Annotated in this window: 45 protein-coding genes and 1 tRNA gene (2 of these 46 running past the window's edge); 19 read left to right on the forward strand and 27 right to left on the reverse strand. The window is 35.7% G+C overall.

Annotated features, from left to right (window positions below; translation table 11 throughout):
- The 3 genes from AC27H3_RS05000 to arsH form a co-directional block, all read right to left on the reverse strand.
- Positions 1–802, reverse strand: partial view of a B12-binding domain-containing radical SAM protein gene (locus AC27H3_RS05000; protein WP_487104237.1) — the 5' end (the start) only. 806 nt of this gene lie to the left of the window's left edge; only the first 802 of its 1,608 coding nucleotides appear in the window; the start codon lies at positions 800–802; the stop codon falls past the left edge of the window.
- Positions 803–1,057: 255 nt separating this feature from the next.
- Positions 1,058–2,206: an L-threonine dehydrogenase gene (yiaY, locus tag AC27H3_RS05005; protein ID WP_487104239.1), complete on the reverse strand. Its 1,149-nt coding sequence runs from the start codon at positions 2,204–2,206 to the stop codon at positions 1,058–1,060.
- 587 nt (positions 2,207–2,793) lie between these two features.
- Positions 2,794–3,468: an arsenical resistance protein ArsH gene (arsH, locus tag AC27H3_RS05010; RefSeq protein ID WP_487104241.1), complete on the reverse strand. Its 675-nt coding sequence runs from the start codon at positions 3,466–3,468 to the stop codon at positions 2,794–2,796.
- 221 nt (positions 3,469–3,689) lie between these two features.
- On the opposite strand from arsH, the gene sigZ reads away from it, so the two are divergent.
- The gene (gene sigZ / locus AC27H3_RS05015) at positions 3,690–4,247 is read left to right on the forward strand and encodes an RNA polymerase sigma factor SigZ (RefSeq protein ID WP_487104243.1); all 558 of its coding nucleotides are present in this window, start codon (positions 3,690–3,692) and stop codon (positions 4,245–4,247) included.
- Positions 4,248–4,566: 319 nt separating this feature from the next.
- On the forward strand, positions 4,567–4,809 hold the full coding sequence (locus AC27H3_RS05020) for a DUF6868 family protein (RefSeq protein ID WP_487104245.1): 243 nt from the start codon (positions 4,567–4,569) through the stop codon (positions 4,807–4,809).
- A 103-nt stretch (positions 4,810–4,912) separates the two neighbouring features.
- On the opposite strand, the gene AC27H3_RS05025 is transcribed toward AC27H3_RS05020, so the two are convergent.
- From AC27H3_RS05025 to AC27H3_RS05040, 4 genes are all read right to left on the reverse strand, one after another.
- A complete protein-coding gene (locus AC27H3_RS05025; protein WP_487104247.1) occupies positions 4,913–5,425 on the reverse strand; it encodes a DTW domain-containing protein in 513 nt (170 codons plus the stop codon).
- 477 nt (positions 5,426–5,902) lie between these two features.
- Positions 5,903–6,394 (reverse strand): DUF2569 domain-containing protein, encoded by a 492-nt coding sequence (locus AC27H3_RS05030; protein ID WP_487104248.1) that lies wholly within the window; start codon positions 6,392–6,394, stop codon positions 5,903–5,905.
- Between the two features lie 441 nt (positions 6,395–6,835).
- Complete coding sequence (locus AC27H3_RS05035; RefSeq protein ID WP_487104250.1) at positions 6,836–7,171, reverse strand: zinc ribbon domain-containing protein YjdM; 336 nt, start codon at positions 7,169–7,171, stop codon at positions 6,836–6,838.
- A 155-nt stretch (positions 7,172–7,326) separates the two neighbouring features.
- The gene (locus AC27H3_RS05040) at positions 7,327–8,295 is read right to left on the reverse strand and encodes a DUF1186 domain-containing protein (RefSeq protein WP_487104251.1); all 969 of its coding nucleotides are present in this window, start codon (positions 8,293–8,295) and stop codon (positions 7,327–7,329) included.
- 353 nt (positions 8,296–8,648) lie between these two features.
- Here AC27H3_RS05040 and AC27H3_RS05045 point away from each other — a divergent pair, with 353 nt between their 5' ends.
- Together AC27H3_RS05045 and AC27H3_RS05050 are read left to right on the forward strand one after the other, a co-directional pair.
- A complete protein-coding gene (locus AC27H3_RS05045) occupies positions 8,649–9,113 on the forward strand; it encodes a hypothetical protein (protein ID WP_085303492.1) in 465 nt (154 codons plus the stop codon).
- A gap of 43 nt (positions 9,114–9,156) precedes the next feature.
- Positions 9,157–10,221 (forward strand): PQQ-dependent sugar dehydrogenase, encoded by a 1,065-nt coding sequence (locus AC27H3_RS05050; RefSeq protein ID WP_487104253.1) that lies wholly within the window; start codon positions 9,157–9,159, stop codon positions 10,219–10,221.
- 105 nt (positions 10,222–10,326) lie between these two features.
- On the opposite strand, the gene AC27H3_RS05055 is transcribed toward AC27H3_RS05050, so the two are convergent.
- Positions 10,327–12,522, reverse strand: coding sequence for a cytochrome c3 family protein (locus AC27H3_RS05055; protein WP_487104255.1), 2,196 nt, complete (start codon positions 12,520–12,522; stop codon positions 10,327–10,329).
- 578 nt (positions 12,523–13,100) lie between these two features.
- Here AC27H3_RS05055 and AC27H3_RS05060 point away from each other — a divergent pair.
- Entirely contained in the window at positions 13,101–15,053 is a 1,953-nt protein-coding gene (locus AC27H3_RS05060) for a DEAD/DEAH box helicase (RefSeq protein ID WP_487104257.1), read from the forward strand.
- 198 nt (positions 15,054–15,251) lie between these two features.
- Here AC27H3_RS05060 and AC27H3_RS05065 read toward each other — a convergent pair whose 3' ends face one another.
- A complete protein-coding gene (locus tag AC27H3_RS05065; protein WP_487104258.1) occupies positions 15,252–17,117 on the reverse strand; it encodes a choice-of-anchor I family protein in 1,866 nt (621 codons plus the stop codon).
- A gap of 990 nt (positions 17,118–18,107) precedes the next feature.
- Here AC27H3_RS05065 and AC27H3_RS05070 point away from each other — a divergent pair.
- The gene (locus AC27H3_RS05070) at positions 18,108–19,091 is read left to right on the forward strand and encodes a hypothetical protein (protein ID WP_487104259.1); all 984 of its coding nucleotides are present in this window, start codon (positions 18,108–18,110) and stop codon (positions 19,089–19,091) included.
- 848 nt (positions 19,092–19,939) lie between these two features.
- On the opposite strand, the gene AC27H3_RS05075 is transcribed toward AC27H3_RS05070, so the two are convergent.
- From AC27H3_RS05075 to AC27H3_RS05105, 7 genes are all read right to left on the reverse strand, one after another.
- Positions 19,940–20,569: a hypothetical protein gene (locus tag AC27H3_RS05075; RefSeq protein ID WP_487104261.1), complete on the reverse strand. Its 630-nt coding sequence runs from the start codon at positions 20,567–20,569 to the stop codon at positions 19,940–19,942.
- A gap of 56 nt (positions 20,570–20,625) precedes the next feature.
- Positions 20,626–24,351 carry a hypothetical protein gene (locus AC27H3_RS05080; RefSeq protein ID WP_487104263.1) on the reverse strand — a complete coding sequence of 1,242 codons (3,726 nt, stop codon included), beginning with the start codon at positions 24,349–24,351 and terminating at the stop codon, positions 20,626–20,628.
- A gap of 222 nt (positions 24,352–24,573) precedes the next feature.
- The gene (locus tag AC27H3_RS05085) at positions 24,574–25,746 is read right to left on the reverse strand and encodes a hypothetical protein (protein ID WP_487104264.1); all 1,173 of its coding nucleotides are present in this window, start codon (positions 25,744–25,746) and stop codon (positions 24,574–24,576) included.
- A gap of 73 nt (positions 25,747–25,819) precedes the next feature.
- A complete protein-coding gene (locus tag AC27H3_RS05090) occupies positions 25,820–27,574 on the reverse strand; it encodes a UvrD-helicase domain-containing protein (protein ID WP_487104266.1) in 1,755 nt (584 codons plus the stop codon).
- Positions 27,561–29,606, reverse strand: a complete 2,046-nt coding sequence (locus AC27H3_RS05095) for an AAA family ATPase (RefSeq protein ID WP_487104268.1) — start codon at positions 29,604–29,606, stop codon at positions 27,561–27,563. Before AC27H3_RS05095 ends, AC27H3_RS05090 begins: the two co-directional genes overlap by 14 nt.
- Positions 29,607–29,639: 33 nt before the next feature.
- Entirely contained in the window at positions 29,640–30,425 is a 786-nt protein-coding gene (locus AC27H3_RS05100; protein WP_487104270.1) for an NERD domain-containing protein, read from the reverse strand.
- Between the two features lie 20 nt (positions 30,426–30,445).
- Entirely contained in the window at positions 30,446–31,912 is a 1,467-nt protein-coding gene (locus tag AC27H3_RS05105; protein WP_487104272.1) for a hypothetical protein, read from the reverse strand.
- A gap of 392 nt (positions 31,913–32,304) precedes the next feature.
- Between AC27H3_RS05105 and AC27H3_RS05110 the strand changes: the two genes are divergently transcribed.
- The 5 genes from AC27H3_RS05110 (at position 32,305) to AC27H3_RS05130 (ending at position 35,970) form a co-directional block, all read left to right on the forward strand.
- Complete coding sequence (locus AC27H3_RS05110; protein ID WP_487104274.1) at positions 32,305–32,649, forward strand: hypothetical protein; 345 nt, start codon at positions 32,305–32,307, stop codon at positions 32,647–32,649.
- A gap of 69 nt (positions 32,650–32,718) precedes the next feature.
- Entirely contained in the window at positions 32,719–33,048 is a 330-nt protein-coding gene (locus AC27H3_RS05115) for a low molecular weight phosphatase family protein (RefSeq protein WP_487104276.1), read from the forward strand.
- 494 nt (positions 33,049–33,542) lie between these two features.
- Positions 33,543–34,148 carry a recombinase family protein gene (locus AC27H3_RS05120; RefSeq protein ID WP_487104278.1) on the forward strand — a complete coding sequence of 202 codons (606 nt, stop codon included), beginning with the start codon at positions 33,543–33,545 and terminating at the stop codon, positions 34,146–34,148.
- A gap of 32 nt (positions 34,149–34,180) precedes the next feature.
- Entirely contained in the window at positions 34,181–34,387 is a 207-nt protein-coding gene (locus tag AC27H3_RS05125) for a hypothetical protein (protein ID WP_487104280.1), read from the forward strand.
- Positions 34,369–35,970, forward strand: a complete 1,602-nt coding sequence (locus tag AC27H3_RS05130) for a recombinase family protein (RefSeq protein ID WP_487104282.1) — start codon at positions 34,369–34,371, stop codon at positions 35,968–35,970. Before AC27H3_RS05125 ends, AC27H3_RS05130 begins: the two co-directional genes overlap by 19 nt.
- On the opposite strand, the gene AC27H3_RS05135 is transcribed toward AC27H3_RS05130, so the two are convergent.
- Positions 35,962–36,052: transfer RNA gene (locus tag AC27H3_RS05135), tRNA-Ser, on the reverse strand. The two genes, AC27H3_RS05130 and AC27H3_RS05135, sit on opposite strands and share 9 nt — an antisense overlap.
- A 286-nt stretch (positions 36,053–36,338) precedes the next feature.
- On the opposite strand from AC27H3_RS05135, the gene AC27H3_RS05140 reads away from it, so the two are divergent.
- Positions 36,339–37,802, forward strand: coding sequence for an MATE family efflux transporter (locus tag AC27H3_RS05140; protein ID WP_487104284.1), 1,464 nt, complete (start codon positions 36,339–36,341; stop codon positions 37,800–37,802).
- Between the two features lie 146 nt (positions 37,803–37,948).
- Here the strand turns inward: AC27H3_RS05140 and AC27H3_RS05145 are convergent, their stop codons facing one another.
- The 3 genes from AC27H3_RS05145 to AC27H3_RS05155 form a co-directional block, all read right to left on the reverse strand.
- Positions 37,949–39,661, reverse strand: a complete 1,713-nt coding sequence (locus AC27H3_RS05145) for a SulP family inorganic anion transporter (protein WP_273312413.1) — start codon at positions 39,659–39,661, stop codon at positions 37,949–37,951.
- A gap of 217 nt (positions 39,662–39,878) precedes the next feature.
- A complete protein-coding gene (locus AC27H3_RS05150; protein WP_273312415.1) occupies positions 39,879–40,418 on the reverse strand; it encodes a hypothetical protein in 540 nt (179 codons plus the stop codon).
- Positions 40,419–40,494: 76 nt separating this feature from the next.
- Positions 40,495–41,190, reverse strand: coding sequence for a HupE/UreJ family protein (locus AC27H3_RS05155; protein ID WP_273312417.1), 696 nt, complete (start codon positions 41,188–41,190; stop codon positions 40,495–40,497).
- Between the two features lie 118 nt (positions 41,191–41,308).
- Here AC27H3_RS05155 and AC27H3_RS05160 point away from each other — a divergent pair, with 118 nt between their 5' ends.
- The 3 genes from AC27H3_RS05160 (at position 41,309) to AC27H3_RS05170 (ending at position 43,216) form a co-directional block, all read left to right on the forward strand.
- Positions 41,309–42,052 (forward strand): ABC transporter permease, encoded by a 744-nt coding sequence (locus AC27H3_RS05160; RefSeq protein ID WP_273312419.1) that lies wholly within the window; start codon positions 41,309–41,311, stop codon positions 42,050–42,052.
- 83 nt (positions 42,053–42,135) lie between these two features.
- Positions 42,136–42,531 (forward strand): antitoxin Xre-like helix-turn-helix domain-containing protein, encoded by a 396-nt coding sequence (locus AC27H3_RS05165; protein WP_085303479.1) that lies wholly within the window; start codon positions 42,136–42,138, stop codon positions 42,529–42,531.
- A gap of 1 nt (position 42,532) precedes the next feature.
- Entirely contained in the window at positions 42,533–43,216 is a 684-nt protein-coding gene (locus tag AC27H3_RS05170) for an RES family NAD+ phosphorylase (RefSeq protein ID WP_273312421.1), read from the forward strand.
- A gap of 250 nt (positions 43,217–43,466) precedes the next feature.
- On the opposite strand, the gene AC27H3_RS05175 is transcribed toward AC27H3_RS05170, so the two are convergent.
- A complete protein-coding gene (locus tag AC27H3_RS05175) occupies positions 43,467–45,263 on the reverse strand; it encodes an acyl-CoA dehydrogenase C-terminal domain-containing protein (protein ID WP_487104288.1) in 1,797 nt (598 codons plus the stop codon).
- Positions 45,264–45,678: 415 nt separating this feature from the next.
- On the opposite strand from AC27H3_RS05175, the gene AC27H3_RS05180 reads away from it, so the two are divergent.
- The 3 genes from AC27H3_RS05180 to AC27H3_RS05190 all read left to right on the forward strand — a co-directional run bounded on the left by AC27H3_RS05180 (position 45,679) and on the right by AC27H3_RS05190 (position 48,509).
- Positions 45,679–46,341, forward strand: coding sequence for a nitroreductase family protein (locus AC27H3_RS05180; RefSeq protein ID WP_273312425.1), 663 nt, complete (start codon positions 45,679–45,681; stop codon positions 46,339–46,341).
- 14 nt (positions 46,342–46,355) lie between these two features.
- Positions 46,356–47,291, forward strand: coding sequence for an alpha/beta fold hydrolase (locus AC27H3_RS05185; protein WP_487104291.1), 936 nt, complete (start codon positions 46,356–46,358; stop codon positions 47,289–47,291).
- Positions 47,292–47,603: 312 nt separating this feature from the next.
- Positions 47,604–48,509: a bile acid:sodium symporter family protein gene (locus AC27H3_RS05190; RefSeq protein ID WP_487104293.1), complete on the forward strand. Its 906-nt coding sequence runs from the start codon at positions 47,604–47,606 to the stop codon at positions 48,507–48,509.
- A 262-nt stretch (positions 48,510–48,771) separates the two neighbouring features.
- On the opposite strand, the gene AC27H3_RS05195 is transcribed toward AC27H3_RS05190, so the two are convergent.
- Positions 48,772–50,361 (reverse strand): hemerythrin domain-containing protein, encoded by a 1,590-nt coding sequence (locus tag AC27H3_RS05195; RefSeq protein ID WP_487104295.1) that lies wholly within the window; start codon positions 50,359–50,361, stop codon positions 48,772–48,774.
- Positions 50,362–50,912: 551 nt separating this feature from the next.
- On the opposite strand from AC27H3_RS05195, the gene AC27H3_RS05200 reads away from it, so the two are divergent.
- On the forward strand, positions 50,913–51,605 hold the full coding sequence (locus tag AC27H3_RS05200; protein ID WP_273312434.1) for a crotonase/enoyl-CoA hydratase family protein: 693 nt from the start codon (positions 50,913–50,915) through the stop codon (positions 51,603–51,605).
- 100 nt (positions 51,606–51,705) lie between these two features.
- Here the strand turns inward: AC27H3_RS05200 and AC27H3_RS05205 are convergent, their stop codons facing one another.
- The 5 genes from AC27H3_RS05205 to AC27H3_RS05225 form a co-directional block, all read right to left on the reverse strand.
- The gene (locus tag AC27H3_RS05205) at positions 51,706–52,617 is read right to left on the reverse strand and encodes a haloalkane dehalogenase (RefSeq protein ID WP_273312458.1); all 912 of its coding nucleotides are present in this window, start codon (positions 52,615–52,617) and stop codon (positions 51,706–51,708) included.
- A 70-nt stretch (positions 52,618–52,687) separates the two neighbouring features.
- Entirely contained in the window at positions 52,688–53,860 is a 1,173-nt protein-coding gene (locus AC27H3_RS05210; protein ID WP_487104298.1) for a vWA domain-containing protein, read from the reverse strand.
- A gap of 5 nt (positions 53,861–53,865) precedes the next feature.
- A complete protein-coding gene (locus tag AC27H3_RS05215; protein ID WP_487104300.1) occupies positions 53,866–54,699 on the reverse strand; it encodes an AAA family ATPase in 834 nt (277 codons plus the stop codon).
- Positions 54,700–54,760: 61 nt separating this feature from the next.
- Positions 54,761–55,675 carry a DUF1295 domain-containing protein gene (locus AC27H3_RS05220; protein WP_487104302.1) on the reverse strand — a complete coding sequence of 305 codons (915 nt, stop codon included), beginning with the start codon at positions 55,673–55,675 and terminating at the stop codon, positions 54,761–54,763.
- Between the two features lie 35 nt (positions 55,676–55,710).
- Positions 55,711–57,671, reverse strand: the 3' portion of a protein-coding gene (locus AC27H3_RS05225) for a molybdopterin-dependent oxidoreductase (RefSeq protein ID WP_487104304.1). 166 nt of this gene lie beyond the right edge of the window; the window shows 1,961 of its 2,127 coding nt (coding positions 167–2,127); its start codon lies beyond the right edge, outside the window; the stop codon is at positions 55,711–55,713.

Below are 57,671 nucleotides of genomic sequence, written 5' to 3' on the forward strand. Positions count from 1 at the left end.
TTCGGTCTAAGAAAAACTGCATTATTTGCATGGTGGTATTAATGTTTAAGTTAAAGGTTCTATCGATAAACTTGAAGTTACGCGCACCACGGTTATATAAAACCTCCATTTGCTCAAGAAACAGTACAATTTCAAAAGGCACCGAGTTTTTATCTAAAGACGATAAACAAAATTCACATTTGAACGGACAACCTCGAGATGCTTCCACATAAAGTAACCGGTGCGTTAAATCTTCATCGGTATAATATTGATAAGGCGATGCTAATTCTTTTAATTCAACAGGTTTCGAGTTAAGGATTTTTCTATCCAATGGCGCATCATTGATAATGTCTTTACATAATTGATAAAAACTTAAATCAGCTGGCCCAGTTAAAACATAATCGGCACTAGCAACAATAGTTTGTTGTTCTGTCTCATAACTGACTTCAGGCCCACCCAAAACAATTTTAACTTCGGGTGCAATGACTTTGAGTAAGCTAACCACATCGGTAGTTTCAACGATGTTCCAAATATAAACCCCAAAACCAACAATATCAGGCTTAGTCGCAAGTATTTGTTCAACAATATCAATAGCTCGCGTTTGAATTATAAACTCTTTTATTTCACAAAACTGTTGTAGCTCTTGCATGTTAGCGTACAAATACCGTAATCCAAAACTGGTGTGAAAATAACGGGCATTAAGGGTGGCAAGAATAATTTTAGGAGCAGATTTATCTATTTCATGAGCGGTATTGTGAATATTATCGTCAGTCAGTGAAATGTGTTTTATGGGTAATTCAGAGTGATGCTTTTGCGCTGCCATGTGTGGGTCTTAAATGCCATTGATAATATATTGGCAATTATACGGTGATTACAAAACTAATACAGCAACCTTATTTTCTAACCTGTTAATTGTTTACGTTAATCTTTGTCATTAAGGCACTGGCATGCTTTCGATCTTACACATTTTGCTGGTACTAGGTAATACAATTGTATTACCTAGTACCTTACTTAGTTAGTTAGTTACTACGTTTAATAATTAGCATGAACTTTGCTACTGCGGCAGTTTAGAAAATAACTAAAGTGCAGCTTTAAAAATTGCGCAAATTTCTGCATGGCTGGCTTGTTTAGGATTTGTTAAACCACATACATCTTTTAGCGCGTTTTCTGCGAGTAATGGAATATCACTTACTTTAACGTCTAGCATTTCAAGTCCTTCAGGAATACCCACTTTTCTTGCAAGTGTTTCTATTGCTTGAATAGCAGCTTCGGCGCCCTGCTGATCTGACATTTCAGAAGTATCTACTCCCATACTAGTAGCCACATCTTTTAAGCGCTTAGCGCTAACTTGTGCGTTATAACGCTGAACGTGAGGTAAAAGCACCGCATTACAAACACCATGAGGCAAATCGTAAAACCCTCCAAGTTGATGTGCCATCGCATGTACATAACCTAAAGATGCATTGTTAAATGCCATTCCTGCCATAAACTGGGCATAGGCCATTTGCTCTCTAGCAAACATATTTTCTGGCTCTGTTACCGCGGTAGGTAAATTGTCATTAATAAGTTCAATAGCTTTTAATGCAACAGCATCGGTAATAGGCGTTGCTGCTGTTGAAACATAAGCTTCAATGGCATGGGTAAGAGCGTCCATACCCGTTGCAGCAGTTAACGATGCAGGCATACTTAGCATTAAGCTAGGATCGTTAATTGATAACACCGGCGTAGTATGCTTATCAACAATAGCCATTTTTACATGACGTTTTTCGTCAGTGATAATGGCAAAACGTGTCATTTCGCTTGCAGTACCAGCAGTAGTATTAATAGCAATTAACGGTAATTGGGGAAGTTTAGATTGATCAACTCCTTCATAATCAGCAATTTCACCACCATTACTGGCGACTAAGGCAATACCTTTTGCACAGTCATGAGGTGAACCTCCACCTAAAGATACAACAAAATCACAATGACACTGTTTAAGTGTATTAAGCCCTTCATTAACATTTGTTATCGTTGGGTTTGCTTTTACACGGTCGAAGACAACACTTTCAATACCTTGCTCGGTAAGTAAATGAGTAAAAAGTTCAACAACACCTTTTTTATTCAATACATTATCAGTAACAATTAATGCTTTTTTAAATTTTTGCTCAGTAATGTAAGTAACGGCATTTGCTAAGCCGCCCTCACCTATAACATTTAATGCAGGCATATAAAAAGTTGAGATCATAATATTCCCCGTAAATATAGTGACAGAGTTTAATCATTAAACTAAGTAACTATATTTATCATATGAACAAATTAGCATCTTTGATCTAGAACAAAATTTCGATAACTTTTTGTATTATCAGTGTTGGTAATACTGAGGCTGAGGAGTGAATAAAGCTTGAATTAAAAATACAGTTCCTTAGGGTAAGCTGAGTAGTTTTCCGGAACAAAATATTTTGTTAACACTTGCTCAAGAGCATAGGCGCCGAGTAAATAAGAATGCAAGGTAGCTTCTAATTCTCATTTAATCGCTCTTGTTAATTAACGATAATTTTATTATGTCGTTTTCCCAACTTAAGTCAGTAATGGCTGAGGTTTTTAGTACTAAGCGTAATGCGAGTAAAGCTTAGTCTGGCGCATGTTTAAATTATGTTTTTCCTTAGCGTTAAAGTGTATCTGCATTGTCACTGACTAATGTTTTATCAGTTGTTAAAGGGTATTTTACGAGTTTAACAAGTAAGCAACACACGTTTTATGATGTATTTAAACTTATTAATTTAAATTGTTTGTTATTAAACGTGTGAATACCCTTTAAGCGATTTTACGTTCTTACATGGCAATTTTTTTAGCTTCACCAGCAAGGCGTTCGCTATATCTATCGGTTAAAAAACCACAATTATCACGTGTTAAAAAAGTAAAGCGCATCAATTCTTCCATAACATCTACAATGCGTTCTCTGTAGGGTGAGTCTTTCATTTGGCCATCTTCAGTAAATTCATTATAAGCTTTGGCCACAGATGACTGGTTAGGAATTGTTAGCATACGCATCCATCGGCCTAAAATTCTCATGTTGTTAACAGCATTAAAGCTTTGCGAGCCACCTGAAACTTGCATAACCGCTAATGTTTTACCTTGGGTTGGTCTAACCGCACCAAGTGTTAATGGGATCCAGTCGATTTGAGTTTTCATTACACCCGAAAGGTTGCCGTGAATTTCGGGTGAAGACCATACTTGTGCTTCAGACCAAGTTACAAGCGTTCTAAGCTCTTCAACTTTTGGGTGATTAACAGAGTCGTTGTTATCAAATAAGGGTAAACCTTTAGGATTAAAAAACTTAACTTCTGCCCCCATTTTTGTCAGTATTCGCCCCGCTTCTTCGGCACTTAAACGGCTAAACGATGTTTCACGTAATGATCCGTATAAAATCAATACTCGGGGTTTATGCGTACTGTTTTTGTTAAAAGTCGGGTTTAGGTTAAATACTTGGTTGTCTAAATAGTTCATTATGGTATCCAAAGGATTAATTTACCCATAAGACGAACAAACATTTAAAAAGACGATAAATAAAGAATATAATTAAATAGAAAAATAAAAAACTAGCCCTAAAATACTACTAACGAGATACTTCAATTCGGTTTTAAAATTTTAGCTAGCATGTAGACAATATCAGAGTAAATAAAGCTTGTGTGTCTAATAAGAAATATAAGCTGGAGAATATCTGCTTAATGAAAATAGAAGAGATTTGGCTAGCTTATCGAGCAGCACTAAAACGTTTTATACATGCTAAGGTTTCGAATGAAGCTGATGTAGAAGACTTACTACAAGAAATATTGATAAAAACTCACAACAATATTCATACGTTAAAAGAGCAAAAAAGTGTGAAAGCTTGGCTATTTCAAATCGCAAACCGTAGCATTATTGATTATTACCGCAAGCAAGATAAAAGCACGGAATATCAAGAGGTTAAACTAAACCCTCATGATGATAGTGAATCAAGTAATAGAGATTTAACTCACTGTATTATACCTTTTATCAATGCTCTACCCACTGAAAATGCACGCTTGTTAACAGCGATTGACATTAATAATCAATCACAAAAACAATATGCAGAGCAATTAGGTATTAGTTACTCAACATTAAAGTCACGTGTGCAAAAAAGTAGAATATTATTAAGAGAAATATTTGACGGCTGTTGCCATTTTAAACTCGATAAAAATGGCAAGGTTTATGACTATGATGTAAAAACTAGCAACGACATAAAGCCCAATGATCATCGTTACTAGTAATAATTCTTAAAAAAATATAAAGATAATAATGAATTTAAATCAACTTGATCTCAATCTACTGATAATTTTAAAGCAGCTATTAGCCGAAAAACACATTAGCAATACCGCATTAACCTTAGGTATGAGCCAATCTTAAATTTTACGAGCAAGCGGATGAACTTTTGTACCTAATAGCCCAGATTATTTACCATTTCAAACTATATGATATATTTAGTTGAGTTAACTTAACGTACTATCAAATGGCTTTTATTGGCTCAGCCTAAGAAAGCCCTATTATATAGTAAATTTTTCAATGTTTACGGAGGTTTTAGCAATAATGAATATCAATGAGCTTACAACTTTTTTGGGTTGGTGTTCGGTCATTAATTTGGCTGTATACCTGTTTTCAGCACTAGCGATTATCGTGTTCAAACGTTTTACCGCTAACTTGCACAGCAACATTATGGGAATCGATACCAAAGCGTTACCTTCGTTGTATTTTAACTATTTGGGTAACTATAAGTTAGGTATTTTAATATTTAACCTTACGCCTTATTTTGCTTTGAAAATGATGGTTTAGTGATCTTAACATCATATTTATCATGACAAACCACCCTCAATAGCAATACCGTTAATTAGAACAATTAAACTCGTTCGAAGGTATAAATGTAATACATTAAAGTTTAGCCATTAAATTGGTCAAACTTTTCTATTAACTCGGCTGCTATTTTATTTTGCCCTTTAAGTTTTAAAACTTCGATAATACATTCAATAGTGCATAACCCCCCTTCTAGTTGATTGGCTCTAAGTTTGTATAAAGAGTTTGCTGCTGTTTTCAAAGTAAAATGTGGAGAAGCTTTTAAATAAGGACTTTGATTAAATATTTTCTTTGCTTCTTGCCATGTTCCATCAATGATAATGATATTCTCATACGCTTCAATATTAAGTGGTGATAACACAGGTTTTTCAAGCTTTACTTCTGATGAGATAGTCAATGTTACATCTGTTGCAGGAGTAGCTTTGGAATATAACAGCGCTGTCTCATTATTTTCTATTAGCTGAGTGATAACTTTACTCGGATTTACTCTCTCCCATACGATACGCTCAACGATATTATTCGTATTCTCTATCGCAAGGTTGCCAGTGTTGGTTGCTCTATGCAATTCACGTTCATGTGTTAGTAAAATAATTTTCATTGTTCTGCTTTAAATATTTTGAGGTCAGTACGCTTGAATCTATATTGCACATAACTAACCTGAACTCTGAGTAATGAGTGCTTGATACTCAAGTGAATCAAAAACTTAGGTTAATAAGGTGAACATCACGAATAAACAGCATCAATGCTTCATTTTATACCATTTACAATGGCAAAACCTTTATGAATAGCGCGCTATTTATCCACCTTTTAATACAGATAATGGATTAAAAGGGAGTATTGAGCAAGTGCTGCTTATCCTGAGTTCAGGTTAACTATTATTAATTCTTCAACCATGCTGATTGTGCGGCTTAAATTGCTAGATATGAAAAGATTTATCCATAAAGCGGCAATGCGCATTGAAATATCGATACTTTAATCGGATTATTTGTCTTGGTGTTTTCTTAGTTTAGTCAAGTGCTTATGATTTGAATTTAGGATGGGTGTCCTGTTAATTTAACCCTTATTTGTTATGTATTTAATTGATAAAGGTATCTCTAGATCTTTGAGAATATATTAGATAGGGTGACCAAATTATTAAAGCTGCAAAACTACGAGCTATTTCTTTAAGAGTTTCTGCATCAAAAGCTTCAACTCCTGATACTAATAAAGATACAACATAAGCATCAAGAACTATAAATAAAGTAGAAAAAAGAGCTAATCCAAAATACCACTTAGGTAAATTAGATTTTTTATTAAAGAAAAGGTAAATAAGGTACATACCACCTATTATCATCGCGAAATTTAGTAATATTTCACTAATGAAAAACACACCGAAATAAGGTATGTAAGACTCACTACTAGGCAATGTTAACGCCTCCCAACTACCGTCTGTAAAAAAAGTTGGATAAGTTGTACCAAGGAAGTACAGTTGTCGAATGGGCGATAGTACAACGCCTAAAGCAACTAAAATTAACCAACCACCAATATCAATTGGTTCTTTCTTATCGATGACTTCCAATGTTTCCAATTCATACTCCTAAGTACATAACAGCTTATTATGAGGAAAAATTCCTTGTTTAAACAAGGAAAAAATCCTTCTTTCATATTTTACAATAATCAAAACATACCTGATTTATTTAATATCTACAATAAGTTACTCATAAAACATTTCGTTATGTTAAAGACATAAACGAGAATATTTCCTTTTTATTGGATGAAAGCAGGAAATCGCACTAAGCTGTACGAAAACACAGTATTACTTATGACGTAACAAAAAACTATTTTATGACAATCATCTAAAGTTTGCGTAGGGTTCAATAATTTCAATTTGGAACGAGAATCTTGGTAATTTTGTTAACTTGCTGCAGTTCTAACATAAACTAAATTACGAACAGGAAGATGCAGTCTCAATGTCAGTTTTAGGCTCACAAATGTTATAAAGTAAATACATGATGATAGATATTTTCAGTTAGGCTTTTTTTACAAATTTAGCTGTTACCATCATCTCGCCAACACCAGCAACCTTACAGTCAAGCTCATGATCTTTTTTATTAAGCACTCGCCTAATTTGAGCCTTAGTGCCAATTTTAATAACTTGAGAGCTACCTTTAATTTTTAAGTCTTTAACCACTGTTACCTTGTCACCATCAGCAAGTAATGCACCATTAGCATCTTTCACTTTGACTACAGCATCTTGCTCAACTTCTTGGGGGTTCCACTCGAAGTCGCATTCTGGACATATGAATAACTGTTGATCTTGGTATACGTATTTAGACTGGCAATTTGGGCATGCAGGGTATGACATTATTTATTACTTTTAATTTAGTTATGTTAGTTATGGTTGGTGGTGTTAATCGAGTTAACCAAGTTGAAAGTCTTTAGTGACAAACCCTTAGGCTTTTTCCCTAAAGACTTTCATGGTAAAACGATATTATAGTATTGGCAATGCAGCTAATGTGTTTACTGTAAACAACACTTTTTATATTTTTTACCACTGCCACACGGACAAGGTTCATTGCGACCAACGGTAGGCAATGAGCTAACCGGTACACTATTGTCGAGAATCGTTTGTTCGTCGTATAAAATATCAGACAATAAACCACCGTCTCCCATTAGAGCATCAAAAGCGCCAGTGTCGTCAGGTAGTAAACCTTCTAATGAGTTATCTTCAAGGCTCGAAATTTCATCTTCAGCCCACTCACTTAATGTTTCAATAGCATCAAAGTTAGGTTGAATAATGTCAGACGCGATCACTTTACGTGCAAAACGGTTATTCCATTCAACGACTTCTTCTTGACTAAATCTGTCGTCGTCAAATAGATTTTTGTCAGCTAAGCCAACAAATTTGTCTTTAAAGTTATCAAGTTGATAATCAATACAGTAATTTGCTAAAGCACTAAGCAAAAAACTATTGATAGTACTTGGCATAGCTAAAAATGTTGTTAGCCAATGTGTTACATGTTCGGTTAGTTCGTTTAAATCTATTGTACCTACTTCATATTGCGCAAACACCGCTTCCATTGCTGATGCTTTGCAATACATAGCTTGATGGCCAGCAACAATATAATCAGATAAGGCCTGAGTGTTCCCGTTAGCAACATTATAAAATATTGTTGGCGTTAACTCAGTAAGCGCATCACCGAATACTTTTTCAAGAGGCGTTAAAAACGAATCGCTATGTGAAAATAACGTTAAACACTTTGTTAAAGCTTGAGTATATTTAAATTCGGCAATAAATAAGGTGCCAAAAAATAGCAACGCATTTTGCTCATCAGTTAACGATGTCTCGTCAGTAATAAATTGATCAATTAATTTTTCTAACTGTGGGTAAAATTCTCTCCAGTGTTTTTTAACTGTTTCGAGCGCTGCAACAGGTAAATCGTTACCATGTGCATTACCTATTGCCAGCAAAGCTTGTTCTAAATTCATGTAAATTCCGGTTAAATCAATATTAATTTGTCGCTATAACTATATGGTAAACACTTACGCTGCTCGTTTCCATTTTTAACCGCTGTTTTAATGTTGTTAGTTATTAAACTCATAACAATATCGCAGAATAAATAGCATCTTTGATTTTACCCCTTCAAGTCGACATTAAGTAAAGTTGCTGCTTTTGGCTATTATAACGCGATTATAATCGAAGCTTTATTATAGGATGATTTTGACCATGATAATTATCATCAGCAGTTTACTAGCGTCGTACGGTTTATTATAAAGCAGTGTAAAGTAATAACTTATTTCTATAGACTAGCTAGATTGTCTCGACTTAAATAAGGTTCTATATGCTCAAAACCATTGTAGTGTTTATTTTCACCACACTTATTGCCACACTACTTGTGTGTATTGTGTCTACTCAAATTGTATTAGCAGACGTGCAGTCATTTGGCCTTAACGTTACGAATGATGTACGTTTAAATGCAACGCTAGATGATTTAATTGGTTTAGGACCTGTATTATATATATTGATTTCGGTAGGTTTTTTAATCGGTTTTATTGTTGCTAAATACGCACATAAATATATCGGTGGTAATAGAACGCTTTGGTATGTTGCCTCTGGTTGCACGACCTTTCCAATAACAACGTATATCATTCAATATAGTATGGGCTTAACTATAATAGCTTCAGTGCGAACGCCAATAGGCCTTTTACTCGCAACACTCTGTTGTATATTTTCAGCGTGGCTTTTTGCTTTGCTAACCACGAAGACGCTAACAAATAATAAATCAGGTATTCAAAATGAAAAGTAGTTACCCGTTTTTTAGAAAAGTTCGATCCAGTTTGTTTTTAATAATGACTAACAGCTTGATACTTATCAACGCAAACGCACAAGATTATAAAGTATCAACTGTTGTTGAAAACTTAAATTTTCCTTGGTCAATCGCCTTTTTACCTAACAATGATTTGTTGATAACCGAACGTAGCGGTAATTTAAGGTTAGTTAGCGATGGTAAGTTACTTGAAGAAAAAGTTACAGGACTGCCAGATATTTATGTATCGGGCCCAGCGGGCTTATTTGATGTGGTGCTAGACCCAAACTTCGTTAAAAATAAAAAACTGTATATATCATATAGTGCTGGCACGCCGAGTAACAATTATGTTGAAGTGATCAGCGCTACCCTGCAAGGTATGTCGCTGCAGCAAACGCAAGTTATATTTCAAGGCTCAAGCAGAAATACGCCGCATCATCATGGCGCAAGGATGACATTTCTGCCCGATAACACCCTGTTAATAACAGCTGGCGATGGTTTTAATTTTCGCGACCAAGCACAATCGCTTGAGAGTTTATTAGGGAAAGTTCTGCGTATTAACACTGATGGCAGTATTCCAAAAGATAACCCATTTATTGGCCAAGCTAACGCTAGAGCAGAAATATACACTTATGGACACCGTAACCCACAAGCAATTTTAGTCAGTAAAGCTAAACAGGTTTGGCTACATGAGCATGGTCCAAACGGTGGCGATGAATTAAATTTAATTAAACCTGGGCTAAATTATGGCTGGCCTGCCATTACCTATGGCGAAGATTATTCAGGCGCTATTATTTCACCATTTAAAGAAGCACAAGGTATGGAACAGCCCGTAACCTATTGGGTGCCGTCAATCGCTCCTGCAGGGATGACAGAATATCAAGGGACTATTTTTCCGCAATGGCAAGGTAACTTATTCGTGGCAGCGCTTGCAGGTAAAAGTGTTAGACGTTTAAGCTTAGAAAACAATAACGTAGTCGAACAAGAAACTATGCTTGGCGATCGTGACCAACGAATAAGAGATATTCGAACCGGCCCAGACGGTTATATTTATGTGTTAACGGATAGCATAGAAGGCGAATTATTGAAGATATCACCAATGCAATAAAATCGTGTGTATGTTTAATTTGGTCCAGATAAAATAAAGCCAGTTAATTTTATGATTAACTGGCTTTATTTATGGAACTGTTCGTAATTCGAGTGCTGAAATTTTTTAAATAGACATATACCAATCAAAGTCAGCTTTATTCGCTAATTTTTGAGACAAATACAAACCTAACTCCTTCAATTGCGCCTTATTTTGATAACTAACGATTAACGTTTTTAATTTAGTTAAGGCTGCTTCACTCTGCCCTGCACCATCTAACGCTAAAATATAAGTATAAGCATATTGCGCATTATCAGGCATTAAGGTCATGGCTTTGTCAAAATGTTCGATCCCTTTAGCTAATTGTTTCTGGCGTACAAAGTGCAATCCGTAAGAGTAATGTAAATCGGCTGATTTAGGATTGTTTTTGAGCCCCTTTGACAGCACTAAAGCTACTTGAAATGGCTTTTGTTGAGCACGGTAAATATCGGCCAAATTAATGTAGCCGGTTAAAAAGTAAGGATCTACTTTAATTGCCTTTATAAATGATTTCTCTGCATCACTTAACTTATTTAATTCAATCGCAATAACACCTTGGTTAGCAAGGCCTTCACCGCGCCAACTGCTAATTTCATTTGAATGAGTTAATGCTTTGAACGCTTTATCGAACAGCGGCTGATCTACAGCTGATATTTTACTGGTAATTAAACCTCGTGCCGCAGCAATTCTTACTGATTTGTATTGATCTTGTAACAATAGCGAAAGGTATTTCACCTTATCGTTAGGAGGTAATAATGTAGCGATATTCGCAGCACTTAGCCTGATCAACCCTTCAGAATGGCTGAGATAAGGCGCTAAAATTTCGGCAGTTATTGTTTGCGTAGTGTAACTCAGTAATTGTATCGCTGTGGCTCTACTGATGATATCGAGTTGAACATCAGAAATTATCGCTAAATGCTGCTCAATATCGATGGCTTGACCTGAATTTAATGCCAGTAAATATTTTTTGCTCGTCAGTAAGGGCTCTGGTTTACCATGCCATTTTACTAAATTCTCACTTGCCCATTGATTCGATTTATCTTCATGACACTTTTTACAGGCATTAGGTGTGTTATACGCTTGAGAGATATCAGGGCGAGGAATTTTAAAACTATGATCACGCCTATTATCAACACCCATATAGGTGTTTTGCGGCATATGGCAATTAACACACTGTGCGCCACTCGTATTATCCTCATGTTGATGATGTGCTTTTACATTATAAACCTCGCTGCCATGACACTGCAGGCATAAACCGTTACCTTCTACTTTTAATTTCATGGTGTGTTTGTCATGACAATCGACGCAATTAACCCCTGCGGCGAACATTTTACTCTGTAAAAATGAGCCATAAACATACACTTCTTCTTTGATCTGGCCATCGGCATAGTAATTGGGCGATGCTAATAGTTGTGGGGTAAATTGATCTAAAAACGGCGTGTTAGGTTTAATACCATCGTTTAATGGTGCACGTAATGAATGACAAGCAAAACAACCATCCATAAACTCATTATCACGTTTTTCACCTTGCCAATGTGCAGTTTTGTCGCCAAGACTTCTTAGCCATTGCCCAGTGCGGTGATTAGACGCTGTAAAATTAGTACCCGTCTTTGGTTTTATCGCTTTTTTTGCATGAGTAGACATATCATCATGACAAGATAAGCAACCAACGTTGATATTATCGAACTGTGTGTCAAAGCTGTTGTCTTTTGTTTCATAGTTCCTGACCAAACCATCAGAATGACAATCGGCACACATGCCATTCCAATTTTGTAATGGTTGACGCCAATGTAACCTATCTTCAGGTCGTATTTCTTCATGGCTATAGTTGTGATACCACCGCTGCCCGCCGTCAGATTTTTCTCTTGCGTCCCAAGCAAAGGGTAACACCTGTAATTTTCCTGGCTCAGTTTCAACTAAATATTGCTGAAGCGGAAAATGACCAAAGGTGTATTTTATTGGATAAATATCTGTTTTATCATCATAGGAAATAGTGACTTGGTAACGATTATCTTTAATAAAAAAATTAGCTTTTTGTCCATAATGCTCAACCTGTTTATTATTAAAATCAGCTAAAACTGTCGTTTCATCGGCAAGCGCCATGGCTTTACTGTGATCAGATTGTTGCCAATCATGTTGTGATTGCTCATGGCATGAAATGCACTGCTGATTTGATATAGCGTTAGCCTTTTGAAAACTGTGCTGTTCGATCTCAAAAGCTTGTACATTAACTACTGAGAATAAGCCGATTAAAGCCAAATAAAAAAAATGATAAAACTTCAAAACGTTACTTACCTTTAAACAACTTCACAAAATAATTAACTTCGTAATTATGCATAACTATATGATTTCATCTCAGGAAAAATATGCTTACTTACCCATGCTTACTTACCTTTGCATACAAGTCCTAATGTATTATTGATAATACAATATTATTACAATCGAACTTACTTTAATTCGATTGTAATAACAAAGTTTGTTGGTTATTTGTTGCAGGTAAACGGCTTGGTCTTAAACCCTATAGTTATTGATAATAATTTTTTAATATGGCCTAAAACATTAACTTTAAAACTGTAGATTCGTCAATTTACAACAAAATTTACAACAAAACTTACAATTCAGCGTCTAAAATAGGTAAAGCATTCAATTTTCCTATCCACCTGTATTAAAAGAAAATATTTACAAAGTACCGGTAACGCGATACCATTTATTAACATTTAAATTTAGAAATAGTCGCTATCAGTCGCTATTGGCTAAATGTTAGATATAAAAGGTTAAATACTAAAATGTAAAGTTTAAGACTTAGCCATTATTTTGCTATTATGGCTACTTTAATTTTTCCGATAAGGTAGCAGTACTGCGTGGCAGTTTTTCAACTTAGAGATTATCAACAAGACGCTGTTTCTTCAGTGCTAAAACACTTTCGAAAAACCAACGAATCTGCGGTGATTGTGTTACCAACTGGCTCAGGTAAAAGTTTGGTCATTGCTGAACTTGCACGTTTAGCCAAACGTAAAATACTCGTGCTAACCCATGTAAAAGAATTAGTTGAGCAAAACCATCAAAAATTTGAAAGCTACGGTGTTGCCGCTGGTATTTATTCTGCGGGTTTAAAACTTAAAGAAACTCAACACCAAGTCACATTCGCTAGCATACAATCAGCAGCGCGTAACCTTGACGATTTTAATGAGCCCTACTCTTTAATTATTATTGACGAATGTCATCGAGTTAATGTGCCTAGCCCTGACTTGTCTGGTGAACAATCGAATGCTTTGTTGGATGCAAAACCGAATAAACCACTCCAAGATAAAACACAGCACGAAGAAAAATCACCAGAAACAAAAAACAAGCAGACTAATAGTAATCAATATCAACAAATTATTGAAAAGTTGATGCAAGTTAATCCCGATGTAAAGCTATTAGGGTTAACCGCTACACCTTATCGCTTAGGCATGGGCTGGATTTATAAAAAGCATTACCGTGGTTTTATGCGCAGCGAAGAAAAGCGACCTTTTGAGCACTGCATTTATGAACTCCCCATTCGTTACTTAATTAAACGCGAGTATTTAACCGAGCCTAAACTCGTTGATGCTACCATAGAGCATTACGATTTTAGTAGCTTACGTGCAAACGCCTCTGGCGATTATAGTCCTGCGGATATGAATCATCTGTTGAACAAAAACCCTCGAGTGACGCAAAGTATTATTGAGCAGGTTGTTGAGTTAAGTGAACAACGTCAAGGTGTTATGATATTTGCCGCCACCGTTGAACATGCAAAAGAAGTTTTTAGTTATTTACCTTCGCAGTTAAGTGCATTAATCACCGGCGCTACCGACAACGCCGAACGCGATCAGTTAATTAAAGCATTCAAGCATAAAGAGATTAAATACCTAGTGAATGTTTCGGTATTAACCACCGGCTTTGACGTTCCCCATGTTGATATGATCGCCATATTACGCCCAACACAATCGGTTAGTCTTTATCAACAAATCATCGGTCGCGGTTTGCGTTTAAGTGAGAACAAAAAAGATTGTTTGGTGATTGATTATACTGGAAATGACTTTGATCTTTATCACCCCGAAGTAGGCGAGAAAAAACCCAGTAGTAAAAGCCAACCTGTGCAAGTTGTTTGCCCTAGCTGTGAATTTCCAAATGTGTTTTGGGGCATTTGTGATGATGACGGTTATTTAGTTGAGCACTACGGTCGACGATGCAAAGGTCTTGTTGATGATCCCACTGACGAGCAATCATATCTAGTAGAAAGCCAGCGCCAATGCGACTATCGCTTTGTATTCAAAGAGTGTCCGCATTGCGGTGGTGAAAATGACATAGCAGCTCGTAACTGTTTACAGTGCCTTGAGGTCTTGGTTGATCCTGATGATATGTTAAAAAAAGCACTAAAACTTAAAGATTCAAAAGTTATACGTTGTGCAGGCCTTAATTTAAGCAGAAATAATGGCAGAGGTAATGGCAGAAATAATGGCAAAGCTAGTGATAAGGGATCTGATAAGTTAAAAATCACTTACCATGATGAGGAAGGTACTGAGCTTACTGAATCGTTTGATTTTACTCAGTTGAATCAAGTAAAAGCCTTCAATGATATTTTTTCTAAACGCCTTAGCGCTAAAATAAGTCTACAACTAGGCGCTACTGAATCGTATGAAGTCACTACCCTTGAACAAGCATTAAAGCTAGCTAACATACTGCCGTGCCCTGACTTTGTTATTGCCAGAAAACAAAAATATTACTGGCGAATTAAAGACCGAATTTTTGACTATCAAGGTAAGTATCGAAAAGCTAACGAGCTTAAATAGCGTTCTAAGAAAGCTCAAAGTTAAGTTCATAGTTAAGCTAATCGATTTACGTTAAACCTTGAGTAAAAATACCGGCTATTTGGTATTTAAAATATAGAGTAGCTATCTTTTCATAACACTTAACATTGCACTTAACATTATGTTTATATCGCATAACGGGGTCACAATAAAATGTGTCCCCGTTAGCAATTTTCTTTATTATTGCTCAGTAACTTGGTAAACCGTAACGGTTCCAGATACTTCATTACCAATCACTAATAATGGCGTATTTGTTGGGCTGTCTGCTGCTGATATAAACTTAATACTTTCAGGACCTAGATCACCTGCCATATTCACTTGTGTGCAATCCATGCCTTCATTGCTATCACAAGGGTTAGCTAAATCATCATCCATTTCGTAATCAACGCTAAAGTCACGGTTATTGTAATGGGTAACAAAAGCAGTATTAAAAGGGTTTGTAATGTCGTAGACAAATAAATCCCCTGCTCGTTCTTGAGAAATAAAAGCGTAAGTTCTTCCTGCTATTTCTCCAACATCAATCGCTTCAGGCTCGCCACCCTTATCATCAGAGCGGTTATCGCCTTTATTTTCAGTATGTGCAGCATTAAAATTGTTGCCAAGAATAGCTGACGAAATTTTGCCGAAATCATCGCCTGAATCAAAAACTAAATTGACGTTTTGATCCCAAATAGAGAATGATCGCGCGCCATAAGCAAATAACTCTTCATACTCACCATCTTGGTCTTTATCACCTAAAGCTGTGGTAACTTTTAAACGTCCTAAATAGTCACTACCGCCCGTTTCGTCATACTGACTTTGTAACGTGGTTGACAGTGTTTGATTGAGCTCATCGGGATCAATAATATCTTTAACGCGTACCTCTTCAGAATATCCGTCGTAATCTCTGGCGTCACCTTCATTGGCAGAAACAATAAATGTCGAACCATTCCACGAATATGAAGCAATAGTATCGGGTTGATACATGCCATATAACCCTTGAATGCTTTTAAACTGAGGAACTTCGTCTTTATTAGTAAAGTCTAATTGATATTTACCCCAATCTTTATAACCCAGCGCTTTCACTTCAATGGTTAAATCTTTAAGATTTATTATGCCGATAGCATTATTTTCTTGCAGAGACACATACGCTATTTCGCTGTTACTGGCAGTGGTAATATATTCAGGTTCTAAATCTTTCGCGACTGTATTACCTATTGGTCCAGCAAACTTAACCCCTGCTTTTGTTAAAATAGCGAGACGTTTTTCATCGGTATCATAATCTTCAGGAGATAAATTATCATCACTAAAGACAATGTCTGAGCTTAAATTAATTGTAACTGCAACATCAGCTGGCATCATTTCAGCAACATCAATAACTGATATTGAGCCCTCAGGATCATTTGAGTAATCAGCATTGGGTTCACCTTCATTGGCAACTAATACCTTATTACCATCGGGCGTAAAAGTAACCATATCTGGCAAAGCTCCCGCTTCCACTGCTTTAATAAACGTACCTTCGCCAAGCGCATTTAAGCTATAAAACAAAATAGCGCCGGATGCTTGTTTAACTTCACCTTCAACAGCAATGGCTAACAAGTCATCTTTAATGGCAATTGAATTAACCGCACCTAACACAATGGTATTTTCAACGCCAGAGCTGTTCTTTACTGAAACGCTTAAGGGAAAAGTAAAAGCATTTGAGCTTAAGCTTTCATCTGCGACAGGGTTACCTACTTCTGTTGTTGAAAGATCAGTTAAGTTAATAACCTCAATTTGATTAGCAGCGCCATTAATAGCAAAAGCAGAGTTTGAATTTTTATGAAATTGAACAATTTCTGCCGCGCTTTTGCCATATATACCGGTAGCAAAACGGCCAACTACTTCAACATTTAATTCACGAGGTAAACTTTTACCGTCGCTGCCGTCAGTTCCAACAACACCTGGAATGCCCTGTGCGCCATCAATGCCTTGCTCGCCATTATCGCCGTCTAGGTTACATCCGCTTAACGCCATCGATAATGCAACAGTAAGTAACCCTGCTTTATACTTATTAATTTTTAACATCTTTTATTCTCGTTATTTAAAAATGAAATAAGACTAGGGAGTTTATGTGGCAAAAAAATGACTTTAAGGTGACAGAAAAATTACAAAAATAATAATTTACATTGAATGTGCCTTTAGCTTTTTAACTTACCTAAGATGAAGCAGTTGGGATATTTTAATTTAGAGTAGCGTTTAGAAATTTCAATTTAAGATCAGCGTTCTTTTAATTCTACCGTTCTACCATTCTACCTAAGTTTGATAGTGAGAAGTGGTGATTATTGAGCTATTAAAAGAAATTATAAAATTACATTTTAAGACCATATTCAATTGTTAGTTGGATTTATTTTTAAGGTTAATCATCAAATTCGTCCGAATTATTTCAAGCGTAAATGACATAACTATCACTAAAATTGAATGGATTATATAGCCTAAGCCGACTAATGGATCTGATGAGCAACTAGACTTAAGGATTTCACAATAGAAAAAGGCGACAAAGAACGTAGATGAAATAGCTAAACAAATTAATAGTACAAATCGAAATAACGACCTCCATCTCAGTAAATGTATAATTAAAACGATTACAATTGATGGTACTACAACGTTTAATATTCCTTCCATGGTATACCTTAAATGCTTATATAAAATTTCATCATGACACTCTATTTAAATACAATCAATTTAAATACAACCAAACTAAATACAATCAGATACATAGCATCAAAATTTTAACAGTGTACAGTTGTTGCCATTAACAAATTACGCGATTGATTATTAGCATTGGAAGATTACTAGTAGTATCTCAATTCACACCAAATACTATTTCCCGATAAGTATACTTCTTAATTTAGGTTGAGTGTTATGCTAATTCTATATCTTTAAATAACAGGCTATTGTATGCGGATACCATTTAATTTAACCTGCTTCATCGAAAATAATTAAGAATCTGTTAAGAAGCCAATTAGAAAAATATATACCTAACACTCGATATTGATGTAAGGACACAATAAACTCATGTTTCAACGTAGAAAAAATTTCTCGACGTCAGTCTTACTATTAATATTGTTGAATATTGGCTTAGCCTTATTTATCTTCAATTTTATCGATGATACGGAAATGAAAAGCGTAACTACGAGCGTATTTAACACCGACAATAACCAAGTTATTGACACTCAGGGTACAAATACCAAGTCCACAAAACCTATAGCCGATGTAAAAAGTATTAACGCTCATCACTCATTACATACTACAAGTAGAAAAAGTGCTGAAATGGTCGTTATGAAGAGGCCTGAATGGAAATTTTCCAACAATTTATTGAGTAAGCTTGAAGAACTTACAAGCGCCGCCGAAAGCGGAGATAATGAAGCAAGGTATATTCTTGCGAGGAACCTTAACTATTGTTTTAACAGTCCCATAGATAAAACCGCACTTGATATAAAACTAACGCAAGCCCTCGATTATAGCGATAGCGCACTTACAATAAGTAGAATATCAGAGAAATATAAGTATTGTATTGGCATTGAACAAAAACAGCGTAAAGAGTTTTACAATTACTCGAAAGTCGCTGCAAACAATGGATATGTAGCCGCACAAGAATATATTGGCACTATTACACCAGAGTTTTTTATGACGTCTCAGGGCTATCAAAGCCTTGAACGAGAAGACTTTATAACAACGCGCGATAATTTTCTTGCACAACAAATAAAATTTTTACAACAAGCTGCACAAAATGGCAGCATCAAAGCATTAACGAGGTTGTCTCATATTGGTAATGCACAGAAATTTAGCAAAAATAATAATGTTAAATCTGCAGCATTTAATCAATTAATTCTAGAACTGACTCCAAATAACGAAATACATAACCGTTATGCATGGCTTCAAGAAAAACTTTATCTACAACTAACACCAGAAGAAATTGATCATGCATTCGTAATGTCTGAAGCGTGGTTAGTAGTGATTAAAGCAAACGGGACTTTGTACTTAGAAGATGATGAGTAAAAGGGATAGGCACCGTTTTATTAATTCGACTAAGCTTATTCAACTTCGAGTGAGTGTTCTTGTTAATTATAACTATTGACTATAAGCAACGGAAGAAAGCAAAAAGCCCGCTAACCTTTCGATTAACGGGCTCTTCTTAATATGTCGGTGAGAAAGAGATTTGAACTCTACTTGAAGGATTAGCGCTACAAACCCTTTTTATTAATTCCTGAAAAGCAAAAAAACCGCTAATCTTTCGATTAACGGGCTCTTCTTAATATGGCGGTGAGATAGAGATTTGAACTCTACTCGAAGGATTAGCGCTACAAACCCTTTTTATTAATTCCTGAAATGCAAAAAGCCCGTTAATCTTTCAATTAACGGGCTTTTTTATAATATGGCGGTGAGATAGAGATTTGGACTCTACTTGAAGGATTAGCGCTACAAACCCTTTTTATTAATTCCTGAAATGCAAAAAGCCCGTCAATCTTTCAATTAACGGGCTCTTCTTAATATGGCGGTGAGAAAGAGATTTGAACTCTACTTGAAGGATTAGCGCTACAAACCCTTTTTATTAATTCCTGAAAAGCAAAAAACCCGCTAATCTTTCGATTAACGGGCTCTTCTTAATGTGGCGGTGAGAAAGAGATTTGAACTCTACTTGAAGGATTAGCGCTACAAACCCTTTTTATTAATTCCTGAAAAGCAAAAAACCCGCTAATCTTTCGATTAACGGGCTCTTCTTAATATGGCGGGAGGAATGGGACGAGTATGGGCACTGGTTTTATTCAATAAAATTGCCGCTTGAGTAATTATTTTATAAAATTGAAGTGCTCATTTCTCATAGTAAGGATATTATAAAATCCTTACTATGAGTGTTTATTTACCTTTCCAAGTTTACTTACGTCCACAACCACTTCAAATTCAACAGACTGATCCGAAAACAAAATATTATCTCTAGAGTAAATTGTTTCTAAGACTACTCTACTTTCAGTGTCAAACCATTCTTGCCCTTGGTAATGTGTATAAGCAAAGTCTTTTGCTACTTGTAGGGACGTTGTCCAAGCTTGACCATATCTCCCTCTTTTGTGTTCAACAATATCACAGCCTCTATATAATTTAACATCTTGGTCCAGTGAAGAAATGTCATTTGGAGTTAAAACTTCGGTAAGTATTATTTTAGGACCCCAACATTGATTTTCCTGACGTGTGTATAGCTGGTGGAGCCCATTAAATGCATAACCTACAAATGCATACCGTAAAGCATCTAAAACTTGCAGAGCTTCATCATTTTGAATCTTTTCAGATAACATACTTGAATGCGAGTTAATAAACTTCTCTGCAACATTATCTTCAAAAGTAAACGTATCTTCCTTTAACGCCTCAAAGCTTTGAATTGTGCCAATAAAACTTTCTACAGCATTGATAATAATTTGTAAAAATTCAGAAATTGAAGAGTCATTCAATTTATTTTCAATAGAGGTGATATCAATTTTCATGTTAGTTTCCATGAAATATTTATCAGAAATTTTGAACACTAGTTGACTCCATATGATTACTTAAGTTCTAATTCGCTTTGTAGTAACGCCAATCCGTAGACTCCTTGTAACTGTACTTCTTCGGTAACTTGACCCTCTAAGTAGCTTTTTGCTCCAAGATACACAGGTTTATTTATTTCTTCACCTTTAGAAAAAGCCTCGCTTTGTTCAACCATTTCGTTCCAACGTTCATGGATAAAATCTGAAATTTCTGCTAAATCTTCTAGATCATTTTCTTCAATAAATTTTTCTATTAACTCTAAATTATACTTAAAGGTGTGCTTCAATTTGTCAATCGTTTCACCTTCATCTTCAGTTAAAGCAGACAGATCTCTCACGGCAACGATCAATGATAACGATTGGATACTCGAAAGACATAATTGAAAACAGCTTTGATAAACGGACTCAAAAAAAGTGTATTTACTGTCATTTTTCCAATCATTAGAAAAATCTAAATTAGGATACGGTAGAGGCATATTAAATGCTGGTTTAATAGACATACTAGGAACAATAGCCCCCTTAACTAAAGGAGTTAAAGAGTAAACCCAATCCTGTCCTAAAATATTCTTCGCACTATCTATAACTATATCTATATAACTAGCCTGCTCTAAAATGTTATCCATTTTTATCAAAATTGATATTTCTACAGGAGGCCAATATATAGTGTCTTTTGCTTCGATTTCCCTTATTTCAAATTCAATATAATGTTCTTTCAATGCAAGTTCATTTTTGAGTGAGGCAAGTAACTTTCTTAATTTTCTATCAGCACTATCTTTACAGAACCTTGCAGCCGCTGGTATTCCCCCACCTAACGGCCCTTTTTTTGCTGTTTTGACAATATTCGCTATCTTATTTGGTGACGGATCTTGATCCATTTCATGTAAGATAAAAGATACATCCTCTATTCGCTTTGCTAGCTTATTTATTTCTTCAATAGGCGGTGAAGAAATAAAAGACCAAATTCTGAGTGTTCTTTGTGCTAAAAAATCTTGTGCTAAATCACCTGCATATACGGCTTCTGATTTACATCTGGCTCCGGGAGTAACCTTACCCATTCGATTAGAAAGGTTGCTTAATAGACCGGAGATTGCGCCTGTAAGCCTATCAACTTCTGTAGCTTGGTTTTGACTGTTGAATTGTTGATGATTTTCGACTTCTTCTGAATAATTTAACTCATTTACCTTAGTTATTATTTCATTGAATTGATCTGCAAACTGATTCTTTCGATTAATCGATTTCCCTTTAATCCATTGCTCAGAAAAAGACCTAAATAGTTTTTCACTTTTATTGAGGCAATCTTGAATTGCAATCGCATAATCAGTACTTCTCTCCAAAGAAGCTTTACTATTCATTATTTTTTGAAACGCTACATTCCATGCTACCTTGTCTTTAGCATGGATGTTTTCTCTAGGCATATTCTTATCATGATAACTATGCTCACCAACTTTAACAGACTCTCCATTAGGCCAAACTACTCTGCATTCAGCAGCATCAGCTTGTGGGCTTAATGCTATTAGTACTTCACAATTTTCCACCGCTAATGTATTGAAGTCGCTTTGAACATCGTCATCACCAATGAAGTGAATATTAGAACCTACTGTTACACCATGCTTGCCGTTGTCAATTAACTTAGGTTTACTTAACCAAGAAGATTGTGACTGATATAGATTTAGAAGCACATCATTTCCCCCTAGCTTTTCAACAATAGATTGAGAAAAACTAGGACTTATCTGATATGCAACCAACAAAAAATTTGCCAAATCACTAACTTTGTTACCATCTGAATCTGACGTTTTAACTACATCTATATCAAAATTAGTAGGAAATAATGAATCCTTATAGAAAGGGATAAAACACGAGAGAAGTTCTGAAGAGTCTTCCAAACTAGTCAATTTAGGATACTTAGTATTTTTATCAAGAAATTCTAGGCAAATTAATCTGTAATCTTTGTGTGACTCATTTTTATAATCAGCTAAACAATCAATGACTGACTGCCAATGTCGATTATCGTCTAGTTTAGGCGGTTCAATATTTGCGTTCGCAAACATAGATACAGTGTTCCAAATTGAACGACGCACTTGATATTTTTCGAGTTTACTAATTAGTAAATTTACACTTTGTTCTAAAGTTACAAGTCCTAAGCCTTTTAGAATTCCTACCCAAAAAGATGACTCATTATTAACGGATAATAGTTTAGCTAACTCATTGACTAGCGGCTCTCTCTCATTATATTCGATACCTTTAAACACTGAATAAACTATAAAAGGAAGCGTTTCATTAGTTGCACACATTATCCCTGTCATTAAGGAATCGTGCTTATGAAAAATAATACCATCATGACACGCTTCTGATAATGCATTTGAGCGGATATCATGGAGGCCGCCTAGCACTCCTTTACGGTTCTCATGGACTAAGTGTTCATCTAACAATCTTTTTAGAGCTAAGCTAGTTTCTTGAGGAGATATGCTTAGGGTTTCTTGAAGTTTAGCTGCATCAATCTCCCCTCCGTAAGATGATATTTCAGAACTAACCCTTACAATAGCTAACTCGTGGTTTCTTTCTTGAGTTTCTCGTGCTTTTATTTGATCTGATATTAAATCACTAAGTCTGTTCCCTTGCGTTAGAATATGGATATATTCAAGCATAAGTTCTTTTGAATTATTGAATGGTTCTTGCCAATGTTGCCAATCAGTACTCTTTGATTTTAATAAATTTCGCCAAATGAACTCAGCAGTTTCTTTATCTAACGATAATTCATGTATATAAATGTCACCCAAATTGTTTATTAAATATCTATCTTCCGCACGTATTGACCCTACGATATATAAATCATCAATATCCATAAAATGCTGTAAACATAAGTTCCATACTTCATAGTTTTGGGTATTAATCTCATCAAATGCTATGGCTATAGGATATTTTCGTGAAGGGGATCTTGATGAAATAAATTCAAAAATAGAATTTAAATCTTGGACGGTAGTTGTAGAACAAAGCTCAAACCATCTGTATGTATCAAAAGATTGAAAGACTGTACTCCAGAGTAATGCTGACTTTCCGGCACCAGATGGCCCACAAATCAGGCACTTTTTTTTACTGGCTAGATTTGAGGTTAATTCTTTTATTTTCGAATTTTGGAATAGAGCTAAACCAGACGATATATGTCTTGGCCTTGCCTTTACACCTTTGTAAAAATTAACATTAGGATCTGAAGTATCGAATCTAATTAACTTAATTACCCTATTAAGAATAGCTTTATCAATTAAACTGAAATCACTATATGACAGTACAGTGTTAATGATGCCTTCAACAGAATTTGAAGATATTTTTTGCCTATTGGCATAATTTAATTTTGCATTCTTTTGTGAGCAATCGGCAACCAGCATATATAAATCGGAAACGATTCCATTTGCAATTATTTTTGCAACGTCCAACTGCTCAACCAATAACTTAACAGATTCATTTTCTGGTGCTTTTGATACAAATATACAATGTTCAGAATCGAAAATGTCATCCGTAAACTTTTCCTCTAAATTTGAGCAAGGTTGCTCAAGTATTAACAACTCCTTTATTGGCTTTGAATTTTTTAAAGTGGAGTTAGATTTTTCTTTGACGATTTGTAAGTATTTATCCGCTTGATTTTGAGAGAACAGGCCATCTCTTTTTGATTTTATTTGAACCCATAACTCTAATTCATCTGATTCTAATGTGAAGTCTTCTAGTCCTTCGGGAACTATTGAACCCATGCTAATTTTTTTAGCCCACTGAAGCAGAAGAACATGAACCACTACTAAATGCTGATAATGAAAGCCTCTACTAGCCCTAGCTCCTGCTCTAGAGGTATCCCAAACATCTTCAAACGTATTTAGATTTTTAATATTATCATCCTTGTGTAACGACCTTAATTAAACCAGAAATACCTTACTAATGTCTGATCTATAGATGGCGTGGTTGCAGAACCTCATTTTTTAATTGACTCCACTTGCTAATAATTCACTTGTAGTCTCAACATCTTCCAATACATAAGCAAACTCGCCATCTTCATCGTGTGGAATACCAATATGTAAAAGTGAGTCAAATGATTCACATATCGATGATTTGTTAGAGAATTTATATACATAGTCAATGATGCAAACTCTGTGTCTTATTAAGTTCCCAAGATCTGTGAATTTAACAGGTAGACTAAACTCTTTTGTATGTTCACCTTCAGGTAAGATTAAAGTTGTGAACTGGTAATCATCAAATGGACTTATTAGAAATTTTTTCTCTATCCAATCTGTAATATTGATTAAAGCTGTAATATCCGATTGTTCTACATTTTTGGGATTTTTGAATATTTTATTTGCTAAGTCACTCAACGATTCTGACTGTTCTTTAAGCTGCGCAATAGTTTCCTTCGATATTTCATAATGAAATTGAGTGAAAGTACCGTATAAAACGCCATGCAGTGCTCTAGAATCACTTACCTGACCAAACATTGTCGATTGGTTACCCATATACTTTACGAACTCTTCAAGATGTTTAAAATAATTTGTGAAAGTATTTTGATTTTGTGCTTCTTTATATTGCTCGTTGGCAATCACTATTTGTTTAGATGTTAACTCCGATCTATTTATCAGTGCAATAAAAGTCATAAAAACACCTATTCCACCTAATATGGATACCAGAGGCTGGTATATTTCAATGAATAATTTTAATCCTTCTATTGAAATCTGAAAATTATAGGATTGTGAAACTACATAAACGAAGTAGATTGTAATGTTATAGGCGAGAATAAACGGATAGGTAAAAAGCGGTTCATGAAGTAATGAATACTCATTAGCTTCATCGTATATTCTTAGAACAAAATAAAGGGATAGCCTGTATAAAGTAATACATATAATGAGGGTTAGAGTCATAAACAGTAATATGCTAACTATTAAAGCGGTGTTAGAACCCTCCATGATTAAATTGCTATCAAGAAATTTTTTAACTTCAACCAGAACTATATATATAGCTGTAATTTGTCCACACAAAGCGACTATCAATTGGTTTTTAGCTTTTTGTAATATCCCTCTTGATCTAATTCTGTCTCCTATAATTTCAACATTTTTAACCGCAGCTTCCCAGCCAACAATATACATGAAAAAGTTTAATAACATTTATTGATTAATCCATTCAAAAAAGTGGTCTTCCGCTAGCGGCAAAAAGAAATATGTTACTGAGTCGTACTTATTATGCATTTGGTTCACCTATCACCCGAGCATTTCCGAAAATGAGCCTAAGTCTATTAATTGAATCAACTGATAACTCTTGAGTTATTAGCAACGTCAAATTGTGCTTCGCCCTAGAACATGCCACATAAAATAAGTTACGATTTCTTTCAAAAGTATCTTTTTTATTAGCTGGATATCCATTTTCCATAAACTCTAACATTTGGTTCCAGTTGTACTGGTTCCACCCTCTGCCCAAAACAACAAGAACATTATCAAACTCAGCCCCCTTCACTCCATGCTTTGTAGAAAAAGGGGTTTTATCATCTATAAACTTTGATAGTTGTATTACTTGCCTATAACTAACGCTTTTTAAGGATCTTATCTTTGTTAGAAAGTTTTTATCCCTTTCACCCAAATTTTCAACGTCCTCTTCTAGAAGGCTTTGATAACGTTCTTCTAATTGTCGAACCTTATTTGATAAACGAGGTTTATTCGATTCAATAAGGAAAGCTAGCATCTCATCGACTGTTCCGCTTAAACGTAGTTCATTAATACGATTTAGATTATCTACCCAAACACGTTTATCATCATGACATTGTAGTTGCGGAAATTTCTGGTTAATTACTTGAAATAATTCACCATACTCTCTGGTTTCAAAGGAAGCGATAACAGGTTCAATAACTTCAACAAAATATTTTATATATGGATCATTCTTTTTTAAATAATCTTCAGTATGTCTAAAACAATCTGAAAGATCTTTGAAACCTTGCTCTGTTGCAATTACATTGTTCGTTAACATCAAAACTTTGGTATTTTCAGAGTCAAAATCCCAACCATTTTGGCTCATAGTTTCTTTAACTCTCTCAAAGTAAACGTGAGCAGCATCTTCGGGTAAGTCTCCAGCCCAATGGCCGCCAACTCTTCGCTCTCCTGTCCAGGAGTTTGAATGATATATAGAGATACCTCCTTCTGACTCTGGATCAGATTCATGTTGCGGCAACTCTGGTCTCATATTGTTTAAGCAATTAACTATGTTCTTATCGGACCTAAAATTTGCATTTTTTCCTATTTCAGTAATATTATCATTCTCACTTTCAATGAGACCACAAGCTTCCTTACCGTATATTTTCTGCCAATGATCACCAAATAAGCCAACTAGCAATCCAGAATCATTATCAATTAAGTTATTAACTATAGAAGAAGCCAGATCTTTGTTGGTATCTTGATACTCGTCAATAAATACGATTGGGAATTTAGCCTTTAGTAAGTTTTGAAATTTAGAAAAGCCCAACAGTGAAGAGATTAACTTAATAACATCATCATGGTGTAAAGATATTGTTTTTTCATCTATCTTGGGGAACCCTAAATCATATATGACTTTTTGCTTGTCAATTCCCCCTGCTTCTTCAATCCGAGCTACCCACTTTGCGCCTAATTCAGGTAAAAGTTCTCGAAGTTTAGCTTGAAAGCCGTTGATGAAGCTCCAGCTAAATGCATGTATTGTGTCTGCGTATATTACTGGATGATTATCAGTCCTTTCACGTATTTCGTCTTTTGCGATATTGGTATAAGTAATACATGCAATTTTCTGTTCTTTTTTTATAAACTCATCAGCTCGACTATGAACTAAGTGTTTCAGAGCTTTTATAAGAGAATATGTTTTACCAGCACCAGCACCTGCTTCTAACCTAAAACAGTTACAGTGATTTATTGCAGTAAACATTTCGTCTAAAGCTTGAGTAGATGCATTTTCAGCAGGGCTAACTTGGCACATCAGCTAACTCCTCAACTTCCACTTCAATAGGTTGAGGTAAGTCAATAGACTCTATAGTTCTTCCATCCAACCAAATAAGTCCTTCTTTGATATATTTAGGAACACTCCAATCTATTTCATCTATAGAATATTTAATAGCAAAATTAGCTTTACTATCTTTTCCAATAATTTTTGCCCTTTGATACACTTTTGTTTCTAGCTCAATAGGATCTACTTCAAGCAAATCAAACTTTTCTAAATTTGCTAAAATAAAAGCATCTTCGAAGCTACGACCGACTAATTCACTGCCGTCTTCGGCTATTTGATATGCAATACGACGACAACCAGAAACCTTATCAGTCTCAGGCTTAAGTGCTATTTGACTTAATTCACTATAGCCATCAAATCCATACCACTTTGACAAACCAGTATTACTCGTATGAGTTCCTTCAGAGAACATAGAGGAAGGATAAGTTGTAGTTGTTTCACCACGTGTTCTCTTTACAGAATCTATATCAGTAATTATTAGTGTTTTCAGTTCTAAAAAGTCTATAAACTTATAGAAGTTGTTCATATAAGCCCCACCGACTTCTACAACAGATAAGTATTTACTTCTTAATGTTGTTAATTCCGCATCATCTATCTTTTTAATTATTTCAGGTAATAAAATTCTTTCGGTAGCACCTTCGATTAGGATAGCTTTGTCTGCAAAATATAGATCGCACTTAGTCAAAGACAAATATTTATGAAGAAACTCTTTATCTATTTGACTATCTTCGGTTGAAAACTCAGCTCCTAAATCTTTTATTTGTGTAGAACCCGCTGACTTTGAAAGAAAATACCTCACTTTGCTGAAGTCTGCTTCATTTGCAATATGAGCAGAATGTGTACTTACTACAAACTGAATTGGCCAATGTTTGTCTTCATTAAACGTTTCTTCAAATACTGATACAATCTCATCTAATTGGCGTATAAATACTTCCTGCATTTGTGGATGTAAATGCGCTTCGGGTTCTTCTATGAAGATAATGTGAGATTTAGGTGTTATATCGGATGATTGATAAGCTCTAAAATATTCATAAATACGGAATAGAATGAAAATTAGGTTCCTAAACCCAAGACCATTATATGTTTCCGGTAAGGTGAAGTGATCATCCTTCTGATAAAAAACCCTCGTATTGCTTTCGAGTAAAGATTTTATATTTAATTCAGTTGACGCACTTAACTCAGTGTCCTGTAGTCCAGGATATCCAAATATAGAAAGTGTAGGTAATAGTTGTTCAACTTTTTCTTGAAAGTCTACATCTACTGTAGTCTGTAGACCTTCAACAACTTCATTTATATCACCAGATAGTGCTTGAAAGGCTTCAGGTGCCCCAGCATTAGCAGAACTATTAAATATACTTCCAAGCGCTTTGCCTAATACGTCTCGTTCATTGTGAGTTTCATCATCTAATCCTCGTTGAGCGTTAATAACCTCTGATCGAATTAGTCGCTTTACTTTACTAAACTCTAGTTTAACTCTATTTTCAGGATTATTAGGCTCTATAGCATAAAGTACAGCCTCAAAGTTCTGGTTAATTGATTCTTTTAAATCTTTGAAGTATTTAGACCTATCGCTAATGTCCAAACCACTTAATAGATTACTTATTCCACCATCTTTAACCTGATAAGAAACTAGTATTTTTGTTTCGTATACATTTTCATCAAGGTCAATTATGAAATCTCCTAATACACCATATGAATCAGCATCAGACCTATAATCAACAAGTAAGCACAACTCAATTGTCGGGATAAGTAACCTAACATCTCCTTCGGTGTTACCTTCTAGGAAGGAGTTTAAAGCATTTTCAAACTCACTTAATGACGATTGGTTAAAATCTTCATATTTCAATTTTGGAGCGGAGCCAGATAAAAAACTTCTAAATATCTCTGCAAGAGATGTTTTACCTGTGTTATTCCTGCCTACAACTAATGTAGACCTGTCATCTAACGTCATCGTTACATCTTTGAGTAAACGATAGTTTTTAATTTTTACTTCTTTGATTATCATGTAATTTCCTTTTACTTTTCATTCATATTTGAATTAGTTAATTACTTCAACATTTCTGCATTTAGGAAATGAACTGCATCCCCAAAACTCATTATCAGCATTTTTAACTTTACTAACTTTACTAACTTTACGTAACATCATATCTGCACCGCACTTTGAGCAAGCTTTAATGTTTGATTTTTCTTCAATTATCTCTTTCACATGTTTAATGTGTTGTCCGTTAGTTTTATAGCTACGTTCCAACATACCGTTTTCAATCTGGCCAATAACACTAGCAACCTCTTTTGCATTAAAAACAATTTCAGTTTTGCTCTTGATATATTCAATACCCCCACGAGCAAACCTTACATTCTCTGGCATATTAGTTTTGAAGGTACTATCACCAATAAAGATAATGACTGAGAATATACTATCATTCTTTGCGTTCAAACAAGCTTCTAACGTTTTGACATGCTTGTAATTTTGGTGAAGTGGATTCTGAAATTTAGACTTATGTTTGTAGATTTGTTGAGTCCATTGCTTTTGATTGCCATTACCAAAGATCCAACCTTTCATGTTCTTGGTTTCAACCACAAAAATTCCATATTTTGACACGATTATGTGATCTATTTGTGTAGTACCATCCTCTGTTGGCAGAGTTACGTTTTTTATAAGGTGGTATTCATTTTTATTTAAGAAAAACTTAATGAGTAAGTTAACTTGCCACTCACCCAATACGCCTTTGAACCATGCAGATTTTATGACGATAGCAAATATGAAGATCGGTATTAAATACCAAGCGGCACTATTCATCATATTAAGGTAAATTGATAAATCCATTTAACATTCTGTCCTTTAATTTATTTTGTAGATAAGCAAATAGGCTTATCATCTTTATCGTACGCACCGATACAGTAGAAGCTTTCCTTAAGTAGCCCTTTCATACCTGTATAAGGGCTTAAAAACGACTCATTGCTATTATTGAGCCTCTGCTGAAACAAATGTTTTGTCATTCGTTGAAATACTTCTAAGTTATGCAAAGCCCCATCCAGTTCAAGGTACTTAGGTGTTACTGTTATAGCTAGTAGAGAGCCAATAGGGTTTGATAAGTCAAACTTGATTGCATCATCAACGTTAGGTTTCTCATGAACGATTATCCTGTCACCTACCAATTCATATTTACCTCTTTTAACAGTCATCCCTTTAAACATTAAATTGGCTGTCCTGTAGGGTTTATATAAAAAGCTCTTTGGTAAATACTTTAAAATACTAGTTAAGTTTTCTCTGTAGTTACCTAACCCAGCTATTTGAAAAGAATTGTAGCTAGACATAAATTCATGGTTAAGGGGCTTATCGAATGTGAGTTGATCTTTCTTTAAATGAGTCAATGAATCGATATAAGGCTTCCATACGAATAAGTCTTCATCGTTAGTTTTGGAAATCAAAAAAGCTGCGGCTTTATATAGCAGTTGTAACTCAACAACACTAATAACCTTAGAGACAGTATAAGGGGTTTGCCCTAGTACTAACTTATGATGATTTAGTAATTGAATTAATTCTTCAACAACGGCTTTTCTTTTGCCTAATTTAAAATTGTGCAGGTTTAATATCAGTTTGATTTTTAAGACATCTATACCAGGGCCGAACATCATCATTGGTCCATATATAGAGGGCTGTTGGTATAAGCCAAAGTCTGTATAGTTGAATACACCGTTATATCTTTCTATGTGCTTTGCGAAAGTATCACCAAGATATATTGCATGCTCTGACTGGGTATATATTGACTCTAAACAACCAATTTCATCATAATCACAAAGCCATTTAGGTTTTTCATTTTCGGGCAATATTTCTTCTATCCAGTCTTCTTCTGGATAATCGTTAAATTCAATATAAGTTGAAGGCAGCTCAGTATTAGCTAGAGACTTTTCATATTGTTCTATCCGCCACAACCCTACTTCATAAGGTGATGAATCTAGACTTGACCACATTCCCATATGATATACGCTGCCGTTTTGTTGCGTGGTAATGCTACTCGAATACTCCTCTAATAATTGGACAATTTCAGGGTTGAGCTCATCATCCTTATAGAATAGATACCCACCACCTACGATACATAACCCCAAAATAACAACTAGAAGCCTTTTGATAAGCTTGGAACGTAAATCACCAAAAGCTTTATTCAAAAGACGTGACTTAATTAATAAAATGAAAATAACCAATGGTACTAGATAGAATAAAGCTTCGTAGAAGGAGTGCTGATAAAATGAATAGCCCAATCTTTTGTGTCCTTTAACTGTAACACCGATATCAAACGGTGAAATTTCCAATATATACAAATAACTATAAACACTAGACTACTACAGATAGGTATTATTTTAAATTCACGAATATTTTGCTTATTGCAAAATAGATCAACCCTTGCCCCCGCTTTGTCCACAAATAGCTGAAACAGTTTAGATTTAGTTATTATAAAAAACCACTCATTTAAAACGTAAGGCTATGAAAATAAACGATTAAATAATATATCACTTATGATTTTCTGTCATTAGAAATTACAACTTACTGATCTAGAGAGAATTTTATTTTTTTATAATCCACCAATGACATAACACGAGTTACAAGCATATTATATCCTTTAAAATCATAGGTATACATAGTTTGACTTATTGATTCAATGGTTCTATTTTTTAGCCATAAAACTATAAATAATGGCTCAATCATGAAAAACAGCAACGCATCAAAGATAAAGGTAATTAACGGAACTTTTTGTATAGAGTTGCCTGAAAAAATAGTCACGCATATGGGGCTTACTTCAGCAGATGTAATTGAGTTTGGTTATTCAAGAGATGTCAAAATTTGGAAAAGAGAAAACATAGACATCTCTTCTGATATCTATCGAAAGCTCAAAGGTATCTTCAAAACTGAGAATAATGTTTTTCAATGGCTAAATAGAAAGCAGAATTACTTAATAGGAAAAGCACCAATCTCCTTGTTAAATGAAGCTAAGGGCAAAGAAAAAGTCCTAGGGCTAATAGAGCGTTTGGAACGTGGTGACTTTTCTTAAAAAGGTTCTCTCTATTCGGGTTGGCATCCTTCCAGCCTTTTATATTGGTTAAATGTTAAGGGCTTTTTGTTGAATATCCTTTTTTTATGCACGGCAAATAAACAACGTAGTCGGACAGCTCAGGAATTACTTAGCGCTGTAAATAGAACTCACCAATACAAATCAGCGGGTTTGAGTTTGAAGTACGTAAATAAGGCTGGAACAACGCTTTGCACCGTCGAAATGCTAAGTTGGGCTGATAAAATTTACGTATTTCAGAACGCTCATATTGAGCGTATTAAAGAATATACCGGTGAAAAATATTTATCTAAGATTACAAACCTTAAAATTGAAGATGATTACAAATATTTTCAAAGAGAACTTGTACTCCTCATTTTGGAGCGATTTAAAAGAAACTAGGTTTAGGGAGTTATTTTAGTCTTATAAAAACTTCATATAAATGTAATAAACCTCGCTTACCCCAGAATTCACTCAAAATAACATCATCTTTTAAATAATATATTTAACTATAAATCATCACGCTTATTCCAAATAGAGATAAAGAATCAATTTTTATAAGATTAATAAATTGAAAAAGATAAAATGCCAATAACTATTTATTAAGAAACTAAATTTATAACATTTTAATTTATAAAAACTAGATCAAATGTCAACGGCTAAAACTCACATAGAATGTCAATAACGCACCACTTAATATACAAATAAAAAACCTTTATTTCAATAAGTTAAAACCAAAAGACCTACTAAAACGTACCCTTTACTTTTTTTGGGTTCGCTACTTTAATTAGCCCTAGTTCACTTACTCATATCAATTTAGCATCTAGGAGGTTACATGATTTCATCGCTTAATAACTTATTTAAAATTTTGCCCGAAGGTACTCTAGGAGATTCGTATGAAAACTAAATCAATTACATTGCTTAATTCCGCAACCCTTAAAACAAAGGGAATTAAATTAACCTCAGCAGAGGAAGAGGAAGAGGAAGCAACGGAAAGCAAGGACGAACTTTCCAAAGATTTAAGTCGAAGAATACAATTTTATTATAGAGAGGTAGAACGTAGGAGACGTTCTCGGATTATCAGCGGAGCAAAGTCAAAAATAGCGATTCAAGGATACTTCCCTAGTGGGACCCCCACTTTTGGTTATACAACTGTAAATATGAAAATTAAAAATTCAGGTGTAGTAAGAAAAAAATTAGCTATCCATAAAGAAGAATCAAAAGTTGTTAAAAAGATATTTGAATTAGCTTCTTTGAAGATCCCTTTAAACAAGAATAAGGCATTAAAGATTTCAACAGAATTAAATGAAAACAACATCCATTGCAGAGGAAAGCGATGGACGGCAAATAAGATCATTAATTTATTAAGTAATTCAACCTACTTGGGTGAATACGTTTGGGGTAAAAAAAGAGACTACAACTGTAAAGATAATCCTCCCATAAAAATTAATGTACCCGCAATTATTACACAAAATCTTTTCATGCAAGTAAATAAGATGTAGGCGAAAACTAAAACTATTAGAGGGATTAAGAGATGAATAAGATTAAGTTCGAAGTAAATAATCATAAAGCAATACTAACCTTCAAGCGCCCATCAAAAATAAAGTTCTCATTGCTGAAATGGGAGCTTATTGAAAAAAATATAGATGAAATTTTGGAAGTTTTAGAAAAACATTTAGATAAAGACAACGAATTTAAAGTTAAAAATAAAGGAGACAAGAAATGTCAGTTAAAACAATGAAAATCGCCATTTATATTCGCGTTAGCACCAACATGCAGGTTAAGGAAAACTTGTCTTTAGAAGATCAATTAAACACATTAACAAAATGGGCAAAGGATAATAATCATTTAGTAGTTAATGTATATGAAGATGCAGGCTCATCAGCATATAAAGGGGTTAGAAAACAATTTAGCCAAATGTTACATGATATTGAAAATGAAGTAATCGATGTCGACTGTGTTGCTGTTTATGACTCTTCACGATTTAGCAGAAAAGAAGTAGATCGCCTTAATGCAGAAGAGATTTTACATAAGCATAACGTTAAGTTTTTCTCCTTTATTGATTGTATTCCTGATGATGAGGATGATGCATTCCTATTTAAAGGTTTCAATGGTTTGTTTAATGAAAGCTTTAGTAGAAAAAATAGTAAAAAATCTGCGTTTAAATTAAATGATGCAGCTAAACAAGGTTACTTCACTGGAGGTAAACCGCCTTTTGGTTACCGATCTGTTCCTGTACCTAACTTAAATGGTGGTAAACAAAGAAAAACTTTAGAAATACACCCTGACAATGCTTCTACTGTTGAACTGATATATTCACTGGCTATTTCAGGTACATCAGGTTGTTCATTGGGGGTAAAAAAAATTGCTTCTTATTTAAATGAACAAAACATTTTTAAGAATAACCACCGTTGGACCCCAAATGATGTGCATAACGTATTAACAAACCCAACATACTTCGGAGAACGAGAATACGGACTAAAAAGAATTCGAAAAGACTTACATAATGAAATTATTATTGTTCCCACACCAGAAATCATTTCTAAGCAGGACTTTATGTTGGTCAAAGAGCTAATGTCTAAACGTGCTCCTAAAAAGGAAAATAAAGAGAGTAAAGGAATACAGTCACCTTCTCTTCTCACTGGTCTTTTGAAGTGTGCCACATGTGGTTGTAATCTAGTAATAAATACGGGAAAAGGAGGACAATACTCATACTATAAATGTAGAAACAAAATAAAGCATACTACTAAATCCTGCAATACTCCTAACTTTAGAAAAGAACAATTGGAAAAATCAGTAATAAAGAGTTTACGTGGCACCATTTTTGACGCTTCATATATCTCCAGCATCTATGATGACCTGAAAGATACATTAACACAAAGAAAGAAAGAGCAATCACTTGAAAAAGCAACTTTACAACGTAAATGGAATGTCGCTGAGCAGCAAGTATCAAAATTAATAGGTGAAATTGCAGATAACAAGTTAACCATGTCTGCAATGATACAAAGACACTTAAAAATTTATGAAGATAATCTAGCTACAATTGAGCGTTCAATCGAAATGCTTGATAAGAAAACTAGATTACCACTAATGCATTTTGGTAAACATCACATAGAACAATTTTTATTTGCTTGTGAGAAGGTTTTACTAGGAGGAAATGTTGAAGCGACTAAGGCTCTGTTATTGGCTACTGTAAAGGAAATTAAAGTTTATGAAGATAAAATCGACTTTATAGGTGGAAATTTACAGATTTTAGCTAATGTAGAAAGTAATAAGGCTGGGAACCCCAATGGAGTGCCCAGCCTCATATCAATATGGCGGTGAGATAGAGATTTGAACTCTAGAAGGGCTACAAACCCTTGCCGGTTTTCAAGACCGGTGCTTTCGACCACTCAGCCATCTCACCTGAAGTTCTAAAGCATTGCTGCTTCAGAACGGGGCGAATAATAAATACTGTTAACGCCTTTGTAAAGTGCTAATTGCTAATAATAGTCATTTTATTTGATTTTTATTACCGAGTGCTGAATAAACCATCAAATAGAGTGTTTTTACTACCCTACTCACTATTACACTTATTTATATTATAAGTTTTTATCGGATAGATTATTTATTACGATTTGTAACAAACGTATGCAACAGTATTTATATTATCAACTGTTATACTGTTTTATTGCGATTTTTAAGGAGATAGCGTGCAAAAGTCTAGCCCGTCGGTTGCTGATCGAAGTTTACTTAGTTTAACTTGGCCAATTTTTATTGATCTGTTTTTCATTTTTATGATTAACGTTACCGATGCTTGGTTTTTAAGTCGTATATCTGACACTGCAGCGGCGTCTATCGGTGCGGTTATGCCGATTTTAGGTATAGCGTTTGCGCTATATAGTACACTGCATCAAGGCGGTAGCAGTGTTGCCTCACAGCGAATTGGTGCTGGAGATTATAGTAAGTTAGCTTCTACTTATGGCGCTCTTTTTGCTATTTTGCTTTTCGGTGGTGCTTTGTTAACCGTTATGATGATGAGTTTTGCCCCTACGTTCGCTCAGTGGATGGGTTTGCAAGACGATATGTCAGCCATGGCGAGTATTTATATAAGCACAATTGGTATGGGAACCTGGGTGCTGGCAATACGTTTTGCTGCCGCTGCCGTTTTAACCTCGCAAGGTAAAACGCACTGGAACATGTGGTCTACTTTTATCATGACCATAGTTAACATACTTTTTAATTATTTATTAGTTGATGGAAAGTTTGGTTTTCCAGCGCTTGGTGTGCAAGGCGTGGCTTATGCTTCTGTAATAGCATGGGTGGTAAGCTTATGTTTTACCTTAATTATTATTATTAAACATTTAAAGATTAACATTGCTTTGCCCAATAATTGGTTGTTGTTTAAAAAAGACAGTACGCCGATATTAAAAATTGCACTTCCTTCTGTGTTAGAGCCTATGTCGTGGCAGCTTACGCAAATAGTGATGACGGTGATGATTGTTACTATGGGCGAGTTAGCGTTAGCTACCCGCATTTATACCTTTAACTTGTTATTTACGGCGATTCTTTATGGTTTTGCGATCAGTGCTGGGGTACAAATAAAAGTAGCTCACTTTATTGGTGCCAAACGATATAATGAAGCACACGAGCAGCTTATGTTAGGCCTTAAAATAGGCCTAGTTGGTGCGATGTTCTTTGTATTTACGTTATTAGCTTTTTCTGATCAACTTTTTAGTATATTCACCGCTAATACCGATATATGGGCATTAGGACGATTAATATTATGGGTTGCCATTATGGGAGAATTTGGTCGCAGTATTAACCTTATTGTTGGCGCGTCTTTAAGAGCTTCTGGCGATGCTCGGTATGTGTCGAGTATCGGTTTTGTCTTAATGTGGTTTGTCGCCCTACCTTTATCTTGGCTTTTAGGGCTTCATTTTGCTTTTGGTTTAATCGGTATTTGGTTTGCAACAAGCTTAGACGAATGTATTCGTGGTGTTATTGGCTTTAAACGTTGGCAAAGCGGTTTATGGCGAACTAAAGGGATATACGCTGAAGAAGTATTGGTAAATGAGCCAACCATTAACGAAAGTATAGATTGCCAAGAAGCAAATGACTGTTTTGAGATTTTAAATTCAGATGAAGCAGAGACTCAAACAACAAAACCTAATTAGCTTTGATGTTTTTATGTTATTGCTTCTGTTTTAGTTTTAGTTTATCTAAATAGAAAAGCATGTTGTTGCTATTAACGAGTCAACAACATGCTAGTAAACAAAACGCTAGCTAATCAACGTGGATAAATAGTGTGAACAGTACACTGTTAGATTACCTCTGCTTGTTCTTCTCTAGTGGCAATTTGTTTAGCTTGATTTATCCTTAATGCTAGATACAAATCTGAGTGAACATATATTCCTTCATTGCCTGATTTTATATCTGCAGTTTTAAACCACGCTAACAGTTGTCTTTTCCTACCTGCAATTTCTAGGCGGACGCCACGTTTTCTAAAGATGGTGTCTAAATCAGCTAACATCGCCATTACGCTTAAATCTAAATGAGTAAAACACGGTACTGCATCGATAATTACGCATTCAATATCATCTTTTTGTCTAGCGTATTGCTCTAGTAACCTGCGCTTGAAAAAGCTTGAATTGAAGTACGTAAGCGGTGAATTAAAGCGATAGATAAAAATACCATCTATTGGCTTGGCTTTATCGGTAGTATCTAAACTTCTTACAACGCCTTTAATATCAACACCTAGAATGTGATCTGTAGGTCTCATGACTGTTCTAATAAATTGAAACAAACCTAATAAAACTGCCAGCGTAATACCAGGAATAACACCAATAAAAAGTACAGCAAATAAGGTTGTTAAAGTTAAATAAAAGGCTTGTCTATCTTTTAGTCTAAGTTGCCATACAGATTTTAAATCTAACAGGTGTGCAGAGGCAATAATTAACACAATACCTAAAGCGGCACTTGGAATATATTCTAGTGGTGCTGTGATATAAACAGCGATAACACCAATAATAATTGCAGCAATGATAGAAACTAACTGTGTTTTACCACCGTTAACATCGTTTACTGCAGTTCGAGAAGCTGCGCCACTAACCGCAAAACCTTGAGAAAGTGCTGAAGCAAAGTTAGCTAGCCCTAAGGCCATAAATTCTTTATCGGCATCAATTTCGTAACCATTTTTAGCGGCAAAGCTACGAGCGGTCAGCATTAAGCTAACAAAGCTGACAATCGCTAAGTTAAGTGCTGGCATGACTAATTCGCGAATAATACCGACATTAAACTCGGGTGCTTTAAATAAAGGCAAGCCCCCTTCTACAACTCCTATGGTTTTAATTTGAAATTGTTCTAGGTTAAAAAGCCACACTAACGCCGAGGCAATAGTAATAGCGAACATAGAGGCAGGCCACGTGGGCTTTATACGTTTAAGCAAAAAATAAATGCTAACAGTTAGCAAGGCCATTAATAACGTAGGAACATGCGCTTGTGAAAGATACTGAGGCACACCGCCTAATCGTTCTAGTAAATACTTTTCGTCAAAGGTAAAGCCAAATATTTTAGAAAACTGGCCAACAATAATGGTAATTGCAACACCGTTTAATAACCCCATTAAAATAGGTTTTGATAAAAAATCTGCCAATACACCGAGTTTAAAGCGACTGGCAATGATGCACCAAAAGCCGGTCATGATTGTCATGGTAATAACTAATTGCCAATGTTTAACAATGTCGCCTGCTGCTAGAGGTGTTACAACGGCAGCAATTACTGCGCAAGTTGCTGCATCAGGGCCAACAATTAATTGTCTAGAGGTGCCAAATAGCGCATATATCACCATAGGTAAAATACAAGAATACAAGCCAACAGCAGCATTAACGCCGGTAAGTTGTGCGTACGCTATTGCAACAGGTAACGCCACAGCCGCTACTGACAATGCAGCTTTTACGTCATCAGCAAACCAAGTGCGATCATAGTTAAATAGCACTTGTAAACCAGGCATGAAATTATATAAACGGGACAACAAAGCTATTTCCTTAGTAAGCTGCTAATACCCTAATAATAAGGCTAGAATGTAATAAAATATAGTGAGTAAATGTACAAATCGTATGAACTAAATATTTTGGTTAAGGCCTAATTTTAAGCTGGTTTTTATCATTTCCCCCCATTTTTTTATGGTTATTCACTTAAATGAATTTTCGCTGACAAAACCAAAGTAAGCGTGAGCTTTGTGAAACACTAGATTAGCCTTTTATGGTGTAGTAGCCTTTAGTTGTTAATGATATATCTACATCATTCGAGCTATTGTTTTTCCAATACCAGCCGTGTGAGCCGTTAAATGGTGTAGTCAGAGAACCCTTCATATCGTTTGATGTTGTAATAGAAAAACTTTCGTAATAGCCAGTGGTATCACCTGCTGGCTCTCCATGAAAGTCAAAATAAAGTGCTGTGCCATCAGTTTGCCATTCATATTCTACATGCGCATGCTTAGCCATATTCAGCTTATACTCTAGTCCTTTGCCTGCAGGAATAGTAATGGTTATAGTGTCGGTTCGTAATACATCACTTTGTGCACCACGTGCGATAACAACCTTTTCTGTCGGTGTTTGATCTACATTAGCTATCGCCGTAAGGCCTAGTTTATTTCCTAACCCTGTTGGGTCAATATTATATTCTGCAGGTAAAATACAAGTGATAAGTAAAATTATAGCCACCGCAGATGCTATAACTACTGCTTTAATTAATGTTTTATTGCTCTGTACTGGAATATTAAATTCGTTCACGGGCGTTCCTATTAGTTTAAATTGGTCTTTAAGCGTTTATTTGCAACATATTACTTACGCGATTATTAAAACATTATTAATTGACAAAATAACCGGTAAGTTGCATGCCTATAAGCATGAAACCAGCACTGATTAATGCGGTATTAGTAGCAACTGAAAAACTCAGATAACTTGAATGTTTTCTCCAAGTATTTAAAACGATTAATACTATTGTTAGCGCTAAAAACTGGCCTATTTCAACGCCTATATTAAATGAAATGATATTGGTGATTAATCCATCGCTCGGTAATTTAAATTCTTGTAGTTTGGTTGCTAAGCCAAAACCATGGAATAAACCAAATATGATCACCGCTACTTTTGTATTAGGTTGGCAATTAAATAATCGTTTGAAGCCCCCTAAGTTATCAAAACCTTTGTAAACCACTGATAAACCAATAATGGCATCAATTATATAAGGGTTTATCGAAATATGACTAAACACGCCATAAAGTAAGGTTAGGCTATGACCTAAGGTAAATAAGCTAACATATAGCAGAACATCTTTGCTTCGAAACAAAAAGAACACCACGCCAACTAAAAACAATAAATGATCGTAACCCGTTAGCATGTGCTTGGCGCCAATATAGATAAACGGAAATATTGCTGCTCCTTGGTTCGTTTCTAAAAATTGTTTTGTTGCTTCATCTACGCCATGCGCTAAAAGTGAAAATGAAGTAAAAATGGTTATTACAACCAATAACGTCTGAATAAATTTCTGACTGGCACTCTTCAATGTATGTTCCTTGTTATTAATGCTTTTAAACAGGAGTTTGGCCTGAGTAATTCTATAATTGTATCTCTTGGAAATATAATAAATAATAGCTTTATCATTAAAAATATTATTCATACTCATGAACAATTCACCGCAATTAATCAGCTTAATCGACCTTGCTATTGCTTTTATTCCAGTAGGTGTCGCTTTATTTTTTCTCTATTTATGGTCTTTAAATGCTAAACAAGCGAGTTATGCAATTTCTCGAATGTTAATACAGTTATTACTCATTGGCTATGCACTAAGTTATATATTTTTTTCGGATAATGCTTGGTTAATAACAGCAATATTATGCGCTATGGTTGGCATTTCTTGTTGGATAGCGTTACGCACCCTAGCCAGTTATCGATTACTGTTGTTTAAACATGGCTTTATTGCCATTTTTTGTGGTGGTGGCTTTACATTATTTTTTATTACCCAAGGGGCATTATCGATAAATCCTTGGTATCAAGCACAAGTAATTATCCCGCTAGGTGGAATGATATTCGCCACCGCAATGAATAGCATTAGTTTGTGCGCAGAGCGCTTATATGCTGAAATGAGTAATAAAATACCGTATCAACAGGCCAGAAAAAATGCACTCAATGCAGCCACTATACCGGTTATTAATACTTTATTTGCTGTTGGCTTAGTGTCTATACCTGGTATGATGACAGGCCAAATACTCTCTGGTGTTTCACCGTTAATTGCGGCTAGATATCAAATAATTGTCATGTGTATGATATTTGCCTCTGCCATTATATCAGCGGTAATATTTTTAATTTTATCAGAGGAAACCTTAACGTTAATGGCAAGTAATAATTCAAAACCGGCAAACGATTAGTTTCATTTAGCACGAACAATTGAAAATAGTTTGTTTTGGGACTACAATTACATTATGTTTTCAAAAGCGACTAGGACAACTTAATGACGGTTTCAAAACATCAAAATACACCACCTAAAATCAATAGTTCGGTGGCATTTAAGCTTGGTAGTAATATTCTAGAAAAATGGCAATGTAGCGCGAGCGACAAGCAAGCAATACTCGGTTTAACCAAAAGTAGCTATTATCGTTTTCAAAATAACGAAAGTGCAACGCTATCAAGCGATCAACTAGAGCGTATTAGTTATATCGCTAATATTCATCAAGCGTTAAAAATGATTTTTTCAAACCCAGACAACATTTATGGTTTTATGGCGATGAAAAACAATAACCCGTATTTTAATGGTAATTCACCACTAGCACTTATTTCAACGGGAAAATTTGGCACTTTATACGAAGTATTTAAACGCATAGATGCTATGCGCAATGGTCAATGGTAACGTGAAACTTCCCAATAACATCATTAAATTAGTCGATAAAGTGTCGTACCGCTTGGTCAATTCAAAGTTCCCACCGATCACACTTTTTGATGATGTAATAAGTCATGAAGATTTTGATGCCGTTTACGCTATTCAAGCATTAACAAACCCGAGAATATTAAATGAACTGGGTGATTTATCACTGCTGCCGAGTAATGAAATTCCGTTTGGCATTGATGGTGTAAATTACGTTACTGCCCCTTTTACGCACATAAATGTAGATGGCTCTCGCTTTAGTGACGGTACTTTTGGCATACTTTACCTTGCCGATACCATTGAAACCGCAATTAAAGAAACGCTTTATCATCAAGAAAAGTATTTTAAGAATGTTAGCGGCTTGCATTACGACACCATAGATATGCGCTGCTTAAAAGTCATATTTAGTGCTGACGTTATAGATTGTACTGATGTTGCAGGTATTTATGAGTCTGACGATTATATAAAGCCCAGAGAATTAGGTGCACAACTTAAAAAGAATAATGTTCAGGGAATTCATTATCATTCAGTTAGAAATAACAATGCGACTTGCTGGGGTTTGTTTTCCCCTCTTTATGTTAATAGTGCAATTCAAACTAAGCATTTTGAATTTATTTTTGACGGTAAATCAATAGCAAAAGTTAGAGAGTTAGTTAGCGGGATACGCTGAAGTGACTTTTTAATAAAAAATACCAGCACTGAATCAGTTGCAAAACCTGGTACAAAACCTGGTACAAAACAAAAATGGCGATAATTTACTGTAAAAGTAAATCATCGCCATTTTTATATATTAGCGTTATCGCATCACCAACCGCTAAATCGGTAGGATATTACGGTATATTTACTACCTGTATTCTACTTTAATATCCTGCTGATATGATAAAGCCAACTCTATTATTAAATAACCATTTAAGCGTTATTTAAAATGCAAAGTCTTCGCTATCTAAAGACATCATAGAGTCTACACCGCCTTCAATACAGGCTGCGTGTCCTTGTGCGCGTGGTAATATGCGCTTAAAGTAAAACTCACAGGTTTGAAGTTTAGCTTGATAAAACGCTTCATCATCTGCACCACTGGCTAACTTACTTTGTGCAACTGATGCCATTTGCGCCCAAAAGTAGGCCAAAGTAACGTAACCAGCAAACATTAAGTAATCAACTGAGGCACCACCAATTTCATCTGGGTTGCTCATGGCTTTTTTACCAACATCGCCAGTAATGCTCTGCCATTGTTCACAATAACTCGCCAGCGTTTTAACATGCTCTGCTAAGGCTGGGTTGCTTGCGTTTGCTTGGCAAAAAGCACCAACATCGGTCATAAATGGCTTTAAAATAGCCCCTTTACTCCCTAAAATTTTGCGCGCCAATAAATCTAATGCTTGAATACCTGTAGTGCCTTCATAAAGACAACTGATTTTAGTATCGCGCATCAGTTGTTCCATGCCCCACTCTTTGATAAAACCATGACCACCAAAAATTTGCACACCGTGACTAGTACACTCAAAACCAAGTTCACTCAGCAAAGCTTTGGCAATCGGCGTAAGCAACGCAAGTTTAATATCTGCTTGTGCCACTTTGTCAGCGTCTTTTTCAGCATGTGTTATATCAACTAATTGCGATAAATAAGCAACCAATGCGCGACCACCTTCAGCAATCGACTTTTGCGTTAATAGCATACGACGTACATCAGGATGAACAATAATTGGATCTGCAGGACCATTAGGATTTTTTACACCACTAATAGAGCGCATTTGTAAGCGATCTTTTGCATACGCTAATGCACCTTGAAAAGAAGCCTCAGTTGCCGCAGTACCTTCTAAAGCCACACCTAAACGAGCAGCATTCATAAAAGTAAACATGCAGTTTAAGCCACGGTTAACTTCACCTATTAAATAACCTTTTGCACTGTCAAAATTGATCACACAAGTCGCGTTAGCATTAATGCCCATTTTGTGTTCAATTGATCCACAAGTTACGCCGTTTCTATCAGCGATAGTTCCGTCGTCGTTAACGTTAAATTTAGGTACGATGAAAAGCGAAATACCTTTACTACCTTCAGGAGAACCAGGAATACGGGCAATAACAATATGGACAATGTTGTCAGATAAATCATGTTCGCCAGCAGAAATGAATATTTTTGTACCTGTTAACGAGTAGCTACCATCGTTATTTAATTCTGCTTTAGTACGTAACATGCCTAAATCAGTACCACAGTGAGGTTCAGTTAAGCACATAGTGCCTGTCCAGCTACCTTCAACCAACTTAGGCATAAATTGTTGTTTTTGCATGTCAGTACCATGCGCTTCAATGGTTGCTAATGCGCCGTGACTTAAGCCAGGATACATGGCAAAACTGTGATTCGCCGCCGACATCATTTCGCTAATGGCACCATTGAGTGAATGTGGTAAGCCTTGACCGCCAAATTCTACAGATTGTGATAATGTTGGCCATCCGCCTTCAACATATTGCTTGTATGCTTCTTTAAAACCGTCAGGTGTTGTTACCACGCCATCGGTCCAAGTACAGCCCTGTTGGTCACCAATTTGATTAAGCGGCGCTATAACTTGTTCAGTAAATTTTGCTGCTTCGCCAAGAATAGCGTCTATCATATCGTCGCTTGCATCGCTATAACCAAGTTGTTGATAGTGTTCATCACAGTTTAACAACTCTTTCATAACAAACTTAATATCACGGATCGGTGCTTTATACTCAGGCATTATGTCATTCTCCAAATTATTTTTTAACAAACTTTATGTTGTTTTACGCTTAATCATTTCTAATAAGATTTTATAAATTCTATGCTAATCACAAGGCAGTTATAAAACAAATGAATATTTTTAATCACTTACTATTAACTATTCGTATACAGCAAGCCAAACAAATATATCGATAATTTTACTGCTGTCAATATTGATTTTATGATATTTGACAATTGTCAAGATAATGAATAAAAATGTGGCAATTATCCCACTAGTATATGTTATTTGAATACAGAGCCATTATAATTATTCATTGGCGTTATAAAAATATCAGCTTTAGCATGACAAGATAAACTTAGCCCGAGTTTGTGATAACTCGTTGTTAAAGTTAACTATATAAAATTACCTTACGATTTTAAAAAGGATCTCTGTTATGTCTGTTATTGCTTTATTAGAAAAACGTTACTCAGCTCGTGCTTATTTAGATAAACCTGTTCCTCAAGCATTGCTCGATACTATTTTTGAACAAGCACAACAATCACCATCTAACTGTAATGTGCAGCCTTGGCAAACCTGTGTTGTTTCAGGGGCAATGAAAGACCAGCTGAAGCAAGATCTTGTTACCACGGTAATGAAAGGCGAAGCACCAAACCCAGACTTTAACTGGCTACCCAAATACGAAGGTATTCATCGCGATCGTCAATTTGGCTCTGCAAATGCTTTATATAGCGCTATAGGTGTCGCTCGCGAGGATAAACGCGGCCGACAAATGGCGATGATACGCAACTGGCAATTTTTTGATGCACCACATGTCGTATTTTTTACTATGGACAAATACCTAGATATTATGGGTGCCGTTGATTTAGGGATTTACGCGCAGTCGTTAGCGCTAATATTAGCTGAACATGGTCTTTCATGTTGTATGCAAGGTGCTTTAGGGCAATTTCCAGATCCCGTTAAAGCAGCGCTGAACCTACCTGAACAGCGTGGAATTTTATTTGGTATGTCGTTTGGTTACGCTGACGAAAGTGCTGCAGTTAACACCACTCGTACTGAACGAGAAGCTGTGTCTAACGCAGTTAAGTTTTTTAGCTAATATTGATGCCTGTTATGTCGCTAACTAGCCACTATATAGATATTGAAGGTGTTAACATACACTATGTTAGCGCCGAACCATACTTAGATAAAAAAGCCAATTCCAACAACAAGCCCACATTAGTCTTTCTTCATGGTTTTCCTGAATACTGGCAGGCCTGGCAACATCAACTGAGCTATTTCTCAGATAATTATCGTGTGATTGCCCCCGATCTACCCGGTTATAATTTAAGCGACAAGCCCGATGATATTAGTTTTTATCAGGTGCCAAATTTAATTAACTTTTTCAGTAAATTTATCGCTGCGGTAAGTCAAAACCAAAAAGTATTATTAGTGGCGCATGATTGGGGGGGCGCTATTGCATGGCCATTAGCAGCATTTTATTCCCAGTATATTGATAAGCTAGTTATTTTAAATGCAGCGCACCCAAGTACTTTTACTCGTGAAATGATTAACAACCCATTACAACGTAATAAAAGTGACTACATTCACCAATTAATTAACCTTAATGCTGAAGATTTATTGCAAGCAAATAATTACCAATACTTATGTGAGAAAATGCTTTTTGCTGACGGTTCTGCAGTATTGAATGCTGACACTAAAGCTAACTATATTGCTGCTTGGCAACAAACGGGGGTTATTAATGGCATGCTTCAGTACTATCGTGCGATGCCGCAACTTGCTGCTAAAAGCGATGAGAAGGCAAACCAGCAAGTAAAGCACGTTAGTGAAATGAAAATACCTAATATTCGAGTCAATGTTCCAACCTTAATATTATGGGGAGAACAAGACGAAGCCTTTGTTGTGGAGAATTTAAATAACCTTGAGCAATATGTGCCCAACTGCACGATTAAACGCTTCAAAGACGCGAGTCACTGGTTAATGCATGAAAAGTCTGCCCAGATAAATATTGCGATTGAAAACTTTATAAACACTTCAGTTGTCTCTTAATTATTGCTGTTAGAAATTTACTTAGATAACGGCGTAAAGCTAAAAGAAAGTTAATAAATATAGCTAGAGACATGCTCAAACACCGAAGCGGTATGGGTGTTGTGCCAAAAAATAGTAAAAAACACGCTATTTTGAATTTATAGGAAAGTAAGTATAGCTAGAAGAATGCAAGCCAAAGCAATTTATACCAAGTAACTGTGTCGTTATTCGTTTAGCGAGTTAAGCCAGCAAACGTTAAACCAAGATAAGTTTAACGCAGTTATTAAGATAAATTTAAACAAGAACGTTCAATAGCCTCTAATGGAGATGAATATGCAAGGCACAGAATTAGTTACATTTGTAAATACGCAAGTGGTTCCAATATGTATATTTTTGATTATGATGGGTATGGGGTTATCGCTGATACCGAATGATTTTAAACGAATCGTAAAATACCCTAAAGCAGTGTCGATTGGTTTGCTCAATCAACTAATATTACTGCCTATTATTGGCTTTACGCTTGCTAATGTTATGCCGTTAGAGCCGGAATATGCGGTTGGTGTTATGTTGTTAGTGCTTTGCCCAGGCGGTACAACGTCAAACATGTTTTCACATATCGCAAAAGGCGATGTTGCCCTTTCAGTTACCATGACGGCGGTGGCAAGTTTAATTACCGTATTTACTATTCCTATCGTGTTAAATATATCGCTTGTGCACTTTATGGGCGAAGGTAACGAATTTCAGCTGCCCTTAATACCGACTATTATCAGCTTAATGAGCTTAACCATTGTGCCTATTGCTATTGGCATGTTAATTAAAGCTTTTGCACCTCGTTTTGCGGATAGTAGCCAAGTATTGGTTTCTAGGTTTGGTATTTTATTTTTAACCTTGCTGATAATATTTTTAACTTATGTTCAACAAGATATTGTTGTATCCGCTTTTATCGCTACAGGTCCTGTGTCTCTGATTTTAAATATTTCAACAATGGCGCTAGGCTACTATTCAAGCCGCTGGTTTGGCTTAAATGCCGCACAAACCACCTCAATTACTATTGAAGTCGGCTTACAAAACAGTACCTTATCAATGTTTATGGCGTTAACATTATTAGCGAATTATAAAATGTCATTTACACCTGCTATTTATACTTTGGTGATGTTATTTACCGCCGGTGTATTGGTGAGATTTTTACGTGCAAAAGTTAATTTGCAAGCTTCTCAAACTACACAAGCGAAAGTCTAACGGGCTAAATCTCACAAACAAAAGTAATCATAGATTCGACATTACTGAGCAATTAATGTCGAATCTATGATTTAGTAATAAAAAGAAATTGTAAAAAATACATTCTAACAATTGTGCTAAATTAAATGGCTGATAACTTAAGGTTATTAACCCAAATCCATAGCGCTAGTTAATTAAACTATGGTCTATCAAAAATCGGCAAGTTATCGCTAATACCTTTGCCTGTTGGTAGTCATCGTTACGTTACTTCATTTGTTGTAAATCAATTAAAGCTCTCATCTTCAATAGACAACGCATAGTCTTTAATAGATATATCTGATTTTAATATATGATTACTAAGCCAATTGAAAATATACATAGCTATTTTATGTTGTATATCAACGTTATAATGATCTAGCTTCTTAATTAACAATTTAAAGTTTTCTCTAAACTCTTGGTGTTCTTTTACATGATGTTCAGTATTGGGATAATTTATTTGCCTAAGTAAATTCTCTTCTGACGCTAATTGTAAATCTATGTATGAAGCTAAATGGTGCGCAAGCATAATGGCAGACTGTTTGTTTTCTTTATGGTAAAAGTCATTTAACATGGTAAAAATAATCTCATGTTTTTCATCAATATCTTTATTACCTAATAGGTATTTAGGCGACCATTTAAAGAGGTTAGTTTTATCTTTTTCATGATATGCAAGTACTTCATTGGGTAACTTTATTGCCTTAAGAATACTTTTTAAAATGGCACTTTTTTTAGAAGGTTTAATTAAGTAACCACTTAATCCGAGTGGAAACCAACGTTTTATAGCTTCTCTATCACGGTGTTGTGTATAAGCAATAATTGGGACTTTGTTGCCCTTTTGGCGGATAATTTTTGTAATTTCTATGCCATCTAATGTGGGTAAATCATAGGCTAAAAGTACAACGTCAGGTTGAAAGCTGTGTATTGTATCAAGGGCTATTTTACCGTCATTAACCAATACATGTTTAAAAAAGGTCTCTGAAAATATTTTATCAATTACACGAGTAAACATGTCTGAAGGTTCAGCAATAAGAATTTTGTAACATGTAGTTTGCAAGTGCTCTATATCTTGTTCGTCAACATTTAACAGCGCGGTATTAACGCCAATTTTTTCTTGAGTTGCACTTTGTATTAGTTTTTCTTTAACAGCTTCATTATTGTCTTTTAATGCCAGAAGCTGATCTAAAATGCCCTCTATTTGAGTTGAAACCTTATCGTTCATTTGCTCTAAAGATAAACCCACTAAATTTTGTAAAACAGCCTTAGCTTTTTGATTTTCAACAGCCGTATTAGTCGCATTAATAATAGTATTTTCGCATTGGCTAACACCTGCAATAAATGTTTTTTTAAGCGCTATGCCATGTTCAATACAAGATGCAAGTTCGTCTTCACCGTTATTAACAAGTTGATCTAAACCATCTTTGGTATGCTCTTCTATCAGCTTTAGTTCTTTTAGTAACACCAACTTTAAACGATAGGGTTCATTTAATGGGTTAATAATCGCATAGTCATCAAACAGACCATTTTCACAAGCTAAATAAGCTCGGTAGGTTTCACGATTGTTAATCAACAAAATAGCACTGTGAGGAGCAATATTTTGCTCATACTCTTCTAAATAATTGATATAGAATTCAATTGTGTTTTTAATGTTATTAGAGGAAAGTAATAGAACTTTAGGCTTTAATGTCGTTAGGCTATGTAACTTACTGGGGTTAAACATGTAAGTTTTAAAGTCTAAACCCAACTCTGTTATTTGTTCAATGGCCGCCTCAACAGTCTCTCGCTCTTGATAAATCATAACAATATCGGGTTGATTGGTGATTTTCGCAGGCTTCATGAGTTACTTCTCTCTATTCATAAAATATAAACTTATCCAGTAAATTAAATTTTTCTTGTAAACTTTATAACTTTGCCGTGAAATTTATTAACGATATTAAAATTAAACAACTGATGATTTTTAATAAATATATCGATAATGCAGACACTTACATAAGTAATAGTAGTTAGTGTTTTCAAAAAAAAAAGGGATTCATATTATTTTTTAATAAAAAGTTTAACTTTTGTTAAAAAACTTAATTTGTAATATCACCTTATATAACTTAATTATTGATAAAATCGGCTAATTATTACTATATTGCAGAGATATAATGCAAAAAGTGGTCTAACTGTCGCGAAATAGAAAAATAATTTATGAATTGTCTTAATTTTTGATGATTGTTTCACTACCTTTGTTACTATGGTGTGGTTATTTTTAAATTTTGTATTCTTAGCGAAAAATACAACAACTACGTTATTAATACACAAAGATCACTCAATTAGCTTTATTGTAGGTTGAAGTGTGATTTCTAATTTAATACCGTCATAAAAACACTAAAAATAGGAAGAACTGTGGAATTAATCGATTTTGATATTAATGAAAACATTGCAACAATAACGCTTAAAAATGGCAAAGTTAATGCCATCTCACATCAGGTAATTGCTGAAATTAACGACGCTTTAGATCAAGCTGAAGCAGCTAGCGCTGTGGTGATTTTAACCGGGCAGCCAGGGATTTTTTCGGGTGGCTTTGATTTAAAAACCATGAAAGAAAGCTCTGAATCTGCTGTTGCACTTGTAACGGCTGGCTCAACGTTATCGCGCCGTATGTTGTCGTTCCCTATGCCTATTATTGGTGCATGTACAGGCCACGCTATTGCTAAAGGCGCATTTTTATTACTTAGCTGTGATTACCGTATTGGTAGCTTAGGTAAATTTAAAATAGGTTTAAATGAAGTGGCTATTGGCATGACCATGCACCAAGCTGGCATTGAAATAGCACGTAACCGCCTACCTATTAATTACTTAACACGTTCGGTAATTAATGCTGAGTTGTTTTCACCAGAAACGGCCATTGTTGCAGGCTTTTTAGATACTGCTGTTGAGCCTGAGTTGCTATTAGAAACAGCCAAAAATGCAGCAATACAAATGCAAACTTTAAATATGAAAGCGCATCATGGTACTAAGTTAAAAGAGCGTAAAGATATTTTAGCCGCACTTGATGAAGCAATTGCACTTGATGCTAATATGATTTTGTCTTTGTAGTAAGTTTTGCATTTAGCGTAGAGAAAAAAGAGCACTATATGTGCTCTTTTTTTGTCAGAAATTTATATAGTATCTATGTACTATTTATAAAAAACAACTCTTATGCGCTGGTCGATTCTATAAACGCTTGAATAACTTGCGCAAGCTGCTCAGGTTGATCTTCCTGTAAAAAATGCCCAGCAGTTTCTATCGTGATATGTGCTTGCCCTTTCGTACCTGGAATAAGTTTTTGCATTATTTTATCACCGCCTTTGGTGATAGGATCGCTATCACTAAACGCTGTTAAAAAAGGTTTTTGCCATTTAGCTAACATTTGCCACGCCGCTTTATTACTTTTCGATGCGGGATCTGTCGGTCGAGTTGGCACTAATAAAGGAAACTGTCGAGCGCCCTCTTTATATGCTTCGCTTGGATAAGGAGCGTTATAGGCGGCAATAGTACTTTCTGACAATGGCATTACTGCACCGCCATTGATTATAGCGCCAGTGGGGAATTCAGCCACCTCTTGAGAATATTTTTGCCACTGAACAAATGCTTCGCCTGGCGCATGTTCACCTGTAGGTAACATAGTATTGCCTGCAACCACACGTGCAAAACGTTGACCTTCTTCAGCGACTAAACGCAAACCGATTAAACCGCCCCAATCTTGACAAAACAGTGTAATGTCTTTGAGATCTAGCTGCTCTAGCAAACTGCGCATCCAGTCTACATGGCGCTGATAAGTGTAATCAGAACGCTTAGTGGGTTTGTCTGAGCGACCAAAACCTATAAGGTCGGGAGCGATAACACGATAACCTCCGGCAACAAGCAAAGGGATCATCTTGCGATACAGATAACTCCAGGTAGGCTCTCCGTGCATAAGTAATATAGGTGTTGCCGTTTTAGGGCCTTCATCTACATAATGCACTCTGAGTTGACCACCTTCAGTGTCATCAACAGTTAAATAATTAGCTGAAAAATCGTAATCTTCTAGTGCTGAAAAGCAGCTATCATCAGTTCTTAAATATTCCATACATGCCCTTTACTTATTATTGTTATGTTTAACTATGCGTTGCCAACTTGTGGGTTATTTATACTAAAGGTTAGCTAAGCTCCTTAATGGCTCGCCCAATGCCATCTACTGTTAATGGAAACATGCGATCATCAACCAAACGTTTCATTATTGAAATTGAATGATGATATTCCCAATGGCTTTCTGGTTGTGGGTTTAGCCAAGCCACTTTATTAAAGTGATTGGTAATACACTGCATGTATTCAACACCAGGCTTTTTATTCCAATGCTCAACACTACCACCAGGCGCGGTAATTTCATAAGGCCCCATGGTTGCATCGCCAACAAACAGTACTTTGTAATCGCTACCGAAAGTTCGAATAACTTCTGCTAAATCAACAGTATTACTTCTACGTCGCGTGTTATCTTTCCATAAACTCTCGTAAACACAATTATGAAAATAATAAAACTCTAAGTGCTTGAATTCGGTATGCGCTGCAGAAAACAATTCTTCACAGGTATGTATGTAATCATCCATTGAGCCACCGATATCGAAAAACATCAGTACTTTTACGGCATTATGACGCTCAGGCTCCATATGCACATCAAGCATTCCACCATTTTGTGCGGTCGAGCGAATTGTGGTGTTTATATCAAGCTTTTCACTGGCACCGGTACGAGCAAATTTTCGTAACTTTTTGAGCGCAAGTTTAATATTTCTTGTCCCTAGTTCACGGTCTTGGTCGAAGTTTTTAAACTCACGTTTATCCCATACTTTTACTGCACGATTATTGCGATTACCGTCTTGACCTACTCTTATACCTTCAGGGTTATAGCCATAAGAACCAAACGGTGATTTACCACCTGTACCTACCCATTTATTACCGCCAGCATGACGTTTTTCTTGCTCTGCTAGGCGTTCCTTCAAGGTTTTCATTAACGCTTCTAAGCCGCCGAGTGCTTTTAATTTGTCTTTTTCTTCTTGACTCAATTGGCTTTCAAACTCTTTTCTAAGCCATTCATCAGGCACAAGATTATCGAAAATATCGATTTTTTGAACACCGTCAAAGTATTCAGCAAAAGCACTATCATATTTGTCGTAATGAATTTCATCTTTGACCATAACGACTTTCGCTAAATGATAAAAGTCTTCAACGTTGGCAAAAACAACACCCTTTTTTAACACGGTAATTAAATCGAGTAGTTCACGTAAGCTGCAAGGAACTTTGTGCTTTTTTAGGGTTAAAAATAAATCTATAAACACAGTGCTTACCTGTTTCTGCGATTAAGAAAAGCCAGTTTTTCAAGTAGAGATACATCTTGCTCATTTTTAAGCAAGGCACCAAATAGCGGAATAATGTCTGATTTTTTGTTCACCAGTACATCTTGTGCAACATCATCGGCAACCAGTAACTTCAACCAGTCGATTAGTTCTGAGGTAGATGGTTTTTTCTTGATGCCTGGAAGCTCGCGTAGATCGAAAAATACTTCTAGTGTTTGCGCCAATAGATCTTGCTTAACATGCGGATGATGTACAGCAATAATTTGTTCCATTTCTGTTTTACTTGGAAATTTTATATAGTGGAAAAAACAACGACGTAAAAAAGCATCGGGCAATTCTTTTTCGTTATTTGAAGTAATAATAATTATTGGGCGTTGCTTTGCTTTAATAACTTGTTGTGTTTCATAAACATAAAACTCCATTTTATCGAGTTCTTGTAATAAATCGTTCGGAAATTCAATGTCTGCTTTATCAATTTCATCAATCAATAGAATTGGACGTTGCTCTTCTTCAAACGCTTGCCAAAGTTTACCTTTAACAATGTAATTTGATATGTCGTGCACGCGCTCATCACCTAATTGGCTGTCGCGTAAACGTGATACCGCGTCGTATTCATACAAACCTTGTTGCGCTTTGGTGGTTGACTTTATATGCCACTGGTACAATTTACAGTTAAGTGATTTTGCTAATTCTTCTGCAAGTTGTGTTTTACCTGTACCTGGTTCACCTTTGATTAATAAAGGTTTTTCAAGCGCTATTGCCGCATTAACTGCTAAGCGTAGTTCGTCGGATGCGATGTAATTATCTGTAGAGTTAAACATTTTTTTACCTATATAGATGATACTTATAAAATTAAAGCATCATAGAAAGTTAATGAGTTATTTAGGGTTTGTTAGGCCCTGGGAAAAATATATTAGTTACACGCTGATACTCTTTATATTGCGGGCGTTTCTGCACAGAATAAAATTCTGCCGGCACCGCGCCAGTGTAAAAGACTAACGTGGTGTACATCATTCTTGAAGCGAGTAACACACCTACGCCAAGTAATAGCCAAATAATCGTTGATTCTTGCTGGTATAACGCTAGCCATGATGGAATAGCGGCGATTACCAGCCCATTCCAAACCATCCATTCAGCAAAGTAATTCGGATGACGAGAGTATCGCCATAAGCCAACATTACACACGGTGTTTTTTTCACCTAAAGTTTTCATCTTTCTTAAAAAACGTAACTTTTGGCTGTCGGCAATACTTTCCATTACAAACGCGCTTAACCAAACAATTATACCGATAATTTCGAATACTGAAATAGTTGAACTTGGGTTACTAGCAATGATCAAAGCTGGCATTGCAAGAAACGAAGCGTTAGCGAAACCTTGTAAAACGGCCTCAACTTGCATGGCTAGCGCAGTATTAGTTTTTCCGTCACGTTGCCAACGACGCTTTTGATACTCGTATCGCGGAAATTCGGTTTTTAAATGGCCAATTCGCCATATTTTTAACGCACCTAAGCCCATTCGACTACCGGCAAATATGTAAGCGATGCTCACTATCGCTACACGAACTGAATCTCCATCGCTGTAAAGCCAAGTGATAACACCAATGAGGGTTAACCCCCATGGCCAGCCAATGTCGACATAAGACATTCGTCCGGTTCGCCAGGTTGGCCAGCAAACGACTAAAGCAAAGAGTAACAGCTGCAATAAGCCATTGATTAAACTAATAACACCAAAGCTAGCTGAAAATAATAATAAAGCCCAGCCAGCAATGAATAAAAACAAGGGCGAAAAGTACTTCATTTAAGGACCTACCTTATTTCTGCATGAAATTTGTTTTAATTATTATTTTCAATCACATGAAGTGAAACAGGCGTACCATTTAGCGCTGCGTTACCTGTTAACGTATCAACACGGTTGGTATCCGTTAAATCGTTAATACTTACCCCAGGTTGAGTGGCAGCAACCGACATTTTGGTGCCTTTTTGATTATGCCCCCACCCTTGTGGCATGCTGACAACACCTTTTTGAATATCATCAGTAACCACGGCGGTGATCTCTATTGAACCTGACACCGAACTGACCTTAAGTAATGCGCCATTAGTAACACCAAGCTGTTGAGCATCTACAGGATGCACTTCTAAGGTACAAGGATTTTTGCCTTTAACTAAACGGGCTGAATTTTGTGTCCAAGTATTATGGCTTTTAACTAAACGACGGCCGATAAGATCAAACGGATAGTCATTGTCTCGAGCAGGTTTTGCCATAACAGCGTCAAGACGAGGTAAATCATCGCTATAGAGTTTTGGTACCAAAGCAATTTTACCATCAGCGGTTTTTATGCGTTCATCAAGGCATGGCATTAATGGCCCAATGTCTATGCCATGAGGGTTATCCAGCATCTTTTGTAAACTTAAGCCCTGTTCACCGTATGGCCCTTTTTTAAGTTCCATATCTAAAATAACTTCAGGTGCAATGTTTTGTAAATGTGTGGGAATTGGCGTGTCACTCATGCGAGCTGAAATGGTTTGTAAAATTTCGGCGTCACTGCGTTGTTCAGCAGTTTTCTCAAATAAAGGAGGTGAATATTTTACCGTATTACGTACTGAAAATGAGTTAAAGAAAATATCGTATTGTGGGTTTTCTACCCCAGTAGTACCAGGCAGAATAATATTGGCATATTTGGTGGTTTCGTTTAAATAAATATCAACACTTACCATATACTCAAGGCCACTAAATGCTTCAGCCAACTTATGACCACTAGGGCTTGATAGCACCGGATTGCCAGCAACAGTGATTAAGCTTTTTATTTGTCCTTCACCAGGCGTTTGAATTTCTTCAGCCAGAGTGGCTACCGGAAACTCACCATTAAAAAATGGCAGTTTTCTTACCCGTGTATGGTGTTGGCCAAAAGAAGATTTATGGCCGCGTTTATGGTTTCTCAATAAATCAAAAGCAGGCTGTGGAAACATCGCCCCGCCTTCTTGGTCAAAATTTCCCGTTATAATATTCAACGCATTGGTAAGCCATTGACATAAGCCACCAAAGGTTTGCGTTGAAGCGCCCATACGGCTATAACATACTGCTGATTTTGCATTACTAAATGCGTCAGCTAATGCTGATATTTCGTCTGCGGGAATTCCGACAAACTCGGCTACTGCTTTAGGAGAATAAGCTGATACTAGGCTTTCAAGTGTATCTACATCATGCACTTTAGCTTTTAAATGGCCTAAATTTACCGCCTTTTGCTGAAAAACACGATGGATCATCGCCAGCAATAACAATGCATCTTTTTCCGGTCGAATAAATAAATGCTGATCGGCAACTTTAGCGGTATGGGTGCGACGAGGGTCTACTACAACCACTTTACCACCACGCTTTTGTATGGCTTTTAAGCGGCCAATTACATTAGGTGCGGTCATCATACTGCCATTTGACACTACAGGGTTTCCACCAATAATTAACATAAAGTCGGTACGATCGATATCAGGAACAGGAATAAGCATACCGGCACCAAACATAAAATTTGAGGCAACATGATGAGGCATTTGATCAGTTGAAGCCGAACTAAAGCGGTTTATGGTACCTAGCGACTTCATAAACGGCTTTAAAAATAAAGAATTACCTAAATTATGGGCATTAGGATTACCTAAGTATACAGCTAAAGCATGCTTGCCGTGCTCGGTTTGAATGGCTTTAAATTTTTCGGTGATTTCACTAAAAGCATCTTCCCAGCTAATTGCTTGCCAACCATTTTCGGTACGTTTAATTGGTGTTTTTAAACGTTCGCCGTCTTCGT

Source organism: Colwellia sp. NW0002-52-1 (assembly GCF_057550865.1).

Bases quoted from the DNA above. Each gene is read 5' to 3' on its own strand.
- yiaY (WP_487104239.1), bottom strand. From the start codon at position 2,206: ATGATCTCAACTTTTTATATGCCTGCATTAAATGTTATAGGTGAGGGC.
- arsH (WP_487104241.1), bottom strand. From the start codon at position 3,468: ATGAACTATTTAGACAACCAAGTATTTAACCTAAACCCGACTTTTAAC.
- sigZ (WP_487104243.1), top strand. From the start codon at position 3,690: ATGAAAATAGAAGAGATTTGGCTAGCTTATCGAGCAGCACTAAAACGT.
- AC27H3_RS05020 (WP_487104245.1), top strand. From the start codon at position 4,567: ATGAATATCAATGAGCTTACAACTTTTTTGGGTTGGTGTTCGGTCATT.
- AC27H3_RS05025 (WP_487104247.1), bottom strand. From the start codon at position 5,425: ATGAAAATTATTTTACTAACACATGAACGTGAATTGCATAGAGCAACC.
- AC27H3_RS05035 (WP_487104250.1), bottom strand. From the start codon at position 7,171: ATGTCATACCCTGCATGCCCAAATTGCCAGTCTAAATACGTATACCAA.
- AC27H3_RS05040 (WP_487104251.1), bottom strand. From the start codon at position 8,295: ATGAATTTAGAACAAGCTTTGCTGGCAATAGGTAATGCACATGGTAAC.
- AC27H3_RS05045 (WP_085303492.1), top strand. From the start codon at position 8,649: ATGCTCAAAACCATTGTAGTGTTTATTTTCACCACACTTATTGCCACA.
- AC27H3_RS05050 (WP_487104253.1), top strand. From the start codon at position 9,157: ATGACTAACAGCTTGATACTTATCAACGCAAACGCACAAGATTATAAA.
- AC27H3_RS05065 (WP_487104258.1), bottom strand. From the start codon at position 17,117: ATGTTAAAAATTAATAAGTATAAAGCAGGGTTACTTACTGTTGCATTA.
- AC27H3_RS05070 (WP_487104259.1), top strand. From the start codon at position 18,108: ATGTTTCAACGTAGAAAAAATTTCTCGACGTCAGTCTTACTATTAATA.
- AC27H3_RS05075 (WP_487104261.1), bottom strand. From the start codon at position 20,569: ATGAAAATTGATATCACCTCTATTGAAAATAAATTGAATGACTCTTCA.
- AC27H3_RS05080 (WP_487104263.1), bottom strand. From the start codon at position 24,351: ATGGGTTCAATAGTTCCCGAAGGACTAGAAGACTTCACATTAGAATCA.
- AC27H3_RS05085 (WP_487104264.1), bottom strand. From the start codon at position 25,746: ATGTTATTAAACTTTTTCATGTATATTGTTGGCTGGGAAGCTGCGGTT.
- AC27H3_RS05090 (WP_487104266.1), bottom strand. From the start codon at position 27,574: ATGTGCCAAGTTAGCCCTGCTGAAAATGCATCTACTCAAGCTTTAGAC.
- AC27H3_RS05095 (WP_487104268.1), bottom strand. From the start codon at position 29,606: ATGATAATCAAAGAAGTAAAAATTAAAAACTATCGTTTACTCAAAGAT.
- AC27H3_RS05100 (WP_487104270.1), bottom strand. From the start codon at position 30,425: ATGGATTTATCAATTTACCTTAATATGATGAATAGTGCCGCTTGGTAT.
- AC27H3_RS05110 (WP_487104274.1), top strand. From the start codon at position 32,305: ATGAAAAACAGCAACGCATCAAAGATAAAGGTAATTAACGGAACTTTT.
- AC27H3_RS05120 (WP_487104278.1), top strand. From the start codon at position 33,543: ATGAAAACTAAATCAATTACATTGCTTAATTCCGCAACCCTTAAAACA.
- AC27H3_RS05125 (WP_487104280.1), top strand. From the start codon at position 34,181: ATGAATAAGATTAAGTTCGAAGTAAATAATCATAAAGCAATACTAACC.
- AC27H3_RS05130 (WP_487104282.1), top strand. From the start codon at position 34,369: ATGTCAGTTAAAACAATGAAAATCGCCATTTATATTCGCGTTAGCACC.
- AC27H3_RS05160 (WP_273312419.1), top strand. From the start codon at position 41,309: ATGAACAATTCACCGCAATTAATCAGCTTAATCGACCTTGCTATTGCT.
- AC27H3_RS05165 (WP_085303479.1), top strand. From the start codon at position 42,136: ATGACGGTTTCAAAACATCAAAATACACCACCTAAAATCAATAGTTCG.
- AC27H3_RS05175 (WP_487104288.1), bottom strand. From the start codon at position 45,263: ATGCCTGAGTATAAAGCACCGATCCGTGATATTAAGTTTGTTATGAAA.
- AC27H3_RS05180 (WP_273312425.1), top strand. From the start codon at position 45,679: ATGTCTGTTATTGCTTTATTAGAAAAACGTTACTCAGCTCGTGCTTAT.
- AC27H3_RS05185 (WP_487104291.1), top strand. From the start codon at position 46,356: ATGTCGCTAACTAGCCACTATATAGATATTGAAGGTGTTAACATACAC.
- AC27H3_RS05190 (WP_487104293.1), top strand. From the start codon at position 47,604: ATGCAAGGCACAGAATTAGTTACATTTGTAAATACGCAAGTGGTTCCA.
- AC27H3_RS05195 (WP_487104295.1), bottom strand. From the start codon at position 50,361: ATGAAGCCTGCGAAAATCACCAATCAACCCGATATTGTTATGATTTAT.
- AC27H3_RS05205 (WP_273312458.1), bottom strand. From the start codon at position 52,617: ATGGAATATTTAAGAACTGATGATAGCTGCTTTTCAGCACTAGAAGAT.
- AC27H3_RS05215 (WP_487104300.1), bottom strand. From the start codon at position 54,699: ATGTTTAACTCTACAGATAATTACATCGCATCCGACGAACTACGCTTA.
- AC27H3_RS05220 (WP_487104302.1), bottom strand. From the start codon at position 55,675: ATGAAGTACTTTTCGCCCTTGTTTTTATTCATTGCTGGCTGGGCTTTA.